Origin of the sequence: Pseudomonas sp. NCHU5216 (assembly GCF_052156495.1) — a bacterium.
Taxonomy (GTDB): domain Bacteria; phylum Pseudomonadota; class Gammaproteobacteria; order Pseudomonadales; family Pseudomonadaceae; genus Aquipseudomonas.
Window position 1 is genome coordinate 55,848 of the sequence record NZ_JBQLIX010000014.1, and the last position, 56,334, is coordinate 112,181.

A 56,334-nucleotide genomic window follows, 5' to 3' on the forward strand; every position below is an offset into this window, starting at 1 on the left:
TAGAGCTCACGCACCTGCTCGGCCAGTTCCTCACCGTGCACCCAGAGCACCTGTTCACCGCCCTCCTCGGCCACCCGATGCGGCACGCGCAGGCGTTGCAGCAGGGCGATGAAGCCGCTGAGGTCGGTATCCAGCGGTAGACGTAGTGCAACGCTAGCGGTCATCGTGGCGCCTCCTGCGGGTCGACATCGACCCAGACGAATTTGCTCGCATCCAGACGCTGTTCATGATCGAGCCGGTAAGCCACCAGCCGGCCGCCGATCACCGCGCTGTAATCCAGGCAGGCCAGATTGGGGCGGATCGGCGCTGGCTTGCCGCGGCGCCAGTAGTGGCCGACGAACAGCGGCGGTTCGTGCGCGCCATATTTGAGCAACTCGTCCTTCTGCAGTTCGCTCAGGGGCGTCTGCGCCGCCAGCTCCGGCAAGGCATCGGGCTGGAAGACGATATCGCCGTAGGTCTGCGGATCCTCTTCCCAGAACTTGGTGCGGAAATAGGAACGGGTGAAGCCGTCGCCGCCGGTCAGGGTCAGGCCGTGCGGCAGGCGCATGTCGGTGCCACGCAGCAGGCGGTCGAGCGCCATGTTGGCGAAGCTGCCGGGTACCGCCGAGGCCTGGAGGAAATGCTCATCGATGCAGCCATCGGGAAACTGCTGCCTGAGCGGCGCGATCAGCTCGGCGTCCCAACAGGCATGCACGACACGGAAGCGCCCGGCATCAATGAACAGCGGCATCTGGTAGAACCAGCGCAGGAATTCGCGCCACTCCTGTGGGTGCCCCTCGAACTGCGCCAGGGTTTCGCGGATCAGGCGCAGGTGCCGTGGGCTGTGCTCGCGCACGTACTGGCGGCCGCTGCCTGGCGGTGCCGGCGTGCTCCAGCCCAGCGCGTTGTACTCATGGTTGCCCATGATGCACAGGGCCTGGCCGGCGCTGACCATGTCATGCACCAGATGCAAGGTCTCGCGAATACCCGGGCCACGGTCGATCAGATCACCGAGAAACAGCGCCATGCGCCGCGGGTGGCGCCACACGCCTTCCTGGCGGCTATAGCCCAGGCGTTCAAGCAAGCGTTCCAGGGTGCGCGCACAACCGTGGATATCACCGATCAGGTCATAGCCACGATGGGGGTCGATGGACATTCAGTCCTGCCCTCCCAGGCGGCTGCCCCAACCCAGCTTGGTACGGCAGACCTCGTAGTAGTTGTGATCCAGGGGGTGGATCAGACGCAGCTTCTGCGCCTTCTTGGCGACGTGCAGGGTATCGCCCGGCGCGCAAGTGAAGTGGTTCTGACCGTCGCAGGACACCTGCGGGTAAATGGTCATGTCCGCCGACACCACCACCTTCAGCTCGCTGTGGCCGTCGACCACGATGGGCCGGCTGGACAAGGTGTGCGGGTACATCGGCACCACGACGATGGCGTCCAGCTTGGGGTGCATGATCGGCCCGCCGGCGGACAGCGCATAGGCGGTGGAGCCGGTGGGCGTGGCGACGATCAGGCCGTCGGCCTTCTGGCTGCAGACGAACTGGCCATCGATATACAGCTCGAACTCGATCATCCGCGTCGACTTGCCAGGGTGCAACACCACGTCGTTGAGCGCATCGCCCTGGCCTATGGCCTCGCCCTGGCGGCGCACCTCGGCTTCGAGCAGGAAGCGGTTCTCGGTCAGGTACTGGCCTTCCAGTACCTGCGCCACCTTGAGCTCCAGCTCGTCGGGGCGGATGTCGGTGAGAAAGCCCAGGCTGCCACGGTTGATGCCCAGCACCGGCACCTTGTGCCGCGCCAGGGCGCGGGCGGCGCCCAGCATGCTGCCGTCACCACCGACGACGATCACCAGGTCGCACACCTCACCGAGCATCTTGCGCGAGGAGGTCTGCAGGCCATGGCCGGGCAGCAGGTCGGCGATGGTGTCTTCGAGGATCACATGCAGATGGCGGTCGATGAGAAAACGCTTGAGGCGGCGCACGGTTTCCAGCGCCCGTGTGCTACCCAGGCGCCCGATGATGCCGACATTGCGAAATTGATCCATGGGGTTCCCGCCAGACAGATAAGAAACGAAGGGGGATTATCGGCCAAAGGCCAAGGCAGCGGCAAACCGGGCTATGCTCGCCTGATGATCGCTCTCGACTCGCTGCACGACCTGCTGCAGACCCTGCGCACCCCAGCCGTGCGTGACCTGGCCTGGACGCTGTTGTCAGCGCCCTTGCTGGGTGAGACCACGAAACCCCAGCGTCATCCCCTGCAGGCCAGCGAGTGGGTTCGGCACCCACAGTCATTGGCCCACTGGCTGACCCGCCAGGACGAGGATCCCGGTGCGCTACACGCCTGGTTGGCGGACAAGCCGGTGCGGCGTCTTGGCCTGTACTACGAGCGCCTCTGGCAATACGCCCTGCAGGCCGCGCCAGATATCCAAGTCATCGCGGCCAACCTGGCGATTCGTCAGCATGGCCATACCCTGGGCGAGCTGGATCTGCTGCTGCGCGACGCAGAGGGCGAGCATCACTTGGAGCTGGCGGTGAAGTTCTATCTCGGCCCGGAGGCGGCCGACGGCAGCGATGCCAGCCAATGGCTCGGCCCCGGCAGCCATGATCGGCTCGACCTCAAGCTGAGCCACCTCGCCCAGCATCAGTTGCCGCTGTCGTCGCGCCGCGAAGCACGAGGAGCGCTGAACGAGCTGCAGGTGCGTGAAGTCCGCTCCGCTTTCTGGCTCGGCGGCTATCTGTTCTATCCCTGGCCTGGGGGCTGTGCACCACCGCGCGGCGCCAGCCCCCGACATCTGCGCGGGCACTGGCTGCGCCGAGCCGACTGGGCGGTCTTTGCCGGCCAGCAGCACGGCGCCTGCTGGCAGCCCCTGCCGCGGCTGGCCTGGCTGGCTCCGGCCTTGATCGACGCGGATCAACGCTGGTCGCAGGAGAGATTCGAGCATTGGTTGAGCGCCCTGCCGCCAGAGGCCCAGGCGCAGCTACTGGTGCGCCTGGAGGTCGATGACGCGGGGAACTGGCGCGAGGTGGAGCGGGTATTCTTGGTCAGCGATCAGTGGCCAGAAACGTAGCCCGGATTTCATCCGGGCTACAGGCCTCAGTGGCTACGTTCGGTACGCCCGCCGGAGCGTGCCAGATAGCCTGCCCCGCTCTCGCACAGCAGGGCATCACGCTGCACCGCCGGCAAGGCATCCAGCCCCTCGCGCAGGGCGTAGGCGCTGAAACCGAGCTGGCTGAGCAGAAACACCGCACTGGCGCTGCGCTTGCCGCTGTCGCAGTAGCACAGATAGGTGCGTGCCGGGTCGAGCAGACGGGCCTTGAGGCGCAGCAACTGCAAGGGCATGTGCAGTGACTGCAGGGCATGAGCCTGCTCGTATTCTTCCTGCAGGCGCACGTCCAGCCACTGCCCACCCTGGCTGAGCAGGCGCGAGGCCTCACCGAGGGAAACTTCCGCCACCACCGGCGCCTTGAGCAGGGCGAAGAAGTCCTGGCGATCCAGGCGCAGCACGCTGCCATCTTCGAGCATGGTCACCGTGGCATTGCGCGGGCGATCCGCCAGCAACGCCTCCTCACCGAAGCAGGCGCCCACCTCCAGCTCCGCCAGCACCTGACTCTCGCTGCCGGCGCCGCGCATCACCTCGGCACGCCCGCTGCGCAGGAAGAAGCAACAATCCCCAACCTCACCCTCCGCCAGCACCTGGCTGCCGGCTTTCAACTCCAGACGCTGCAGGCGCGTCAGCATGGTCTGCACATTGGCCGCTGGCACCTTGGCCAGCAACGGATTTTCCAGCAAACGCTCGAGCCACTCGATCTCTTCGCCGCTCTGCCCCATGGCCAGCAGCAGATCCTCGAAACTCAGGCGCCAGGTCAGCAGACGGTTGAGTACTGCGCTATCGATCACCAGCACGCTGCAATCGGTCATCGCCATGGCTTCGTGCAGCCGTGGCAGGCTGGGTGACAAGGGGTGGCAACTCGCTGGGCTGCCCGCCACCACGGACTGCGGCAAGCCATCACCTTGCAAGGACAGCTCGCCGGCCAGCAGGTAATAGGTCAGGTGGGCCTGGTCGCCGCGGCGAAACAGCGACTGCCCCGCCAGCAAGGGTTGTGGCACGAGCTGATCACGCAGCTCACGCCATTGCTGCTCGGACAAAGCATTGAGCGGCGTCAGGCTGCGCAGTTGTGCCGGTGTCAGGGGTTCAGTCATGAGAAGGCGTCCAGGCTCTGCAATACAGTGTAGTCATGGTGCGAGCCGAGCGTTGCCCGCCGCCCTTGCAAGCCGCCCGTGTGCACGAATACCAGGCGACTGCCACGCTTAAAGTAACCGTCGCCCACCTGCTGTCGCAATGCCAGCAGCGCCTTGCCGGTATACACCGGCTCCAGCGGCAGGCCGGCGTCGCGCTCCACGGTGGCCATGAAGGTCAGCAACTCGTCATCGCTGCGGGCAAAACCACGCCGCGCGGCCTCGATCAGACGATAGCCCTGGTCATCGCAGTCCGCCGTATGCAGCAACCCTCTCACCTGCTCGGGCACGCCGTAGCCGGCCGGCACGGCCAGGGCGCCATGCACCAGGCGCCTGCCTCGCTCGGCCAGCACCAGCCCGGCCAGGGTGGTGCCGGTGCCTGCGGCCAACCACCAGCCGTGGAAGTCCGTCCAACCCAGGGCCGTCATCTGCTGCTGCACCATGTCCGGCAACACAGTGCAGCCCTGGGCGCCGAGCTGCGAACGCCCGCCTTCGTTGATGGCATGGAACTGTGGGTAGCGCTCGCGCCAGGACGCCCAGAAGTCAGGCTCATGGCGTTTGCGGTAAGCGCCATGGCTGAGCCAGTGCAACTGCATGCCGAACGCCTGCAGATCGCGAATGGTCGGCGTGTCCTGCGGCTCGCCGCGCAGCAGGCCGATAGTGGCGAAGCCGAAACGTTTGCCGGCTGCTGCCAGCGCATGCAGATGGTTGGAATGGGCACCGCCTAGGCTGATCACCCCATGCGAGCCAGCCGCGTTGGCTTCGGCCAGGTGCGGGGCGAGCTTGAACCATTTGTTGCCGCTGATCAGGGCATCGATCAGATCCAGACGCAGGCAGGCCACCTCGACACCTGCCGCCTGCAGCCAGTCCAGACGCAGCGGTTGCAGGGGCGCCTGCGGCTGCCAGTCGATGCGTGGCAGAAGCAAGGTCAGTTGACGCCCTGCAAACGAGCGCTCGCCTTGTGCCGCGAACAGCAATTGGACTCACCCAGCACGAAACGGCTCGGCGTATCCACCCGCTCGATGGGCATGGCGCAGCGCTCGCCGGCCACCACGGCTTCGCAGGTAGGCTGCTGATAATGCGCCAACCATTGACGATACTGCGCCTCCGTTACGAAGCACTTGGCGGCGACGTATGCCATGGGGTTGTCCTGGTAGCGGGCGACATCCTGCAAGGCGATGGTCAGGTGCCCGGCGCCGGGATGATAGGCCACGAACACCACACCAAGCCTGGCCAGGCGCTCGAGCACCTGATCGCCACTCTGGCTGGCGATGGCATCGCGCTCGCGCTTGAGCCGTTCGATCTCCGCCTGGCGCTGGATATCCTGCTCGTTGCGGTAGGCCAGTTCGACATCGCGTATGGCCACCTGCTCCTTGTACTGGGCCACGGCCGCGGTGATCTTGGCTTGCAGCTCGGCCTCGAGCTGCGCTCGCAGAATGTCGCCCTCGGTGCGCCCATGGCGCTCCAGGGCACGCAGTTGCTGGGTCAGTTGCTCGCGGCTGTGCTGATAGTTCTGCGCCTGCTCGGTCAGTTGCGCCTTGAGCCGGGCATTGAGTTCCTGCTGCTGGCGCAAGGCCTGGTGCAGCTCCTGAAGCTGCGCCTGCTGACGCTTGCCCTGCTCCTCGCCGGCCAGCTTGAGCCTGGCCAGTTCTTCTTCATGCTGCTGGGTGAGGCTGGCGATGCGCAGACGCTGCTGCTTGATGAGCTGAGCGGTCTTGGCGCGATGCTCCTGATCCATCTTCTGCGCCAACTGTTCGGCCACCTCCTTGGCCGGGTCGGGCGCATACCATTTGTCCTCGGACGCCATCTGCAGGCGTTCGGCCTGCACCACCTGGGTGCTGTCGTCCTCGATCAGCAGGCCGAGCTGATTGCCCTTGACCGCATCGCGCAGGCGTACCAGATCGTTCTGCCCGGGCGTGAGATTGGGATCCCACAGGTGCATCTGATGCCAGGACACCGCGCACTGGCTGCGACAGGCCAGGCGGATAGGCCCGGCACCGAGATCCGGCCCGCGCCCGGCGCGATCGGCCAGGTGCTGCAGCGGGATGTTCCAGCCGGAATCGGGGCGGCCGTCCTCGTCGAAATCCAGATAGAAGAACACCGCCGCCTTGACCAGCAACCGCGGGTTGATCACCACGTAGACCATGCGCATCTGCTGATCGGCGAACTCGGGCATGTTCACCACGCCATCGAGCAAGGCCTCGAATTCGGGGTAGAGCATCTGCTTGCAGACGCCATGTTCCTTGAAGAACATCACGGCCTCTACCATCTGCGGCTTGTTCTGCATGCCTGTCGCCCCCCTCTGATGCGACTGAAACGACGCGCACGACGCCGGCACCAGGGCAATTCTGGCCCTGATGCGAACGTCGTCCTTGCGTGATCGGGCTAGTCTAGGGGAAAAAGTCGCAACGGCAATGTGACGCGATTGGCAGCCGGCCCGCTGGCAAGCCCTCTGCCAGCCAATGGTTAGGCCAAACTGTGACCGACTGGGCGAGACTCAGCCGCTGGCAGCGCCCAGGCGTTGTGCCATCTCTGCACCGAGGGCCTGCAGGCCACTCATGGGGCGCACCATCACCTCGAATTCGACGATCAACCCGGTTTCGTCGAAACGGATCAGGTCGATCCCTTTCAACTCACGCTCGCCGACCCGCGCGGAAAACTCCAGCACCACGCTCAGGCCATCGGCCGTGGCCAGTTCGCGGTGGTAGGTGAAGTCCTCGAACACCTGCAGCACGGTATTGAGGATCAAATTGACCTTCTGCGCTCCCGGGTAAGGAGTGTGCGCCATGGGCGAGCGGAACACGGCCTGCGGGTGCAACAGCTCGGGCAAGGCGCGCAGATCCTTGGCGGCGATAAACTGGTGCCAGCGCGCCAGGCTGGCGGCGGCGGCAGGTTGCAAGAGGGTATCGAGAGACATCGGCTTCTCCTTGTTGTTGGCTGCCCCGCACTGAGCGGGGTTCGGCTCGATCAGAGTTCGGCCGCCAGGCGCGAGCCCTGGTCGATCGCCCGCTTGGCATCGAGCTCGGCGGCGACGTCCGCGCCGCCAACCAGATGCACGCGCTGACCGGCACTCTCCAGCCCTTGCTGCAGCTCACGCAGAGGATCCTGGCCGGCGCAGACGATCACGGTGTCGACCGGCAGCACCTGCGGCTCACCACCGGCGATGCGGATATACAGACCAGCGTCATCGACCTTGAGATACTCCACCGAATTGAGCATCTGCACCTTCTTGTTCTTCAGGCCGGTGCGATGAATCCAGCCGGTGGTCTTGCCCAGGCCGTCGCCCACCTTGGTCTTCTTGCGTTGCAGCAGGAACACCTCACGCGCCGCCGGGTGCGGATGTGCCTCGACACCCGCCACGCCACCACGGGCCTCAAGCGTGGTATCGATGCCCCACTCCTTCCAGAATTCATCGCGGTCGAGGCTGGTGGCCTTACCCTGATGGGTGATGAACTCGGAGACGTCGAAGCCGATGCCACCCGCTCCGATCACCGCCACCTTCTGCCCGACCGGTTTGCGCTCGAGAATCGCATCCAGGTAGCCGATCACCTTGGCATGATCGATACCCGGAATCTCCGGGGTACGCGGGGCAATGCCGGTGGCCAGGATGATCTCGTCGAAGCCGCCGGCGACCAGATCGTCCACCGACACGCGGGTGTTCAGGCGCACGTCTACGCCGGTGGTTTCCAGCTTGCGCTTGAAGTAGCGCAGCGTCTCGTAGAACTCTTCCTTGCCCGGCACGCGCTTGGCCACGTTGAACTGGCCACCGATCTCGTTGGCCGAGTCGAACAGGGTCACGCTGTGGCCACGCTCGGCCGCCACGGTGGAAGCAGCCAGGCCAGCCGGGCCGGCGCCGACCACGGCGATCTTCTTCACCGAGGTGGTGGGGATGTAATTCAGCTCCGTCTCATGGCAGGCGCGCGGGTTGACCAGGCAACTGGTGAGCTTGCCACCGAAGGTGTGATCCAGGCAGGCCTGGTTGCAGCCGATGCAGGTGTTGATCTCGTCCGCGCGGCCTTCGGCGGCCTTGTTGACGAACTCCGGGTCGGCGAGGAACGGGCGCGCCATCGACACCATGTCGGCATCGCCTTCGGCCAGCACCTGCTCGGCCACTTCCGGAGTGTTGATGCGGTTGGTGGTGATCAGCGGGATCGCCACCTCGCCCTTGAGCTTGGCGGTGACCTTGGTGAAGGCCGCGCGCGGCACCTTGGTGGCGATGGTCGGGATGCGCGCCTCGTGCCAGCCGATACCGGTGTTGATGAGGGTGGCGCCGGCCTGCTCGATGGCCTTGGCCAGCAGCACGATCTCGTCCCAGGTGCTGCCGCCCTCGACCAGGTCGAGCATCGACAGGCGATAGATGATGATGAAATTCAGCCCCACCGCCTCGCGCACGCGGCGCACGATCTCCACCGGCAGGCGCATGCGGTTCTCGAAGCTGCCGCCCCAGCGGTCGGTGCGGTGGTTGGTGTGGGCAACCAGGAACTGGTTGATGAAATAGCCTTCCGAGCCCATCACCTCGACGCCGTCGTAGCCGGCCTGCTGGGCCAGCGCCGCGCAATTGACGAAATCGGCGATCTGCTTCTCGATACCCTCCTCGTCCAGCTCACGGGGTTTGAACGGGTTGATCGGCGCCTGGATGGCGCTCGGCGCCACGGACTTGGGGCTGTAGGCGTAGCGGCCGGCATGCAGGATCTGCATGCAGATCTTGCCACCGGCCTCGTGCACGGCCTGGGTGACGACCTTGTGCTTCTCCGCCTCTTCCTCCGTGCTCAGCTTGGCTGCGCCGGCATACACGCCGCCCTCCTCGTTCGGGCCGATGCCGCCGGTGACCATCAGGCCGACACCGCCCCGGGCGCGCTCGGCGAAATAGGCCGCCATGCGCTCGAAGCCGCCAGGCCTCTCCTCCAGGCCGGTGTGCATGGAGCCCATCAGGGTGCGGTTCTTCAGCGTGGTAAAGCCAAGGTCGAGGGGGGCCAGCAGGTGCGGGTAACGAGCAGTCATGGAATTCTCCACATCGCGGTGCAGTTCACGGATCGCCGCGGTCTCATGGGCACGCGGTCGGTTATGGAGGCAGACGATAAAGAGGCCAAACGGCAGGCTCAATGATCGAAACTGACAAGATAATGACCAAAGCAAACAGCAATGCTTGGCTTCCGTCACCATCCGACCTAACCTGAACGCACACACCCGCGAAAGATACTCATGCGTCGACTGATCTCCCTTTGCCTTATCCTCCTCCTGCTCGGCAGCCTCGGGACTTATGCCTACTGGTGCGAGCAACGGCCCCAGGTTCGCTACCTGTCGGATCTGCGCAGTCATCTGGCCCTCAACCTGGGCAACCCCGGCACCGCCGGCAACCTGCTGGGCATTCAGCCCGAACTGGTCAGCAGCGACTTGCAAAGCCTGGCGCGCCTGCGCCTGAAGCTGGCAGCCTACCTCGACCAAGCGCGCGACCTGGGCCTGCTCAACCCACGCACCGTGGTGGTCTTGCCCGAACATATCGGCACCTGGCTGTTCGCCATCGGCGAGAAGGACGAGCTGTATCAGGCCCCTGACCACCAGCGAGCGCTGCAGTGGTCGGCGGCGAGCAATCCGCTGGATTTCATCCAGGCAATGCTCTGGGCAGACGGCGATGCGCGCCTGCCCGACGCCCTGCTACGCACCAAAGCCAAGCACATGGCCCATGACTACCAGCAACTGTTCGGCGGCCTGGCGCGCGATTACGCCGTCACCCTGGTGGCCGGCTCCATCGTCCTGCCGGAGCCCCAGCTCGAGCACGGCCAACTGCAGGTCGCCAACGGGCCGCTGTACAACGTCAGCCTGGTCTTCGACAGCGCCGGCCAGCCATTAGGCCAGCCGCACCGCCAGGCCTTCGCCGCCGCCACGGCCAGCAGCCAGGCGCCAGAGGCGCTGCAGGTACTCGACACACCGGCAGGCCGGCTCGGCATCCTGCTCGGCGGCGATGCCCGGCACATCGCCAGCCATGCGCGGCAAGACGTCGAACTGTTGGTCATGCCCAGTGACATGGACGCCAACACGAATATGAGCGAATTCGGCGAACGCCTGCACGCACAGGGCATCCACGCCGGCATGCAGGTGCACATGCGCGGGCGCCTGTGGGAACGTAGCGGCCAGGCAGCAGCCCTGGCATACGTCGACGGTCGACTCAGCCAGGGCGATGCGAGCGCTGGCGCGCAACTGATCAACCTGTGGCTATGAAAGCCTCACGCGTTCGCCTGGGCGACCTGTCCGTCGGTTTCACCCAACCGCTGGCCGCCGCGCTGAGCGAGCATGGCCATGACCCGCAGCCCCTGCTGCTGCAGTTCGGCCTCGACGCCAAACGCCTGAGCGAACCCCGCGCGCGGCTTTCGATCCCCCGCTTCATGCGCCTCGGCCACAGCGCCATCGCCCTGAGCGGCGAGCCGGCGCTGGGCCTGGACATGGGCCGCCACAGCCACCTGGGCCAGATCGGCCTGGCCGGCATCTGCGCCGCGCAGGCGCCCGACCTGCGCGCAGCGGCGCGCACCCTGACCCGCTTCGAGCCGCTGTACGCCGCCAACTACCGGGGCCGCTCGGGCTTCGACGAAGACGCGCGCGGCGCCTGGCTGAACTTCTACTCCATCAGCCCATACAACGCCTACAACCGCTTCGTGGTGGATTCCGTGCTGGCCGGCTGGCTGAGCAACCTGGCGCAGGTGGCTGGCCAGCCCATCGCAGCGGAGAGGGTCGAAATCGAATTCCCGGCGCCGGACTATGCCGAACGCTACGAAACCTTGTTCGGCTGCCCGGTGGAGTTCGTCGCGGGAGCCAATCGCCTGCGCCTGAGCAACGAAACCCTGGCCCTGCGCAACCGCCAGCATTGCCCGGGCACCTGGAACCATCTGCTGGAATTGTGCGAACGCGAACTGGATCAGTTGACCCGCACCCGCAGCCTGCGCGAACGGGTGATCCAGCTACTGGGGCCATTGCTGCACGGCCACGAACCGGATCTGCAGGAAGTGGCGCGACGCCTGCAACTACCGAGCTGGACGCTACGGCGCAAGCTGGCCGAGGAAGGCACGCAGTTTCGCGCCATCCTCAACGACACCCGCCGCGACCTGGCCACGGCCTATATCCGCGACACCGAACTGGCCTTTGGCGAGATCGCCTACCTGCTCGGCTTCGCCTCGGCCGAAGCCTTCCAGCGCGCCTTCAAACGCTGGCTCGGGCAAACGCCCGGCGATTATCGGCGCGCACAACGCAGGGCCGCTGGCGAGGCTCAGAGTTCGGTGGCGTCGTCGGTATCGACGGTGTCCTGATCGAAGGCATCACGCTCGAGCAGTTCTTCCTGATAGTCGTCCATCTGCTGTTCTCCTCGGTCATCGGGTTTGACCGATAGCAAGCTACTTTGCCTGCATGAAGACAAGATGACGGAAAGCCGCAGGCTGATCACTGGATGAATGGCAATCAAGGCCTGCCGGCTGCTCAGGTTGTGCGCGGCGGAAAACCGTTACTGCGGCGGTTTTCAGTCCTCGCTGATCTCGATATTCGGCATGGTCGGTTTGCCCGCCAGGGCAATACGCGCGCCCACCTTGCGCGCCAGATCCTGATAGATCATCGCCAACTGGCTTTCCGGGTCGGCGATCACGGTCGGCTTGCCGTCGTCGGCCTGCATGCGAATGGCCATCGACAGCGGCAGGGAGGCCAGCAGTTCGACGCCGTATTGCGCGGCCAGCTTCTCGCCGCCACCCTCGCCGAACAGGTGCTCGGCGTGACCGCAGTTGGAGCAGATATGCACGGCCATGTTCTCCACCACACCCAGCACCGGGATGTGCACCTTGCGGAACATCTCCACGCCCTTCTTGGCATCGAGCAGGGCCAGATCCTGCGGCGTGGTGACGATCACACTGCCGGCCACCGGCACCTTCTGCGCCAGGGTCAGCTGGATGTCGCCAGTGCCCGGCGGCATGTCGATCACCAGGTAGTCGAGGTCATTCCAGGCGGTCTGGGTGATCAGTTGCAGCAAGGCGCCGCTGACCATCGGCCCGCGCCAGACCATGGGCGTGTTGTCGTCGGTGAGAAAGGCCATGGACATCACCTGCACGCCATGGGCTTCGAGTGGCACGAACCACTTCTGCTCCTTCACCTGCGGGCGTGTGCCTTCGGCAATGCCGAACATGATGCCCTGGCTGGGGCCGTAGATATCGGCATCGAGCATGCCCACCCGCGCGCCTTCGCGGGCCAGGGCCAGGGCCAGGTTGGCGGCGGTGGTGGACTTGCCCACGCCGCCCTTGCCCGAGGCCACGGCGATCACGTTCTTCACCCCGGCCAGCGCCGGCACCTGGGCCTGGCCCTGGTGCGAGTCGATCAGGCAGTCGACCTGCACCCGAGCGCTGTCCACGCCCTCGAGGTTCTCCAGGGCCATCTGCAGCATCTGCGCCCAGCCGTTCTTAAACAGCCCGGCGGCATAACCCAGCTCCAGGCGCACGGAAACGCGCGCACCCTGGATATCGACTTCGCGCAGGCAACCGGCGCTGACCGGATCCTGTTCGAGATGGGGGTCGGTGAACTGACGCAGACAGGCTTCGACCGCTTCGCGGGTGACGGCACTCATGCAAGAACTCCAGAAGGCAGGCAAAAAATCAGGCAGCCATCTTAACAGCAGAGCCCGGTTGCACACGTCTCACCGCGACCAAGACATGGCCGCTTTTACTTGCGGCTTGTAGCTTGCAGCTTGCAGCTTCCTTTATAGTTGCCGACTTCCCTCGTTTTACCAGTGCAGCCGATCACCATGACCGAAGCCCGCAAGATTCTCGTCACCAGCGCCCTTCCCTACGCCAACGGTTCGATCCACCTTGGCCACATGCTCGAGTACATCCAGACCGACATGTGGGTGCGCTACCAGAAACTGCGCGGCAACCAGGCCGTTTACGTCTGTGCCGACGACGCCCACGGCTCGGCCATCATGCTGCGTGCCGAGAAGGAAGGCATCACTCCGGAGCAACTGATCGACGGCGTGCGTGCCGAGCACATGGCCGACTTCGCCGACTTCCTGGTGGACTTCGACAACTACCACTCCACTCACTCGGAGGAGAACCGCGAGCTGTCGGCGTCCATCTACCTGGCGCTGCGTGATGCCGGCCATATCGCCACTCGCGCGGTGACCCAGTACTTCGACCCCGAGAAGGGCATGTTCCTCGCCGACCGTTTCATCAAGGGCACCTGCCCCAAGTGCGCGGCCGAGGATCAGTACGGCGACAACTGCGAAAAGTGCGGCGCCACCTACGCTCCCACCGAACTGAAGAACCCACGCTCGGCCATCTCCGGTGCCGTGCCGGTGCTCAAGGAGTCGCAGCATTTCTTCTTCAAGCTGCCGGACTTCGAGGCCATGCTCAAGCAGTGGACGCGCTCCGGCACGCTGCAGGAAGCGGTGGCCAACAAGCTGGCCGAATGGCTCGATAGCGGCCTGCAGGAGTGGGACATCAGCCGCGATGCGCCCTACTTCGGCTTCGAGATCCCCGGCGAGCCGGGCAAGTATTTCTACGTCTGGCTGGACGCGCCCATCGGCTACATGGCCAGCTTCAAGAACCTCTGCACACGCCGCCCGGATCTGGACTTCGACGCCTTCTGGGGCCAGGACTCCACGGCCGAGCTGTACCACTTCATCGGCAAGGACATCGTCAACTTCCACGCCCTGTTCTGGCCGGCCATGCTCGAAGGCGCGGGCTATCGCAAGCCGACCGCGGTGAACGTGCATGGCTACCTGACGGTGAACGGGCAGAAGATGTCCAAGTCGCGCGGCACCTTCGTCAAGGCGCGCACCTACCTGGATCACCTGAATCCGGAATACCTGCGTTACTACTACGCCAGCAAGCTGGGCCGTGGCGTCGATGACCTCGACCTGAACCTCGAGGACTTCGTGCAGAAGGTCAACTCGGATCTGGTCGGCAAGGTGGTCAACATCGCCAGCCGCTGCGCCGGCTTCATTCACAAGGGCAACGCCGGTGTGCTGGTCACCGCCAACCCCGAGCCAGCCCTGTGGGAGGCCTTCCAGACTGCCGCCCCGAGCATCGCCGACGCCTACGAGGTGCGTGATTTCTCCCGCGCCATGCGCGAGATCATGGCGCTGGCCGACCGTGCCAACGCCTGGATCGCCGACAAGGCGCCCTGGGCCTTGAACAAGGTTGAGGGCAAGCAGGCCGAGGTGCAGGAAATCTGCGCCCTGGGCATCAACCTATTCCGTCAATTGGTGATCATGCTCAAGCCGGTGCTGCCGAAACTGGCCGCCGATGCCGAGGCCTTCCTCAACGTGCCGGCCCTGACCTGGGCCGATCTGGCCACACCGCTGGCCGATCACCAGCTCAACCCCTTTACCCCGCTGCTGACCCGTATCGAACAAGCGAAGATCGAAGCCATGACCGAAGCCTCCAAGGAAGACCTGGCCGCCGAAGCCGCCCCACCACAGGGCAATGGCGAACTGGCCAAGGATCCGCTGGCTGCCGAGATCAACTTCGACGCCTTCGCCGCCGTCGACCTGCGCATTGCCCTGATCGAGAAGTGCGAGTTCGTCGAGGGCGCCGACAAACTGCTGCGCCTGTCGCTGGATATCGGCGACGAGAAGCGCAACGTGTTCTCCGGCATCAAGTCAGCCTACCCCGACCCGAGCAAGCTGGAAGGTCGCCTGACCCTGTACGTCGCCAACCTGGCGCCGCGCAAGATGAAGTTCGGCATCAGCGAAGGCATGGTGTTGGCTGCTGGCCCCGGCGGCGAGGAAATCTACCTGCTCAGCCCGGACAGCGGCGCCAAGCCGGGCCAACGAGTGAAATAAGCTGCAAGCGAAACAGGATGCGGGCTGGTGCTGAACGCCAGCCTGGCTTTTGCGCTTTTACTTGACGCTTGTGGCTTGTAGCTTGCCGCTGCTTCTCCCGATAATAGGCGCCCATTTCCTAAGGCCTTTGTGCATTCGACGGCAAACCGATGACCGAACTCGTCCTGATCATGGTCAGCGCCATCCTGGTCAACAACTTCGTGCTGGTGCAATTCCTCGGCCTGTGCCCGTTCATGGGCGTGTCGAAGAAGATCGAGACCGCCATCGGCCTGTCCCTGGCCACCACCTTCGTGCTGACCCTGGCCGCCATGTGCAGCTACCTGGTGCAGCAGTACGTACTCAAGCCGCTGGATCTGGAGTTTCTGCGCACCATCAGCTTCATCCTGGTGATCGCCGTGGTGGTGCAGTTCACCGAGATGGTGGTGAACAAGACCAGCCCCTTGCTCTATCGCGTGCTGGGCATCTTCCTGCCGCTGATCACCACCAACTGCATCGTCCTCGGCGTGGCCCTGCTCAACGCCAACAAGGCCGAGTTCACCTTCGTCACCGCCACCGTCAACGGCTTTGCCGCAGGCCTGGGCTTCTCCCTGGTGCTGGTGCTGTTCGCCGCCATGCGTGAGCGCATCGCCATCGCCGACGTGCCGAAGTCCTTCCAGGGCGCGGCCATCGGCATGATCACCGCCGGGCTGATGTCGCTGGCATTCATGGGCTTCTCCGGGCTGATCAAGCTATGAGCCTGGTTCTGGTCGCCGTCCTTGCCCTGCTCGCCCTGTGCCTGATCGCCGGCGCCATCCTCGGTTTCGCCGCCGTGCGCTTCAAGGTCGAGGGCGACCCCATCGCCGAACAGATCAACGCCCTGCTGCCGCAGACCCAGTGTGGCCAGTGCGGTTACCCCGGCTGCAAACCCTACGCCGAGGCCATCGCCGGCGGCGACAAGATCAACAAGTGCCCGCCCGGTGGCGAAGCCACCATCCAGGCACTGGCCGATCTGCTGGATGTCGAGCCCGAGCCGCTGGATGCGGTGGAAGGCGAGAAGCCGCAGATGGTCGCCTTCATCCGCGAAGCGGAATGCATCGGCTGCACCAAGTGCATTCAGGCCTGCCCGGTGGACGCCATCGTTGGCGCAGCGCGGCAGATGCATACGGTGATCGCCAGCGAGTGCACCGGCTGCGACCTGTGCGTCGAACCCTGCCCGGTGGACTGCATCGACATGCTCATCGTTGGCAGCAGCGTGCAGAGCTGGAAGTGGGACAAACCACTGCCACCCGGCCAGTTGATCGCCAGCGACCGGGAGCAGGCGGCATGAGTGCATTGGCCAAAGAAAGCATGAAGATCTGGGACATCCCTGGTGGCATCCATCCGGCCGAGCGCAAGGAACTGTCCAACCGCACGCCGATCCAGCCAGCGCCGCTGCCCAAGCGCCTGGTGTTGCCGCTCGGCCAGCATATTGGCGCTGCCGCCGAACCCTGCGTGGCTGTCGGCCAGCGCGTGCGCAAGGGCGAGAAGATCGCCAATGCCAACGGCTTCGTCAGCGTGCCGCTGCATGCGCCCACCTCCGGCACCATCGCTTTCATCGGTGAGCAGCCTTATCCACACGCCTCCGGCATGCTGGCACCGGCCATCGTCATCGACAGCGATGGCCTGGACGAGTGGATCGAACTGGCACCGCATCCCGACTACCGCAGCCTTGAGCCCGCCGAACTGCTGGCACTGACTCGCGAGGCCGGCATCAACGGCCTGGGCGGCGCCGGCTTCCCCACGGCGGTCAAGCTCAAGGCGCGACCAACGCAGAAGATCCACACGCTGATCATCAACGGCACCGAGTGCGAGCCCTATATCACCGCCGATGACCTGCTGATGCGCGAACGCGCCGCCGAACTGGTGGCAGGTATCGAGGTGCTCGCCCATCTGATCCAGCCCGAGCAGGTGCTGATCGGCATCGAGGACAACAAGCCCGAAGCCGTCGCCGCCGTGCGCGCCGCCTGCAACGGGCATGACTACCAGGTACGGGTATTCCCCACCAAGTACCCGTCCGGTGGCGAGAAGCAGCTGATCCAGATTCTCACCGGCGTCGAGGTGCCCAGCGGCGGCCTGCCCGCCGATATCGGCATCCTTTGCCAGAACGTCGGCACCTGCGTGGCCATCCACGATGCCGTGCTGCTGGGCAAACCACTGATCTCGCGCATCACCACCTTGACCGGCGAAGCGCTGACGCGACCCGGCAACGTCGAGGCACTGCTCGGCACACCGGTGGGCGAACTGCTCACCTTCGCCGGCCTTGATCAGGGCAAGCTCAACCGCCTGATCATGGGTGGGCCGATGATGGGCTTTACCCTGCCCAGCCTCGAGGTGCCGCTGATCAAGACCAGCAACTGCCTGCTGGCCAGCACCGCCAAGGAACTGCCGCCGCCAGCGCCGGCCATGCCCTGCATTCGCTGCGGCGAATGTGCTCAGGCCTGCCCGGCCAGCCTGCTGCCGCAGCAACTGCACTTCTTCGCCCTGGGTCAGGAACACGAGCAGCTCAAGGAACACAACCTGTTCGACTGCATCGAGTGTGGCGCCTGTGCCTACGTCTGCCCGTCGAGCATCCCCCTGGTGCAGTACTACCGCGTGGCCAAGGCGGAAATCCGCGAGCTGGAGCAGAAGCAGCTCAAGGCCGAACACTCCAAGCAGCGCTTCGAGCAACGCCAGGAACGCCTGCGCCGCGCCGAGGAGCAGAAGGAAGCCGAACGCAAGGCCCGCGCCGAGAAAGCCGCACGCGCCAAGGCCGCGCAAGCCGACGCCCCTCCTGCAGTGGCGGCTTCACCGGCGGACGAAGCGCTGAAAAAGCTCAAGATCGAAGCCAGCATGGCCCAGGTTGCGTTGAAGAAGGCGGAAAAACAGCTTGCCGCCCACGATACGCCCGAGCTGCAGGCGCAGGTTGCCGAGCTGCGCGCCGCTGCCGAAGCCGCGCAAAAAGCTCTGGCCGATGCCCAGGCGACAGCCCCTGCCCCAGCCCCCAAGCCAGCAGGCGACGAGGCGCTGAAAAAGGCCAAGATCGAAGCCGCCATGCTCAAGGCGCAACTGCGCAAGCTGGAAAAGCTCGAAGCCCCCGACGACGAACAGCAGGCCGAGATCGCCCGCGTGCGCCAGCAGTTGGAAGCCGCCGAGAAAACCCTTGCCGAGCTGGACAGTCCGAAACCCGCTGCCGCCGCCAAGCCAGCCGGCGACGAGGCGCTGAAAAAGGCCAAGATCGAAGCCGCCATGCTCAAGGCGCAGTTGCGCAAGCTGGAAAAGCTCGAAGCCCCGGACGACGAACAGCAGGCCGAGATCGCTCGTGTGCGCCAGCAACTGGAAGCGGCCGAGAAAGCCCTCGCCGAGCTGGACAGTCAGAAGCCCGCTGTCGCCACCAAGCCAGCCGGCGACGAAGCGCTGAAAAAGGCCAAGATCGAAGCCGCCATGGTCAAGGCGCAACTGCGCAAGCTGGAAAAACTCGAAGCCCCGGACGACGAACAGCAGGCCGAGATCGCCCGTGTGCGCCAGCAACTGGAAGCGGCCGAGAAAGCCCTGGCCGAGTTGCAGAACCAGGCGCCTGCGCCGGCTGCCAAACCCGCGGGCGAAGAGGCGCTGAAGAAAGCCAAGGTCGAACTGGCGATGAAGCGCGCCGAACTGAAGAAGGCCGAGAAGGCAGGCAGCGACGAAGCCGCATTGCAGCCGCTGCGTGATGCCCTGGCCGCTGCCGAGCAGGCCCTGCATGCCGCCGAGGCGGCCTCCGGCAAGCCAGCGCCGGAGCTGGTGCGCACTGAACGCCCCGGCGTGAATGCCGAACTGAAAGCCCTGAAAACCGAAGTGGCCTTTGCTCGTGCCGATCTGCGCAAGCTGGAGCGGGACGACAATGCCGCCGCCGATGCGCTGGAGCAGGCACGCACGCGCCTGGCCGAAGCCGAACGCAAGCTGGCGGAATACCAAACCTGACAATTTTCCCGGATTGCATCCGGGCTACAAAAGACACCCCGCCGCGCCGGAGCATCCGGGCGGCACAGACACCGTAGCCCGGATGCAATCCGGGGAATGCACAACGCAGTATCAGCACCACCGGAGCGCCGATGGCCCTGCCCCGCATCACATCGCCCCACGCCACGGGCAGCAACCGTACCCAGCAGGTCATGCTGCAGGTGCTGCTGGCCTGCGTGCCGGGCATCCTCGCCCTGACCTGGCTGTTCGGCGTCGGCACCCTGTTCAACCTGGTCTGGGCCAGCCTCTGCGCCCTGGGCTTCGAGGCGGCGCTGCTGGCCGCTCGTCAGCGCCCGATCACCTTCTTCCTCAAGGACTACAGCGCCCTGGTCACCGCCGTGCTGCTGGCCCTGGCCCTGCCACCCTATTCGCCCTGGTGGCTGACGCTGATCGCCTGCGGCTTCGCCATCGGCCTCGGCAAGCAGCTCTACGGTGGCCTTGGGCAGAATCCGTTCAACCCGGCGATGGTCGGCTACGTGGTGGTGCTGATCTCCTTCCCCGTCGACATGACCAGTTGGCCCGCGCCACACGCCGTCGCCGCGCTGGACGGGATCAAGCACATCCTCGGCATCGCCAACCTGCCGGATGGCTGGGCCCAGGCCACCGCACTGGATGCATTGAAGGTGAACAAGAGCCTGACCATCGACGAGTTGCACGCCAGTCACCCAGCCTTCGGCCATTTCGGCGGTGCCGGCAGCGAGGCGGTCAACCTGGCCTTCCTCGCTGGCGGCCTGTACCTGCTGCACAAACGCCTGATCACCTGGCATGCACCAGTGGGCATGCTCGCCGCGCTGTTCGTCATGAGCCTGCTGTTCTGGAACGGCAGCGGCTCGGACTCCAACGGTTCGCCGCTGTTCCACCTGCTCACCGGCGCCACCATGCTCGGCGCCTTCTTCATCGTCACCGACCCGGTATCCGGCGCCACCAGCAATCGCGGGCGCCTGGTGTTCGGCATCGGCGTCGGTGTGCTGGTCTACGTGATCCGTACCTGGGGCGGTTACCCGGATGCGGTGGCCTTCGCCGTGCTGCTGATGAACCTGGCGGCACCGACCATCGACTACTACACCCGGCCGCGCAGCTACGGCCACCGCAAGCCCAATAGCGGCTTCAAGCTGGGAGAATGAGCATGCTGCCGGAAATCAGCCGCTCGATGCTGAAGAACGCCCTGGTGCTCGGCCTGTTCGCCATCGGCACCGTCGGTACCGTCGCCCTGCTGCAACAGGGTACCGCCGAGCGCATCGCCAATGCCGAGCGCGAAGCGCAGGTGCGTGCCCTGGCCGAGATTCTGCCGGCCGGCAGCTATGACAACCACCTGCTGGATAACCGCATCGAACTCAACGCCCCCGAACTGGGCCACCGCAGCCCGCAGTCGGCCTATCTGGCGCTCAAGGGCGGCGAGCCCAACGCGCTGATCCTGCCGGTGACCGCACCGGACGGCTACAGCGGCGCCATCCACCTGCTGGTGGGCATCTACGCCGATGGCCGCCTGGCTGGCGTGCGCGTGCTCAGCCACAAGGAAACCCCAGGCCTGGGCGACAAGATCGAACTGGCCAAGAGCGACTGGATACTCGGCTTCACCGGCAAATCCCTGAACGACCCCGGCGAAGACGGCTGGGCGGTGAAAAAGGATCGCGGCGACTTCGACCAGTTCGCCGGTGCCACCATCACCCCACGTGCCGTGGTCAAGGCCGTGCACGGCGCCCTGCGCTACTTCGACACGCACCGCGCCCAGTTGCTGGGCCTGGCGGAGGACGAACGATGACCTCTTATCGCGAAATCACCCTCAATGGCCTGTGGAAGAACAACCCGGCGCTGGTGCAACTGCTCGGCCTCTGCCCGCTGCTGGGGGTAAGCAACTCCACGGTCAATGCCCTGGGCCTGGCACTGGCCAGTGCCGTGGTGCTGGTGTGCTCCAACACCGCCGTGTCGCTGGTGCGCGGTGTGGTCAACACCGCCGTGCGCCTGCCGGCCTTCGTCATGATCATCGCCGCGCTGACCACCTGCATCGAGTTGCTGATGCAGGCCTACACCTATGAGCTGTACCAGATCCTCGGCATCTTCATCCCGCTGATTACCACCAACTGCGTGATCCTCGGCCGCGCCGACGGCTTCGCCGCCAAGCACGACCCGGCCCGCGCCGCCTACGACGGGCTGATGATGGGCCTGGGCTTCGGCTCGGTGCTGGTGCTGATCGGTGCCATCCGTGAACTGTTCGGCACCGGCGCCCTGTTCGCCAATATGCACCTGCTGTTCGGCCCCATGGCCGCCGACTGGAAACTCACCCTGGTACAGGACTACCGCGGCTTTCTGCTGGCCATCCTGCCGCCGGGCGCCTTTATCGTTCTCGGCCTGCTGATCGCCGGCAAGAACCGTATCGACCAGATCGCCGCCGAAAAGGCCAAAGCCGCAGCGCCCGAAGCACCAGCACAGAGCCGCCGCGTGCGCGTTACCGGGGTCATCGAGTGATAGCTGCAAGCTGCAAGCTGCAAGCTGCAAGACAGACCGTAGCCCGGATGCAATCCGGGAATACCCAAACCACCCTGCAAGCTCCAGGCGCCCCTGAGCTGAGACGCCCTTCTGCTTTTACTTGTAGCTTGTAACTTGAGGCTTGTAGCTCCCCTATGAACGCTGCCAAACGCCTGGAAATCTTCCGCCGCCTGCATGAGGACAACCCCGAGCCGAAGACCGAGCTGGCCTACAGCACGCCCTTCGAGCTGCTGGTGGCGGTGACGCTCTCGGCCCAGGCCACCGACGTCAGCGTCAACAAGGCCACGGCCAAGCTGTTTCCCGTGGCCAATACCCCGGAGGCCATCTATGCCCTGGGCGTCGAGGGTTTGAGCGAGTACATCAAGACCATCGGCCTGTACAACAGCAAGGCGAAGAACGTCATCGAAGCCTGCCGCATCCTCATCGAGAAACACGGCAGCCAGGTGCCGGACAACCGCGAAGACCTCGAAGCCCTGCCCGGCGTCGGCCGCAAGACCGCCAACGTGGTGCTCAACACCGCCTTCCGTCAGTTGGCCATGGCGGTGGACACGCACATCTTCCGTGTCAGCAACCGCACCGGCATCGCGCCCGGCAAGAACGTGGTCGAGGTGGAGAAGAAGCTGCTCAAGTTCGTGCCCAAGGATTATCTGCTCGATGCCCACCACTGGCTGATCCTGCACGGGCGCTACGTTTGCACCGCGCGCAAACCGCGCTGCGGCGCCTGCCGTATCGAAGACCTGTGCGAGTACAAGGCCAAGACCTCCGACGATTGATCGGACATAGAATCTGGCGATCATCTGATTGAAAAAATCTTTTTTACCCGCTCATTTTTTGTCGCTATAAGGTGCGCAAATGGCCCTGGTAGCTGGCCTGGAGTGAAGAAATGAGCACAGACAAAGAAGACCTCGAGCTGGACGAAGACTTTGTCGCGGACGATGCAGACGATGCCGAGCCTGCGGTGGAAGTCGCCAAGACCAACCTGACCAAGCGCCGCATCATCGACAACTTCCTCGAAGAACGCCGCCTGCATAAACAGTTGGCCGAATACGACTTCGATATCTGAGTGTCGAGCTGTACGGAAAGAGCCCCGCGACTTGCGGGGCTTTTCGTATCGGTCGATCAGTCGCGGCGCGCCGGCGAGAGCAACTCGATCTTGTAGCCGTCCGGATCCTCGACGAAGGCCAGGATGCTGGTGCCGTGCTTCATCGGCCCTGGCTCGCGGGTGATCTTGCCGCCACGGCCACGAATATCCTCGCAGGCCTTGTAGACATCCTCGACTTCCAGCGCGATATGGCCGTAGCCGGTGCCCAGCTCGTAGCTGTCCACTCCCCAGTTGCAGGTCAGCTCGATCACACTGTTGTGCGCCTCGTCGCCATAGCCGACAAACGCCAGGGTGAACTGACCGTCCGGATAGTCCTTGCGCCGCAGCAAGGTCATACCCAGCACTTCGGTATAGAAGGCGATGGACTTGTCCAGGTCGCCGACGCGCAGCATGGTGTGCAGTAGCCTCATGGGGTTTCACTCCTCTAGAAAGCAGAACCCCGGCACGTGGCCGGGGTTCTTGTGGCGCAGGTCGCTCAGCTTAGACCAGCTTGCGGCCCTTGCCAGCGGCGATACGCATGCGCAGGGCATTGAGCTTGATGAAGCCGGCTGCGTCCTGCTGGTTGTAGGCGCCGCCATCTTCCTCGAAGGTCGCGATATTGGCGTCGAACAGCGAATCGTCCGATTTTCGGCCGGTGACGATGACGTTGCCCTTGTACAGCTTCAGGCGCACCACACCGTTCACGTTGGCCTGGGAAGCGTCGATCATCTGTTGCAGCATCAGACGCTCCGGGCTCCACCAGAAGCCGTTGTAGATCAGGCTGGCGTATTTCGGCATCAGCTCGTCTTTCAGGTGAGCCACTTCGCGATCGAGGGTGATCGACTCGATGGCGCGGTGGGCCTTGAGCATGATGGTGCCGCCGGGGGTTTCGTAGCAGCCACGGGACTTCATGCCGACGAAGCGGTTCTCGACGATGTCGAGACGGCCGATGCCGTTCTCGCCGCCGATGCGGTTCAGCTCGGTCAGCACCTGGGCCGGGGTCATGGCCTTGCCGTCGATGGCGACGATGTCACCGCCCTGGTAGGTCAGCTCGATGTAGGTGGGGGTGTCCGGCGCCGCTTCCGGCGACTTGGTCCAACGCCACATGTCTTCTTCGTGCTCGGTCCAGGTGTCTTCCAGCACGCCGCCTTCATAGGAGATGTGCAGCAGGTTGGCGTCCATGGAGTACGGCGACTTCTTCTTGCCGTGGCGCTCGATCGGGATGGCGTGCTTCTCGGCATAGTCCATCAGCTTCTCGCGCGACAGCAGATCCCACTCGCGCCAGGGGGCGATGACCTTGACGCCTGGCTTGAGCGCGTAGGCGCCCAGCTCGAAACGCACCTGGTCGTTGCCCTTGCCGGTAGCGCCATGGGAGATGGCGTCAGCGCCGGTCTCGTTGGCGATCTCGATCAGGCGCTTGGCGATCAGCGGACGGGCGATGGACGTACCCAGCAGGTACTCGCCTTCGTAGATGGTGTTGGCGCGGAACATCGGGTAGACGAAATCACGCACGAACTCTTCGCGCAGGTCGTCGATGTAGATTTCCTTGACGCCCAGGGCCTGGGCCTTGGCGCGGGCCGGCTCGACCTCTTCGCCCTGGCCGAGATCGGCGGTGAAGGTCACCACTTCACAGTTGTAGGTATCTTGCAGCCACTTGAGGATCACCGAGGTGTCCAGGCCACCGGAATAGGCCAGAACTACCTTTTTGACGTCCGCCATGCCATCACTCCACGGGTTGTACGGTAAAACCCGTGATTCTACTGGCCTCACGCCCTAATTTACAGGGGCGCGACAGACAGAGTTGACCAAGCGACGCCGAATCGCTTCAGGACGGCTGACTACCGGGCGGATCGGCCGGTGTCGGAGCAGGCGCGCTCTGCTGCGGCACCTCGGCCGGCGGCACGCGATCCAGGCGCAAGGTCGCCCGACGATTCTTCGCGCGATTGGCCTCGCTGGTGTTCGGCACCAGCGGGTAGCGCTCGCCATGAAAGCGCACGGTGATCTCCTCGACGGGGACGCCATGGGCCTTGAGGTATTCCTGCACCGCCAGGGCGCGGCGCCGCGACAGGTCACGGTTGGTCAGGCGGTTGCCGCTGTTGTCGGCGTGACCGTCGATCTGGAAGCTGTTGATGGTCGGGTCGGCCTTGACGAAGTCGAGGATGATGTCGAGCTTGGCCTTGGCCATCGGGTCGAGGTCGATACCACCGCCGGGAAAGCCGATCTGGGTCAGGCGAATCTGGTCGAAGTTCACCGGCAGCAGCTTGGCGGTACAGGCTTCGTAGTCTTCGTAGGCCTTGTGGAACTTCACCGGCAGCAGGCGCACTTCCAGTCTGTCGCCACCATTGAAGGTGCGATGCCGCACCAGCGGGCTGCGCCCCTCCAACAAGCCGGCAAGCAGCCGTGCACCCTGCTCCTGCGAGCTGTTGAACGGCACTTCGCCGTTGGCAACGCTGACCGAGCCCAGGTTGATATCGCCACGCCCCGGCTGCCAGGGCGCAGCAGCGGCCAACAAGGTTGCCGAACCATTGCCGAGCCAGTGCTCGCGGGCCTTGAGGCGGAAGGTGACCTGCTCACCGGCGCGGCGCACGAACTCACCGCTGCCAAAATTGCTGATCGGCTGGCTCAGGCGACACTCGAACTTGTCGCCCTCGACCGTCCACTCCACCTTTTCCAGCCGCGTCTGGAAGCTGATGGCATGCGCCGGCAGGCACAGGGGCATACCGGCCAGCAGGCTGATCAGAAGGTAATTGGGCGCACGCACGGTCGACTCCACGGCGGTTCACGGCATTCTCACGGGGTATCGGTCAGGCGCGCGGAAACTTGACCCCCTGCGTGCGATTGTCGCGCTGGCGCGAGCGCGAGGCGGCGCTTTTCAGGTACCATGCGGCCACGTTTTACCCGCCTGGAAGCCCCCATGTCCGACCGTCTGACTCTTCTGCGTCCCGATGACTGGCACATTCACCTGCGCGATGGCGCGGTGCTGCCACACACCGTCGGCGATGCCGCGCGCACTTTCGGCCGCGCCATCATCATGCCCAACCTGGTTCCGCCGGTGCGCAATGCCGCCGAGGCCGACGCCTATCGCCAGCGCATTCTCGCAGCGCGCCCGGCCGGTAGCCGCTTCGAGCCGCTGATGGTGCTCTACCTCACCGACAACACCCGCCCCGAGGACGTACGCACGGCCAAGGCCAGCGGCTTCGTCCACGCGGCCAAGCTCTACCCGGCCGGCGCCACCACCAACTCCGACTCGGGCGTGACCAGCATCGACAAGATCTTCCCGGTGCTCGAAGCCATGGCCGAAGTCGGCATGCTGCTGCTGGTGCATGGCGAAGTGACCCGCGCCGAGATCGACGTGTTCGACCGCGAGAAGACCTTCATCGACGAGCACCTGACCCGCGTGGTCGAGCGCTTCCCGACGCTGAAAGTGGTGTTCGAGCACATCACCACCCGTGACGCGGTGCAGTTCGTCGAGGCTGCCTCGGCCAACGTCGGCGCCACCATCACCGCCCATCACCTGCTGTACAACCGCAACCACATGCTGGTCGGCGGCATTCGTCCGCACTTCTATTGCCTGCCGATCCTCAAGCGCAACATCCACCAGGAAGCCCTGCTGGATGCCGCCACCAGCGGCAACGCCAGGTTCTTCCTCGGCACCGACTCGGCCCCCCACGCCAAGCATGCCAAGGAAGCCGCCTGCGGCTGCGCCGGCTGCTACACCGCATTCGCGGCCATCGAGCTGTACGCCGAGGCCTTCGAGCAGCGTGGTGCCCTGGACAAGCTGGAAGCCTTCGCCAGCTGCCACGGCCCGGATTTCTACGGCCTGCCACGCAACAGCGACCGCATCACCCTGGTGCGTGAAGAATGGAGCGTGCCGGCCAGCCTGCCGCTGGGCGAGAACAGCGTGGTGCCACTGCGTGCCGGCGAAACCCTGCGCTGGAAACTGCTGGAGGACCAGGCGTGAGCGAAGACAACTACGAAGACGAACTGGAACCCAGCCTGCCGTCCGGCCCACGCACGCCCATGGCGGCGCGCTTTCGTGGCTACCTGCCGGTAGTGGTGGACGTGGAAACCGGCGGTTTCAACAGCGCCACCGACGCCTTGCTGGAAATCGCCGCCACCACCATCGCCATGGACGAGAGCGGCTTCCTCTATCCGGATCACACCCATTTCTTCCGCATCGAGCCCTTCGAGGGCGCCAATATCGAGGCGGCGGCGCTGGAGTTCACCGGCATCAAGCTCGATCATCCGCTGCGCATGGCGGTGAGCGAAGAGCACGCCCTGGGCGAGATCTTCAAGGGTCTGCGCAAGTCGATCAAATCCGCCGGCTGCAAGCGCGCGATTCTGGTCGGGCACAACAGCAGCTTCGACCTGGGCTTTCTCAATGCGGCGGTTGCGCGTTGCGGCATCAAGCGCAACCCCTTCCACCCCTTCTCCAGCTTCGATACCGCCACCCTGGCCGGCCTCGCCTACGGCCAGACGGTGCTGGCCAAGGCCTGCCAGACCGCCGGCATCGAGTTCGACGGCAAGGAAGCGCACTCCGCGCGCTACGACACCGAGAAGACCGCCGAGCTGTTCTGCGGCATCGTCAATCGCTGGAAGGAAATGGGCGGCTGGGACGAGTTCGATCAGTAATCCCCCTCCTCTCTCGCGAACCTGAAGAAACCGGCTGAGGCCGGTTTTTTCAGGTTCATCGCGGAATCTCAAGAAAGTCAGTCTTGTGTCTGGACTGGCAATACGGTGTTGGTTGTTCTTAGGCCTGTTCCGGATTGCCGCGTTTTTGTTGATGTTTTTTGTTTCGCCCTCCCGGGCGAGTCACTTTTGGAGCAAAAGTAACCAAAACCTCCGCCCTTTCATCCGGCCCTCGCTGCGCGAGGGTTCGCTCACTCCATCGCCGTTCCAGAGGCCCGCCGCGGTGGGCCATCCATGGCCCATCGCGGCTCTCGCGACATCCATGTCGCTCAACCTCTTCCACGACGATTCCGCTCGCCCTCCTGGGCGGGCTCTGCACGCGCCTGAACCTGCGGTAACCCAGAATTAGCGTGGAGTGCTTGAACATAAGGTCAGCCCTAGGGCTGACCGGGATGCTGAAAGCCAGCAAACTGAAACTACACGAATGAAAGTTTTGGTTTAACCCGATGGTCATGTCGTGGTTCCACTGCTACCAGAACACGCCGAGCAGACCTTGGAATGCCGGTTCATTCAGGCGCGCGAATGCCCCCTTCAGGAGGCCGAACGTAGGCATTGCGCAGGGGGCGAGCGGCATGGATGCCGCGAGAGGCGTAATGGGCCAGGGATGGCCCATGTACGCCGACCCCGGAGCGATGCCGGAGTGAGGGAAGTCGAGCGAAGCGAGACCCGGATGGCGGGGGTGCGTTTCTTTTGCTTACTTTTCTTTGCGCATTTCAAAGAAAAGTGAGTCGCCCGAGGGGGCGAAACCCGGAATATCTGAAAACACCCAAAGCGGCGTCAAGAACACCAACACAAGGACAACAAGATCACACACAAACTTACCAGTCCGGTGCCAAGCAGGCATTCCCCCTGAAAATGCGATGAACCTGTTTTCATGCCTGAACAGCGAAGCAATACCGTTCGTCAGGAGATGCGAGCATTCGCAACCGATCTTTGACAAGCATTCTCATTAACATTAGTATCCGAGCCATCGAACAGAACAACCTAGACGAGCCTTGCCCATGTACGTCTGCCTCTGTGAAGGTGTCACCGATACCCAGATCCGCGAAGCGGTCTATGAAGGTTGCTGCAGCTACCGCGAAGTACGCGGCGCCCTCGGCATCGCCAGCCAGTGCGGCAAGTGCGCCTGCCTGGCCAAGCAGGTGGTGCGTGAAAGCATCGCTGAGGTGCAGAGCAGCCAGGCGGGCCTCGCCTACCCGGCGAACTTCGTCGCCGCCTGACCGTCCCTGAATATGAAAAAACCGGATCATGGATCCGGTTTTTTTTATGCCTGCCGTTCGCCTCAGCGATAGGCCTCGAACAACCCGGTAGCGCCCATACCCCCACCGACGCACATGGTGACGATGCCGTAACGCAGTTCACGGCGCTGCAGCTCACGCACCAGGTGGCCGACCTGGCGCGAGCCGGTCATGCCGAAGGGGTGGCCGATGGAAATGGAGCCACCATCGACGTTGTACTTGTCGTTGTCGATCTCGAGCTTGTCGCGGCAGTACAGGCACTGCGAGGCGAAGGCCTCGTTGAGCTCCCACAGGTCGATGTCGGCCACGCTCAGGCCCTTGGCCGCGAGCAACTTGGGCACCGAGAACACCGGGCCGATGCCCATTTCATCCGGCTCGCAGCCGGCCACGGTGAAGCCACGGAAGTAGGCCTTGGGCTTGAGGCCCAGCTCCAGCGCCTTGTCCAGGCTCATCACCAGGGTCATGGAGGCACCGTCGGACAGTTGCGAGGCGTTGCCGGCGGTGACACTGCCAGCCGGGTCGAAGGCCGGTTGCAGCTTGGCCAGGGATTCCAGGGTGGTGTCCGGGCGGTTGCAGTCATCGGCTTCGACCATACCTTCGAGGATGGTCTTCTCGCCGCTGGCCTTGTCTTCCTGCAGATACTTTACCGCCATCGACACGATCTCGTCGGCGAACAGGCCTTCGGCCTGCGCCCGCGCGGTGCGCTGCTGGCTCTGCAGGGCGTAGGCATCCTGGGCTTCACGGCTGATGCCGTAGCGGTTGGCGACGATCTCCGCGGTCTTGCCCATGGGGTAGTAGATGCCGGGGTTTTCCTGCTGCAGCAGCGGGTTGAACAGGTTGTCCATGTTCATGCTTTTCAGGGTCATGGTGATGGACTCGACGCCGCCGGCGACGATGATCTCGCTGCAACCGGAGGCCACCTGATTGGCGGCGATGGCAATGGCCTGCAGGCCCGAGGAGCAGAAGCGGTTAAGGGTCATGCCCGCTACCGGGTTGCCCAGGCGTGACAGCACCGCGACGTTGCGGCCGATGTTCATGCCCTGCGCGCCCTCGTTGGAACCAGCGCCGACGATGCAGTCATCCACCAGCTTGGGGTCGATGCCGTTGCGCGTCAGCAGCGCATCGACGCAATGGGCGGCCATGTCGTCCGGCCGGGTCATATTGAACTTGCCACGGAAGGACTTGGCCAGGCCAGTCCGTACGCTGTCGACGATCACCACTTCACGCATGACGCACCTCGTTGTTATTGGATGACGAATGACAGGAAGATAAATCCAGCCGAGCACATGCTGCGACCATCATTGATCTGGCGTATACGGGCCGATGCAGGGGCGTAACCCGGATGCAATCCGGGTCGATCAGCCGCGATTAACGCATCAATCCTTGGCGAACGCCGCCTCGATGGCCTCGTTGATGGTGCGCAGTACCTTGACCCGGGCGAAGCGCTTGTCGTTGGCCTCGATCAGCGTCCAGGGCGCGATCTCGGTGCTGGTGCGGTCGACCATGTCGCCCACCGCGTCAGCGTAATCGTCCCATTTGTCGCGGTTACGCCAGTCCTCTTCGGTGATCTTGAAGCGCTTGAAGGGGATCTTCTCGCGCTCCTTGAAGCGCTCCAGTTGCGTCTGCTGGTCGATGGCCAGCCAGAACTTCACCAGGATCACCCCGGCATTGGTCAGCTCTTCCTCGAAGTCGTTGATCTCGCCATAAGCGCGCAGCCAGTCGGCCTGGCTGCAGAAACCCTCGACCCGCTCCACCAGCACGCGGCCGTACCAGCTACGGTCGAAGATGGTGAAATGCCCGCGCGCCGGGATATGCCGCCAGAAGCGCCACAGATAGGGCTGCGCGCGTTCCTCTTCGGTCGGTGCCGCCACCGGCACGATGCGATATTGGCGCGGATCCAGCGCGCCCGTGACGCGGCGGATGGCGCCGCCCTTACCGGCGGCATCGTTGCCCTCGAACGCCGCGATCAGGGCGTGCTTGCGCATGCGTTTGTCGCGCATCAGGCCGGACAGGCGCGCCTGTTCGGTGGCCAGTTGTTCCTTGTAATCGTCCTTGTCCAGCGTCTGAGTCATGTCCAGGCTGGCGAGCAAGCCGCGATTGTCCAGGCTGGAGACCAGCGGCGCCGAATGCGGCTGCAGCTTCGCACCCTGCGGGTTGGCCAGCGCCGCCTGCAAACCTTCGAGCAGAATGCGCCCGACGGTGAGGCTACGGTAATAGTGATCGACGCCCTCGACCACATACCAGGGCGCATAGTCGCGGCTGGTGCGGCGCAGGATGCGCTCGCCGTAGCGCACGAACTTGTCGTAGGTCTTCGACTGCTGCCAGTCCAGCGGGCTGATGCGCCAACTGTGCAGCGGGTCGTCCTTGAGCGCCTCCAGGCGCGCCTTCATGTGCTTCTTGGACAGGTGAAACCAGAACTTGAAGATCAGCGCACCCTCGTCGCAGAGCATGCGCTCCAGGCGCTCGGCACCGTCGATGGCCTGATCCAGCACCGCGTCCTTGAAGTGGCCATGCACCCTGCCCTGCAGCATCTGGCTGTACCAGTTGCCGAAGAACACGCCCATGCGCCCCTTGGGCGGCAACATGCGCCAGTAGCGCCAGGCCGGTGGCCGCGCCAGTTCTTCATCGGTCTGCACGTCGAAGGTACAGACCTGGATCAGCCGTGGATCCATCCACTCGTTGAGCAACTTGACCGTCTCGCCCTTGCCGGCACCCTCGACGCCGTTGATCAGCACGATCACCGGAAAGCGCGCCTGCTGCTTGAGCTCGTACTGTGCCTCCAGCAAGGCCTCGCGCAGCGCCGGCTCCTCGGCCTCGAACGTCTCTTTATCGATACTGCTGCCGATTTCGGCGGACTCGAACATGCAATGGCCTCCCTGGAATGGTCATGACAGCCTAACGGATAGGCGGCGACTTTGCCTGACGGCGGCTCGACACGAATTGACCTGCGCCGGGTAAACGACCGGCGCAACGGTTAGAATCGCCGCCTGTTTTACCGGGATGCAATCATGTCCGACCTCCATAACGCCCAGCTCGACTGGGACGAACACGGCCAGCCGCTGTCGCGCAGCTACGGCGATGTGTACTTCTCCCGCGCCAATGGTTTGGAGGAGACCCGCCATGTCTTCCTCGCCCACAACCAGATCATCGAACGCTGCCAGGCCCTGCCGGCCGGCGAACGACTGGTGATCGGCGAAACCGGCTTCGGCACCGGGCTCAACTTCCTCTGCGCCTGGCAGGCCTTCGCCGAGCATGCCCCGAGCGATGCGCGGCTGCACTTCGTCAGCGTGGAGAAATTCCCCCTGAGCCAGGCGGATCTGCAACGCGCCCTGGCCCTGTGGCCGGAGCTGAAGCCCTACGCCGAGCAATTGCTGGCGCAATACCGCGCCATCCACCCCGGCTTCCAGCGCCTGCTGCTGGACGGCGGCCGTGTGGTGCTGACGCTGATGATCGGCGACGTGCTCGAATGCCTGCCGCAGCTCGATGCCAGGGTGGATGCCTGGTTCCTCGATGGCTTCGCCCCGTCGAAAAACCCGGAGATGTGGACGGAGGCGCTGTTCACCGAGCTGGCGCGGCTGTCGGCACCGGGCGCGACGCTGGCCACCTTTACCAGTGCCGGTTTCGTTCGCCGTGGGCTGATCGCAGCGGGTTTCGCCGTGGTGCGGGTCAAGGGCTTCGGCCACAAGCGCGAGATGCTCGCCGGCCCGTTCCAGGGCGAACCGACCCAGCGCCCTGCCCCCTGGTTCGCCCGCCCGGCAATGCCGGCCGGGGAGCGCCGGGCCGTGGTGATTGGCGCCGGTCTGGCCGGTTGTGCCACGGCTGCCAGCCTGGCCGCGCGCGGCTGGCGTGTGACCCTGCTGGAGCGTCACGACGATGTCGCCCGCGAGGCGTCGGGCAATCCGCAAGGGGTGCTCTACCTGAAACTGTCGGCCCACGGCACGGCACTGTCGCGGCTGATCGTCGCCGGCTTCGGCCATACCCGCCGCCTGCTCGAACACCTGCAACGCGGTCAAGACTGGGATGTCTGCGGCGTGCTGCAACTGGCCTTCGATGGCAAGGAAGCCGAACGCCAGAGCAAGCTGGCTTCAGCCTTCCCCAGCGACCTGCTGCTGTCGCTTGGCCAGGCTGAAGCCGAGGCGCTTGCCGGGGTCGGCCTGCCGGCCGGTGGCCTGTTCTATCCGGATGCCGGTTGGGTGCACCCACCAGCGCTGTGCCGATACCTAGTGCAGCATCCATCGATCGAACTGCGCCCCTATCAGGAGGCGCTGAGCCTGAGTCGGCAGGATGATCGCTGGTGCGTAGCGGGACAGAACGGCGTGCTGGCCGAGGCACCCGTGCTGGTGCTGGCCTGCGCTGCCGAGATCGGCCGCCTGCTACCGCAAGCGAACCTGCCGCTCAAACGCATTCGCGGGCAGATCAGCCGCCTGCCGGCCAGCGAGGCCAGCAGCGCGCTGCGCACCGTGGTCTGCGCCGAAGGCTATGTCGCACCCGCACATGCTGGGGAACATACCCTGGGCGCCAGCTTCGACTTCCATAGCGATGACCTTGCCCCAAGCGTGGCCGAGCATGCCGGCAACCTCGGCCTGCTGCGGGAGATCTCCCCCGACCTGGCCGAGCGCCTGGATGCCCAGGCACTCGACCCCGCCACCCTGCAAGGCCGCGCCGCCTTTCGCTGCACCAGCCCGGACTACCTGCCGTTGGTAGGCCCGCTGGCCGAACAGTCGGCATTCGCCGAGGCCTACGCCGTGCTGGCCAAGGATGCCCGCCAGGTACCGGAAACGCCCTGCCCCTGGCTGGATGGGCTGTATATCAACAGCGGCCACGGCTCGCGCGGTTTGATCACCGCGCCGCTGTCGGGGGAGCTGATCGCCGCCTGGCTGGAGGACGAACCGCTGCCGGTGCCACGCGACGTGGCCGAGGCCAGCCACCCCAATCGCTTTATGCTGCGCAAGCTGATTCGCGGGAATTGATCGACGCTGCGCACGGCGTACCCTACCGAACTGGCCACGCTGGGGCACTCCGAACCGGGCGTACTCGGCTTTGGCTTCCTGCGTCGCTCTAACGCCTGCATCCATGCAGTCATCGCCAAGCACTATGCCGCTGGGAGTATTGGGCGTCGGTTGTGGTGCCGACATGGCCCGGCGGACTGTTCGCTGACGCTCCTGAGGCCGCCCTACACGCTGCGCAAGCTGATTCGCGGGAGCTGATCGACGCTGCGCATGGCGCACCCTAGGGTAGGGTACGCCGTGCGCAGCGAAGCGACCGGGCAATCAGGCCCTCGCCTCCACAAGCACGGGCCTGGGCTTGCGAAACACCAGCACGTTACCCAGCATCACCAATCCCAGGCCAAGCAGCGCCGGGGCCGTCCATTGGTAGCCTTCCAGGAATACCGAGATGTTCAGCGCCACCACCGGGAACAACACGGTGCAGTAGGCCGCGCGCTCCGGCCCCATGCGCCCGACCAGGGTCAGGTAGGCGGTGAAGCCGATCACCGAGCCGGGAATCGCCAGGTACAACAGCGAGCCGACATAGCGCGCGTTCCACTCGAAGGTGAACGGCGTGCCACTGACCAGGCAGATCACGATCAATATCGAGGCGCCATAGAGCATGCCCCAGGCATTGGTGGTCAGCGGCCTCAGCCCGGCCTTCTGCTGCAGACTGGAGAGCATATTGCCGGCCGAGAACAACAGCGTGCCGCACAGCGCCAGGGCGATACCCAGCAGACTTTCGCGACTGGCCTCGTGCCCGGCCAGCTCCGGCCAGAACAGCAAGCCAAGACCGGTCAGCCCCAGCGCACCACCGAGCAACACGTTGGCAGCGATGCGCTGCTTGAAGAACAGCCGCGCATTGATCGCGTTCCACAGGGTAGCGGTGGAGAAGATCACCGCGATCAGGCCGCTGGGGATCCATTGGCTGGCAGTGTAGAAACACAGGAAGTTGAGGCAGAACAGGCACAGCCCCTGCAGCAGGCAAATGCCCTGGCCACGGCGATCCAGCGGCTGCAGGCGGCCACTAAAGCAGAGCATGGCGAACAGCACGGCCGCAGCCAGGGCGAAGCGATAGGCGATGGAGGCGGCCACGGCCACCTCGCCCATCTGCAATTTGATGGCGATCCAGGTGGTGCCCCAGATCAGGACGGTCAGCAGGTACAGAGACAGGTTCATCGAGTGTTCTCCAGGACTGCGCACAGTCTGGAGCCGGCGCGCGCGCCGCGCTTGCAAGAAGTTGCGCATTTTTCAAAGCGCCATCACTGCCTGCCATCGTCCGCGAAGCTTTATCATGCAGGTTTCGCCAGTCAGGTCATTTTCACCGCATGCTTTCTGCCGTCGCGCGCTACAAACAACTGTTGTCCAGCACCCTCGCCCGCTATTTCCCCCGCACCACCGCCTACCTGCGCGCCGAGCGCGAAGCCGCGCAGCCACGCAAGCCCGTGCGCAAGCAGAGCAAGAAGAAATCCACCAGCAACAAGAAAAGCGCCAGCAAGGCCGCCAGCGGCAAACCCGGCCCCGCCGGCATCTACCCGAGCACCCGGCTGAAGATCGAAGAGGCGCAGGTGCAGGCCATGCGCGAGCGCGTGGCCCAGGCGGTGAGTGCCGGGCTGATCGGCGCCCCCTCGGAGGAGCAGTGGACGATGATCCTTTGCCGCGCGCCGCTGGCGCGCATCTTCGCCGGCGCCGGCTCAGGCAAGTCGAGCACCCTGGTGCTGCGCGTGGTGTTCCTGCTCTGCCACCTGCAAATCGAGCCGACGCGCCTGACGGTGATCTCCTTCACCAACGCCTCCTGCCACGAGCTGCGCGAACGCCTGCAACGCCTGCTCGACTTCTGGCACTACCCACACGATGCACACCAGTGCGTGCGCACCTTCCACGCCGCCATGGCGGCGCTGGCCAAGGAGCGCCTGGGCAACCCGCGCTGGTTCGAGCAACTGGACGAGCCCAACGACGAGCCGGACAACCCACTCGCCGGAGGACGCCTGCGCCCCGCGCAGCAGCGCCTGCTCAAGCAGGCCTACCAGAATGCCTACGCAGACGACGCGCGCTTTCGCGTCCTGACTCACCGCCTGCTTGGCTTGCCTGTCCCGCAGGAGCCGCCACAGAGCAAACCCAGGGCGCCGCTGGATAGCTGCAAGCTGCCCGGCGAATTCGCCGCCCTGCCATTGTTCGAGCTGCTGCACGGGCAGATCGATTTTGCCGAAAGCCTCGGCATCCGCCTCGACCGCCTGGAGGTGCAAGCCCTTGACTGCGCGCCCCGCGACCGGGATTTCATCGAAGCCATGCAGTGCTTTCACCAGCATTTCACGACGCTCTTGCGCAGCCAGGGGCTGATCAGCTTCAACGGTGCTTTCGCGCAATTGAGCGCAGGGCTGAGCAACGACGACGGCAAACCCGGCCCAGCCCTGCTCGCCCTGAGCCACCTGCTGATCGACGAGTTCCAGGACATCTCACCGCAGATCGTGCTGTGGCTGCAGGCCGTACACCGCCGCCTGCACCGCGCGGGCGAGCGCATCAGCCTGATGGCCATCGGCGACGACTGGCAGTCGATCTACGGCTGGCGCGGCAGCTCGCCGGAGTTGTTCATCGACTTCGACCGGCATTTTCCCAGCCGCGGACGCGGCAAGAGCACCACCCTGCTGCTGAATACCAACTACCGCAGCATCGAACCGGTGATCCGCGATGGCGAGAAGGTGCTGGCCGAGGTGCGCAGCAAGCAGGCCAAGACCTGCATCGCGGCCAGGGCCATGCAGCCGGGCGATCATGGCGTCAAGCTGATCCAGCGCTTCGACCTGGCCAGCGGCTTGCCGGCGTTGCTCAAGGAAATCACCGCGCAGTGCCAGCACGTCAGCCAACGCCCCAACGCGGATCGCGCCGCCGTGCTCGTGCTCAGTCGACGCAACGAGCCCTTGCAGCAGGTGCGCGCGCAACTGGACAAGGCACTGCCGGTCAAGGCCCTGACCATCCACCGCGCCAAGGGCCTGCAGGCCGAGGTGGCGATCATCCTCGACGACTGCCTGCCGGTGGATAAACACCCGCTGCGCAATGCGCTCTACGCCCAGTGCGGCTTCTTCCGCCACAGCTACGACCAGGCCATGCAGGACGAAGCCCGGCGCCTGGCCTACGTGGCCATCACTCGCGGCGTGAGCCGAGTACTGTGGTACACGCGCAAGGCCCAGGGCGCTACGCAATGCTTGGCAGCCAGTCGGGCAATCGCGCAAGCTGACACCTGATGACCTCCCCACTCAGCCATCGGCGGCTGCAACGCATCGATCACGCACCTTCCGAGACCAGAGCATGACCGGCCAGAGCTCCTCGCTCACCCACGAATCGACCTCCCTGCCACAAGCCCTGGTGCTGCTGTTCGCCCTGTGCTGTGGCGCCATCGTTGCCAACCTCTACTATGCCCAGCCGATCATCGAGCTGATCGCCCCGGATGTCGGCCTCAGCGCCGAGCGCGCCAGCCTGATCGTTTCGCTGACGCAGATCGGCTATGCCCTCGGCCTGTTCTTTCTGGTGCCCCTGGCGGATCTGCTGGAAAGCCGCCGGCTGATGCTGATCACCACCGCTGCCGCCCTGCTCTGCCTGCTGGCAGCGGCCTTCGCGCAGCAGCCGGATCTGTTCCTCAGCCTGGCATTGCTGATCGGTTTGAGTTCGGTTTCGGTGCAGATGCTGATTCCCCTGGCCGCCAATCTGGCACCGGAGGCCAGCCGTGGTCGCGTGGTGGGCAATATCATGAGCGGCCTGTTGCTCGGCATCCTGCTCGCGCGCCCCTTGGCCAGCCTGGTGGCCGGTGAGTTCGGCTGGCGTGCGGTGTACCTGATGGCGGCTGCGCTGATGCTGCTGATCACCCTGGTGATCGCCACCACCATTCCACGCCATGCCCCCAGCCATCGCGCCAGCTACGGGCAATTGCTGGCTTCGCTGGCGCACCTGCTGCGCCGCTATCCCACCCTGCGTCGCCGTGCGCTCTATCAGGGCCTGATGTTCGCCAGCTTCAGCCTGTTCTGGACGGCGGCGCCGCTGGAGCTGGCGCGTCATCTGGGCCTGAGCCAGCAGGATATCGCCCTGTTCGCCCTGGCCGGCGCCATCGGCGCGGTCGCGGCGCCCATCGCCGGACGCCTGGCCGATGCCGGCCATACCTGGCGCGCCAGCCTGGTAGCACTGATCCTGGCACCGCTGGCCTTCGCCCCCAACCTGCTCAACCATGGGCTGGGCTGGATCGGCCTGGTGGCCACCGCCATTCTGCTGGATTTCGCCGTGCAGATGAGCATGGTGCTGGGCCAGCGCACCATCTACGCGCTGGAGCCGCAAAGCCGCGCGCGCCTCAATGCGCTGTACATGACCAGCATCTTCATTGGCGGCGCCATCGGCTCGGCACTGGCCAGCCCGATCTACGAGCGCTTCGGCTGGTCGGGCACGGCCCTGCTCGCCGCCGGGCTGCCGCTGCTGGCATTGGCGGTGTTCATTGGCAAGGAAGAGTGAAGACGCGCACCTGGCGAACAATTGCCCGCGACAGATTCTGAGGTTGCCGCCAGGGCCGGTTTTTGCTCGTGCAAAACCGGCATTTCCGCCATCCCGGCGGTCAGGGCGGTCAGATGGCAGGCAGGAATGGCAGGCAACAAAAAACCCGCCGAAGCGGGTTTCTTCCCAACCATCCAACATCCTGTCGGTAGCCATCTTGGCCTGGTTATCTTCCGTGATCCTCAGCGATCCATTGCTGCAGGGGATGTGTGTAGATTAATGACCGGTCGGTCTAGGTAAAAGTGGTGGTTGGCGCCAGAGCGTGTAAGACATTCGCCATAGACGAGCAGGATCATTTCCCGATCATGCGTGCCAGCACGTCTTCGCCGCCTTGGTGACGATGGAAGAACGCCATCGCCACATGGCCGATGACAAGTGCCAGCAGCAGCCAGCCGAGGTTGCCGTGCAGCAGGCTGGCCGGCGCGATCATCCATTCGATCTTGCCGTCGCTGAAGCCCGGCATGAGGGTCAGGCCGAATGCCACGAACTCGCGCCCAGAGCCGTACTGACGCAATAGCGCGACGAAGGGAATGACCAACATCAGCACATAGAGCGAAGCATGTCCCAGTCTTGCCATCAGGCTGATAGCAGCGGGGCGACGGCTGTGACTGGCAACGGCCCAAACCAGACGAATCAGCACCAGTATCATCAGCAGCAAGCCGGTAGGCTTGTGCGTACTCCACAGGAGCTTGTCCAGGCCGCTGTCTTCCATGGCCGTGTGGGCTATCACGGTAACGAACTGCCAGCCCAGAATAATCGCCATGCTCCAATGCAGTAGGCGCGTGACCAGACCATAGCGATCTGCAGAGTCGTGAAGATTGGACATGATGGCTCCTTTTTCTATCGAATTCGATCCATGGCCTGCTGCGCTGAGCAATGCCAATCAATCGGCATCAGCTGCTCGCATGGGCTGCGGCGGTTTCGCTTCAGACTAGCAAATATAGCGGCTAGCCCTTGCCAGTACCGGCAAGAGCTCGCCGAGCCATCAGCTTTCGCGCAGCGCTTCGCGCGCCTCGCGCCAGGCATGGTGCTGCGGCTCCTGCCAGACACGGGCGTGCAGGCGGGCCATGCCATCGGGGTCGTTGAGCAGACGCCAGCGCGTGGCTTCTACGTGACCATCGGGGCCTGCGGCGAGGATTTCCTCGATGCGCTCGTCACGCAGCGCTTCGGCGGCGGGCACCACCTTGGCATGACGGGCACGGGCCATGGCGCAGACCAACGCGTTGTACAGCGGGTCGACCACCGCCCGAACGAAGCCCTTGCGCAACGCCCGCGCGCTGTTCAGGCGCTCGTATTCGGCGGTGTTGCTCAGCTCACGCGGCACCTCGTGCTCTTCCGGGATGAGGAACAGCTTGCCGCGCCGCGCCGCCAGGCCTGGCGCGGTACGGCTGGTGAGCACCGACACCACCGGCGAGAGGATCAGCGACACGACGATGGGCGCCAGCCACCAGAGGAAGTCGGGGTTCAGCCAGGCGACCAGCGCTGTCCAGGAAACGCCGATAAGCACCTGCGAACCATGTCGGCGGAACGCCTCGCTCCAGGGCGTGGAGTCGTCCACCCGTTGCGGCGAGTTCCACTGCACCGACCAGCCGAGGAAGGCGGCGGTGACGAACAGGCTGTGGAACAGCATGCGTACCGGCGCCAGGAGCACCGAGCAGGAGGCCTCCAGCAGCATCGACAGTAGCACGCGCATGCGTCCGCCATAGGCCTCGGCACCCTGAATCCAGATCAGCAGCACGCTGAGCAGCTTGGGCAGGAACAGCAGGGTCATGGTGGCCGAGAACAGCGCCACGGCCTCGTGCGGTTGCCAGCGCGGCCACAACGGATAGAGCTGGTTGGGCTGCAGGAAATACTCCGGCACCATCAGCGTATGGATCGCCAGTAGGCAGGTGGACAGCACCAGGAACAGCAACCACAGCGGCGCCGACAGGTAGGACATGACCCCGGTGAGGAACACCACGCGGTGCACGGCGTGCATGCCGCGCACCAGGAACAGGCGGAAGTTCATCAGGTTGCCATGGCACCAACGGCGATCACGCTTGAGTTCGTCGAGCAGGTTCGGCGGCAGTTCTTCGTAGCTGCCCGGCAAGTCGTACGCGATCCACACGCCCCAGCCAGCACGACGCATCAGCGCGGCTTCGACGAAGTCGTGAGAGAGGATGGCCCCGGCAAACGCCCCCTTGCCCGGCAACGGCGCCAGGGCGCAGTGCTCGATGAAGGGCGCGACCCGGATGATCGCGTTATGCCCCCAGTAGTGCGACTCACCGAGCTGCCAGAAGTTGAGACCGGCGGTGAACAGCGGGCCGTAGACGCGCGTGGCGAACTGCTGCAGACGGGCGTAGAGGGTGTCCATGCCCGAGGCCTTCGGTGCGGTCTGGATGATGCCGGCACCGGGGTTGGCCTCCATCAGGCGCACCAGGCGGGTCAGGCATTCGCCACTCATCACGCTGTCGGCGTCGAGCACCACCATGTAACGGTAGTTGCTGCCCCAGCGCCGGCAGAAGTCGTCGATGTTGCCGCTCTTGCGCTTCACCCGGCGCCGACGCCGGCGGTAGAAGATATGGCCGAAGCCTTCCACCTCGCGGCACAGCTCCATCCAGGCCTGTTGCTCGGCCACGCAGATGTCCGGATCGTTGCTGTCGCTGAGGACGAAGAAGTCGAAATGCTCGAGCTGGCCAGTAGCCTTGAGCGACTCGAAGGTGGCACGCAGGCCGGCGAACACCCGTGGCACGTGCTCGTTGGCGATGGGCATGACCAGCGCGGTGCGGGCCTTGGGCGAAATCGGCTCATCACCGCATGAGGTGGCGGAAATGCTGTAGCGATCACGCCCCTTGAGCAACTGGAAGAAGCCCATCAGCGCCGTCCAGAAGCCCATCGACACCCAGCAGAACAGCAGCGCGAACAGCGCCAGGATGCTGGTCTGCACCACGTAGGGCAGGATCTGCCGCGCCGACTCCAGCCAAGGCTGCTCGAACACCAGGCGCAGATCCACCAGCGACCAGCCCTGATAAGGCAGCACCGACTTCATGTACCAGGTGGCGACCACCGTCTGCACGACCATCAGCACCATCAGCGCGGCGCGACGCACCGAGGCCACATGACGCCAGTGCTCCTCGCTGAAGTCCTCCGACTCACGAGTACGTGGGCGAGGCGTGTGCTGGCCGCTCTTGAGGCGCCACCAGCCGCGCTCGAGGATGTTGGTCTGCCAGGGCTCGGGCACCATGCGCGTGCGTTTGATCGGCGGGGTCGACTCGATGGTCGGTCGCCCCTGGTGATCCTGCACCAGTTGGCAGCCACGCTCGACGGCGTCCGGCCAGGCCATGGACAGGCGCACCGGCACGGACTCCAGCAGCTCGCGGGTTTCCTCCTCCACCACCGGCGAGGCCGCTTCCGGCGCCTGCAGGGCATGGTGCAGTTCGGCCAGATCGCCGCCCTCCTCCAGGCGGCGCTCCAGTTCCTGTTGCTGGGTCTGATCCAGGGGCAGTTCGTCCAGGTACTCCTGGATCAAGGTCGCATCGGGAGATTTATTCATGGGCGGGCAGCTGATAGCTCCAGGTTTCCGACAGGGGCTTGCCGTCCTCGAGCAGGGCAGCACGCATTTCCACCGGCTGCGCCGGATCCTTGACCATGATCCGCAGGGTCAGGCGCCAGCCTTTGCTCACCGGGTTGTAGCGCAGGTTCTTCTCCACGATGTCGGCGTTGGCGTCGACGCTGATCTGCGGCTCGATGGGCGCATCGGGCTTGCGCTCGGCCAGCACCGGGCCGGCGAAGTCGACGATCAGGGCGGTGCTGCCATCGGGCTGACGAATCAGGTTAGCCTGTTTCACGTCACCTTCGGACAGGCGGGTCTGGGTGACCATGGCCAGCTTGGGATCATGCAGCTTGGCATCGTCGCGGCTGAAGTGCAGGCGATAGTGCACGTCCAGCGCCTTGCCGGGGGCCGGCTGCTGATCCGGGCGCCACAGCGCGACGATGTTGTCGTTGGTTTCATCCGGTGTGGGAATTTCCACCAGCTCGACCTGGCCTGGGCCCCAGTCACCTACGGTTTCCACCCAGCCGCTGGGCCGCAGCTCGTAGCGGTCATCGAGATCCTGGTACTGGGCGAAGCTGCGACCACGCTGCATCAGGCCAAAACCACGAGGGTTGTCGATGCGGTAGCTGCTGACGTTGAGGCGCTTGGGGTTGTTCAACGGGCGCCACAGCCACTCACCGTTGCCGGCATGGATGGCCAGGCCGTCGGAATCGTGCAACTCGGGGCGGTAGTTGTGGCGCGGCCAGGGCTGGTTGGCGCCGAACAGGTACATGCTGGTCAGCGGCGCGATACCGAGTTTTTCCACCGGCTCGCGCAGGTAGACCTTGGCCTGCACGTCGAGCACGCTGTCGCGGCCTGGGTCGATTTCCATGCGATAGGCACCGGTGGCCCGCGGCGAGTCCAGCAGCGCGTAGAACAGCAAAGTGCGGCGGTCAGGCTGCGGCTTCTCGATCCAGAACTCGGTGAAGCGCGGGAACTCCTCACCGGAAGGCAGCGCGGTGTCGATGGCCAGGCCACGGGCAGACAGGCCGTAGACCTGGCCCTTGCCGACGATGCGGAAGTAGCTGGCGCCGAGCACGCTCATCACTTCGTCCTGCTTGTTCGCCTCGTTCAAGGGGTACATCACCTTGAAACCGGCGAAGCCAAGATCCTTGAGGTCGTCCGGGTTGAGCTTGACATCGGCGAAGTCGAACATCTCCGGCGAATACTTGATTTCATGGCTGCCCGTGGCGGTCACCTCATTGATCTTCACCGGCACGTCGAAGTGCATGCCCTGATGGAAGAAGTACAGCTGGAACGGCGTCTTGCCGTCGTTCCAGTAGGCATGATCCTCACGGAAGCGGACTTTCTGGTAATCGGCGAAAGGCAGATCGCGCAAGGCAGCAGGCAGCCGACTTTGCGGGGCACTGTAGCGTTCTGCGGCGAGCGCCTTGGCCTTGACGGCCACGTCATCCAGGTCGAAAGCCCATGCGTGTGCGGCAAACAACAAGGGCAAAGTACTCAGAATCAACCGGCCGGTCTTGCCCAGACGGGTTGCAGAACGACGACTCATTGACACACAGCCTCCAAGGCATACGGATTGACGCGCAGCGGGCACCCCACGGGTTGCCGCTGCACGGGGATCAAAGTTGGGCGAAAATGGTGCAAGGGAAAACGCAGAAACGGCATGCTGACACAGACGAATGCTGGCCAATGGCATGCACGTTTTTTCTGCGCATTATTACCAGATCGCGATGCCCAGCACAGGGGCTCACACAGGTATATTTTTCGCCTCCTTGAGCCGCCCCCTCAACGGCGCGGCAATAGCTCGAAACGGGCCTCCTGCACGGTTTCCGAATCCAGGCCAAGCTGAACACGGAAAGCACCTGGCTCGCTGACATGGCGCAGGCTGGCATCGTAGAAACGCAGCATGGGTTCGTCGATGACGAAACTCAGCTCACGCGCCTCGCCTGCCTCAAGCTTGACCCTGCGAAAATCCTTGAGTTCCTTAACCGCACGGATCACCGAAGCGGCCTCGTCACGCAGATAGAGCTGCACGACCGTAGCACCGGCGCGGCTGCCAGTGTTTTTCAGGGTCACGCTGACACGAATCTTGTCGTCAGGCCCCATGCGCTCGGCGGACAGCTTGGGTGCCGAAAGCTGGAAGTCGCTGTAGCTCAAACCGTAACCGAAGGGATACAGCGGGCCGTTGGGCTCCTCGAAATACTGCGAGGTGTAGTTGCCTGGCGTGCCAGGGGTGTAAGGACGGCCCAGACGCAGATGGTTGTAGTAAGTGGGAATCTGCCCCACCGAACGCGGGAAGGTGATCGGCAGCTTGCCCGAGGGGTTGTGGTCGCCGAACAGCACGTCGGCGATGGCGTTGCCGCCCTCGATACCGCTGTACCAGGTTTCCAGCATGGCGTCGGCGTTTTCCTTCTCCCAGCCAAGCGCCAGCGGTCGGCCGTTCATCAGCACCAGCACCAGGGGTTTGCCGGTAGCCTTGAGGGCGCGCAGCAGGGCCTGCTGACTGTCGGGCAGATCGAGGCGGGTACGGCTGGAGGACTCGTGCGACATGCCGCGCGCCTCGCCCACGGCGGCGACGATGACGTCGGCCTGGGTCGCGACGCGCACCGCCTCTTCCAGCATTTCCTGCGGAGTGCGCTTGTCCAGCACCACTTCCGGGCGATCCCAGTTGAGCTGGTTAAGGTAATTGATCACATGAGCATCGTCGGTGACATTGGCGCCCACCGCATAGAGCAGCTTGCCGTGCCCCTTGAGCGCAGCTTCCATGCCCTTGCGCAGGGTCACCGCCTGCTCGGCCACGCCAACCGCCGACCAGCTACCGAGCATGTCCACCGGCGAGTCGGCCAACGGGCCGATCAGGGCAACGGTGGCCTTCCTGTTCAACGGCAGGGTGTCGCCATGGTTTTCCAGCAATACCAGGGAATCGCGCGCCATGGCACGAGCATCGGCACGGTGCAGGCGGCTTTCGGCGTTGACGTCGGCCGGGTCGTCCTCGGCGCGGCCGATGCGGCGGAAAGGGTCGTGGAACAGGCCGAGGTCGTACTTGGTGCCCAGCACATGGCTGACGGCCTCATCCAGCACCGCTTGCGGCACCGTGCCGTCACGCACCAGGCCTGGCAGTTCCTGGTCGTACAGGGTATCGGCCATGCTCATGCCAACGCCTGCGGTGATGGCCAGGCGCGCAGCTTCGCGGCCATCGGAAGCAACACCGTGGCGAATCAGCTCGGTGATGGCACCATGGTCGCTCAGCGCCACGCCCTTGAAGCCCCAGTCACGGCGCAGCAGGTCACGCAGCAGCCAGGTGTTGGCCGAAGCCGGCACGCCGTTGATGGCATTGAGCGCCACCATCACCCCGCCGGCACCGGCTTCGATGGCGGCGTGGTAGGGCGGCAGGTAGTCCTGGTACATGCGCATCGGGCTCATGTCCACCACGTTGTAATCGCGGCCACCTTCCACCGCACCGTACAGGGCGAAGTGCTTGACGCTGGCCATGATGTGCTGCGGCGAACTCAGATCATCGCCCTGATAGCCCTTGACCATGGCGGCGGCGATCTTCGACACCAGATACGGATCCTCACCGAAGCCCTCGGAGGTGCGCCCCCAGCGCGGGTCGCGGGAAATGTCCACGGTGGGCGCGAAGGTCATGTCCAGGCTGTCGGCGCTGGCCTCGAAGGCGGCGATACGCGCGCTGTTCTCGATGGCCGCAATGTCCCAGCTCGAAGCCAGACCGAGGCCGATGGGGAAAGTGGTGCGATGGCCGTGGATGATGTCGTAGGCGAAGAAGATCGGAATGCCCAGGCGGCTGCGCATGGCGGCTTCCTGCATGGGCCGGTTCTCCGGGCGGATCACCGAGTTGAAGGTGGCGCCGATGCGCCCGGCGGCGATTTCCTCACGGATACGCTCGCGCGGCATGTCGCCACCAATGCTGATCAGGCGCAGTTGACCGACCTTTTCTTCCAGGGTCATGCGCCCGATCAGGTCGTTGATGAAGGCATCCTTGTCATCCAGCGAGGGGGCCGCCAGGGCGAGAACGGGGGTGCAGAACAGAGAGGCAAGAGCGAACGAGCGCAGTGGTTTCATCAAGGGCAGCATCCAACCGGGAGTCATTGTTCGAGTGGCCGCCAAGATACCCCGAGTCAAGGCATCGCGCGTTGCGGCGAAGGAAAATTTATTCACTTGCACATACTTGCGCTTTTTATCGCGAAAGACTGGCGTGCCGGAGTAGCGGGCTGTTAAAAAACGTAGGCGAGGCAGCCAGTGCAAGGCAAAAACAGGCGAAAAAACGGAGTTTACGAGTTGTAAATGAGTATTTTGAGCCTGTTTTTAACGCAGCAATGGCAACGCAGGTAGTTTTTCAACGGCCTGCTAGTGAGCGTAGCATCCCCGCTAAAAGGAGGCCTCGATGGCGCAACTCGAACACCTGCAGGTATTCCAGACCATGAGTCGCTCGCCCAATTCGCGACTGCACGGCCTGGCGCACCTGGATCACGGCCTGGCCCTGGCGCGCTGGAGCAACGCCCACGACGCACGCGACTACCTCGCCCCCAGCCATCACACCCTGTCGTGCTACCTGAGCGGCGGCACCGGCACCTTTCGCCGCGAGCATCCGGGCCATAAGGGCGCCCCGGATCGCCTGTGCATCATGCCGGCCGAACACGAGTCGGCCTGGATCATCAATGGCCAGATCCAGCTCGTTCATCTGTACGTGGAGCAGGAGCGCTTCGCCCTCGGTGCGGTCACCCTGCTCGACCGTGAGCCGCGCAGCCTGCAATTGCAGGAAGCCACCTTCCTCGAGGACGCCGAGCAGGCGGCGCGCTTTCGCCAGCTCTGTCGGCTCGACTGGCAGGAGCCCGGCGAACGCCTGCTGGCCAGCAGCCTGGCCCATGCGTTGCTCGACCATGCCCTGCTGAACCAGGTGGGGCTACGCCAGGGCCTGCGCCTGAAAGGTGGCCTGGCCCCGGTGCAACGCCGCCGTCTGCGCGAACATATCGAGCAGCACCTGGCCGAACCGCTGTCGCTGGGCGAGCTGGCGAGCCTCTGCGCACTGTCCGAATACCATTTCGCGCGGATGTTCCAGACCAGCTTCGGCCTGCCGCCGCACCGCTACGTGCTGGCCCGTCGCCTGGCCCGCGCCTGCCACCTGCTGCGTCACTCGCGCCTGCCATTGGGCGAGGTCGCAATGGCCTGTGGCTTCGCCAGCCCCAGCCACTTCAGCAACCGTTTCCGCCAGGCGCTCGACGCAACGCCAGGCCAGTACCGCGCCGCGTTCGAGTCCTGACGCTCATTTCTCTCGTCCACAAGCAGGCGCCCAGGTGCGTGGTCATGGCTGTGCGTCGACGATCTCGACAGGACGCCTGCTAATCATCACGCGGCTATGCGAAAATCTGCGGCTTTGCATTGCCACGGCCCAGTCATGCGCCCATTCATTTTCGCCACGGGGCTCAGTTGATGCCCCTGGATATTCACCAGTTGCGCCAGGAGGACTGGCGCTCCGAGTTCGGCGCCGGCGACCTGCGCCGCGGCATCGCCTATGCCGAGGAGCAGCGCAGCAAGCTGCTCAGCCTGCGCGACAACAGCCTGCTGGCCAATTGTCGTGGCTCCGGCAGCCAGAGCTATCAGCAGCGCATCACCCTGCACCCTTATGGGCGCAAATGGAGCGTGACCGGCCACTGCACCTGCCCGGTGGGTTTCAACTGCAAGCATGTGGTCGCCGCCCTGCTCACCCTCGAAGCCCGGCAACGCGACGGCCATGACCTCAGCGAGCTGATCGTACCGAGCAAGGAAGTGGCCGAACAGCGCCTGGAGGGCATCGCGCCAACGCCGGTACTGACCCTGGGCAGCCATGTGCGCGTGCATTTCGACGCTCGCAAGGGGCGCATGCTGGAACAGACCCAGCATCGCGCCGCGCTGGCCTTCGACTATGCCGGGCATCGCGCCTTCGGCAAGCCGGCCAAGGATCTGCTCAAGCGTCTGGATGCCGCCACCAACCTGCGCCTGATCCGTGACGCCGCTGCCGAGAACAGCCTGCGTAAACGCCTGGAAAACCTCGGTCTGCAAGTGGCACTGCGGCAGAGCGAGGCACTGCCGGCCGATGCCGGCGAGCCGTTCGAGCTGGAGCACGAGCGCGACTGGCTGGCCTTCGTCCACGAGCAACTGCCACGGCTGCGTGCCGAAGGCTGGCAGATCCACATGCGCCCGGACTTCCAGTACAACCTGGCGCAGATCGATGACTGGTATGCCGAAGTCGAGCAGGATCCGCAGCAGACCTGGTTCGATCTGGAACTGGGCATCGAAGTCGAGGGGCAGCGCATCAGCCTGCTGCCCATCCTGCTCCAGGCCATTCGTCGAACACCCTGGCTGCTGGCGCCGGAAGCCCTGGCCCAGCGCGCCGACGAGGATCGTCTGCTGATCAGCCTGCCGCAGAGCGGCAAACGTGTCGCCTTGCCTTTCGCTCGCCTCAAGCCGCTGCTGGCGACCCTGGGCGAGCTGTATTTCCGCGACCCGGAAGAGGATCACCTGCCGCTGCGCCTGGGACGCGCCGATGCCGCACGCCTGAGCGCACTCAGCGACAGCGATCTGCTGAGTTGGCAAGGTGGCGACAACCTGCGTGATTTCGCCCAGCGCCTGCAGCAGCTCGGCAAGCGCACCACCCTGGCCCCAGCCGAACTGCACGCCGCCCTGCGCCCCTATCAGTTGCAGGGCCTGGACTGGATGCAGACCCTGGCCGAGCTGCAGGTCGGCGGCGTACTGGCCGACGATATGGGCCTGGGCAAGACCCTGCAGACCCTCGCCCATATCCTCAGCGAGAAGCAGGCCGGGCGCCTGGACAAGCCGGCGCTGATCGTCATGCCCACCAGCCTGATTCCCAACTGGCAGGACGAGGCCGCACGCTTCGCCCCGAGCCTGCGCGTACTGGCTCTGCATGGCGCCAAGCGCAAGGCACTGTTCGAGCAGATCGCCGAGCATGATCTGATCCTCACCACCTATGCCCTGCTGCCGCGCGACCTCAAGCCCCTCAACCAGCAGCGCTACCGTCTGCTGATCCTCGACGAGGCGCAGAACATCAAGAACCCGCGTAGCAAGGCGGCCAGTGCCGCCGGCCAGGTCAATGCCGAGCTGCGCCTGTGCCTGACCGGCACGCCACTGGAAAACCATCTGGGCGAGCTGTGGTCGCTGTTTCACTTCCTCATGCCCGGCTGGCTGGGTGATGCCAAGGCCTTCAATCGCAACTACCGCAGCCCCATCGAGAAACGCGGTGACGCCCAGCGCCTGGCCCACCTGACCGGCCGTATCCGCCCCTTCCTGCTGCGCCGCACCAAGGAACAGGTGGCCAGCGAACTGCCGCCGAAGACCGAGATCGTGCAATGGGTCGAGATGACCCAGCTACAGCGCGACCGCTACGAAACCCTGCGCCTGGCCATGGACAAGAAGGTGCGCGATGAAATCGCCCGCCAGGGCCTGGCGCGCAGTCATATCGTCATCCTCGAGGCGCTGCTGCGCCTGCGCCAGAGTTGCTGCGACCTGCGCCTGCTGGGCGATGCAGACGAAACCCTGCAGGCCAGCGACTCGGGCAAGCTCAGCGCCCTGCTGGAGATGCTCGAGGAGCTGGTGGCCAGCGGCCGACGCGTGCTGCTGTTCTCCCAGTTCACCTCGATGCTGGCGCTGATCGAAGCCGAACTGCGCAGCCGAGGCATCGCCTACGCCAAACTCACCGGCAGTACCCAGGATCGACGCACCCCGGTGCAACGCTTCCAGGCCGGCGAGTTCCCGGTATTCCTGATCAGCCTCAAGGCCGGCGGCAGCGGCCTCAACCTCACCGCCGCCGATACCGTGATCCACTTCGACCCCTGGTGGAACCCGGCAGCCGAGGCCCAGGCCAGCGACCGCGCCTACCGTATCGGCCAGGACAAGCCGGTGTTCGTCTACAAGCTGATCGCCCGCGGCAGCGTCGAGGAAAAGATCCAGCAGCTCCAGCAGAGCAAGGCCAGCCTGGCGCGCGGCGTGCTCGAAGGCGGTAGCCAGGGCCAATGGCAACTGGACGAACAGGATCTGGCCGCCCTGTTCGCCCCTCTGCAGTAAGGGACGTAGCCTGGGTAGAGCGAAGCGAAACCCGGGAGCGGATTACCTGGGTTTCGCGGTGCTCAACCCAGGCTACTGTTCACCGGCTGGAGGAGGTGAAGAGCCTCAATCCGACGTATCGTCGCGCTCGGCCTCGGCATCCTCACGGTTACGCGGCTTGCCACGCGGGTTGGGCGCCGCCACGGCGGGGAAACGCGATGACGCATAGCGCACCACCAGTATCGCCAGCGCCAGCAGCAGAATCGCGCCCGACACCATCACCACGCCCCAGCTCGGCTTGTGGGTGTGGGAAATATCGGAAATCAGCAAACGGGTCAGGGCGGTGATCGCCACGTAGATCATGAAGCGGATCGGCATGTGGTTGGTCTTGAAGTAGATCCCCACCATGGCCGCCAACTCCAGGTAGATGAACAGCAACAGGATGTCATCGATGCTGATGTGGCCTTTTTCCAACATGCCGAGAAAGGCCATCACACCCGCCCAGGCCGTGATCGCACCGATGGCGAACAACGCCAGATAGTGGAAGGCCTCCATCAACAGGTTGCCCAGCGACTCGGCCAGGCCATGCAGCCCTTCACGCAGACGTTCTGCCCAATTCATCGACGACTTCTCCCAGGATCCAAATGACAGCCCGCCCCGCGCCATGCGAAGCACGCTTGCAGCTCAGCGCCCATGCAGGAATGACACCAGTTCCAGAATGAGGCAGGGATGTGACGAAACGCCACAGCAGCGTGCGCCTCAGACCACCGCGAGCACCGAAGGACGCTCCTCGGGCCAGGCATAACCGTGCTTGCCAGCCTCCTTGGCGCGGTACATGGCCATATCGGCCGAGGCCACCAGGCGGCGGCGATCCTCGCCATGCTCGGCACAGCGGGCAAGCCCGACGCTAACGCCGACACGAACGTCGGGCTGTTGCACCAACAAGGGCCCATCGAGTGCATCGATCAGGCGCTGGGCCAGGCGCTCGACAGCATCGGCATCGCCGGCAGCGATCACGGCGAATTCATCACCCCCCAGGCGCGCGAGCACCTCACCTTCACGCACCACGGTCTTCCAGCGCGCCGCCACGGATTTGAGCACGGCATCGCCCAGCGCATGGCCGAGCTTGTCGTTGATGGTCTTGAAGCCATCGAGATCCAGATAGAGCAGCGCCACGGAGCGTTCACCACGGCGCGCCAGGGCCAGGGCCTGATCCAGGGTGTCGTTGAAGGCACGCCGATTGAGCAGGTGAGTCAGGCTGTCATGTTGCGACTCGAACGCCATGCGTTCGAGCAACTCGCCACGCTCTCGCAGGTCGCGACGCAGATCGATGAACAACAGCGTGAGCAGACCGAGCATGAGCAACGCGCCGCCCCCGCCCCCCCAGAGCGCCAGCATCGAACGCCATTCGATATCGGCCTTGTGCACCTTCAGGGCAATCGCCACAGCACGCTCGATGTTGGCGATACGTGTACGCATCTCGCCCATGTAACGCCCGCCATGCTCGTCCGAAAACTGCTCCATGGCCGCTGCCCGGCCCTGCTCACGGTAGAGATCGAGGGTCAGCGCCATTTCATCGCGCTTGAAGCGGCCGAGTTCGGCAATGGCCTGCAACTCAGCCTCGTGCGCCTGCATGATGGGGGCATCCAGCAAGCCACGTAGCTGTTCATCGAAGCGTTCCACCGACGAGGCGTAAGGCTCGAGATACCGCGCCTTGCCCGTAAGCAGATAGCCGCGCTGATCGAGCTCGGCCTCTTGCAAGCTGGGCAGCAGCAGGCTCAGACGATAAAGAGATCGATACAACTCTTGTACATCACGTCCACTGGAGAAACTGGTCTGGCTGCCCCAGATGGCTCCGATCAGTAGCATCAGACTGAGGTAGAACAGCGCGACCAGGGCCAGCAGTTTGCGTTCTACGCGACCGATCGAATCAAGCATAAACATCTCTGGCCTTGTTCATTGCGGAGTCCTTTCATGGCGCACTGACTATAGTTGCGCCTATGGGGAATGCAAGGATTACGCCGACTCCGAGCTCGACTCCCACGGCGCGACGCGGATTATACAAGACCTATACACCAGCCCAGTTTGCCCCGCTCGCCAAAAACCTCATCACGGCGCACACTGGCTCCTTTTCAGCACCACAGGAGTCACACATGCGTTCATTGCTCGGAGCCGCCGCCCTCATTGCCCTGTTCAGCCTGCCGGCCCATGCCCAGGCACCCGCCCAACAGAAAACCCAGGTACCGGGTTACTACCGCATGATGCTGGGTGATTTCGAGGTCACCGCCCTCTACGACGGCTACATCGACCTGCCTGCCACCTTGCTCAAGGGCATCGCCGACAAGGATTTGCAGAGTCTGCTGGCACGCATGTTCGTCCAGGCCACGCCGGGCGTGCAGACAGCCGTGAACGCCTATCTGATCAATACCGGCAGCCACCTCGTCCTGATCGATACCGGCGCCGCGCAGTGCTTCGGCCCGACGCTCGGCGCGGTGCGGGCCAACCTCGAGGCCTCCGGCTACAAGCCGGAGCAAATCGACACCGTCCTGCTCACCCACCTGCACCCGGATCATGCCTGTGGCCTGCTCGATGCCGAAGGCAAGCCAGCATTCCCCAATGCCAGCGTTGCGGTGCCCAAGAGCGAAGCGGACTTCTGGCTCAGCAAAGCCAACATGGCCAAGGCAGCCGAAGGCATGCAAGGCATGTTCAAACTCGCCCAGAGCGCCGTAGCGCCCTACATCCAGGCGAATCGTTTCAAGCCCTACCAGCAGGTGGACACGCTGCTGCCTGGCTTCACGCAGCTCCCCAGCCCTGGCCACACTCCCGGACACACCTCTTACCTGCTCAAGTCGGGCGAACAGAGCCTGCTGGTCTGGGGCGACATCGTACATAGCCATGCCGTGCAGTTCGCCAAGCCCGAGGTGGTGATCGAGTTCGACGTGGACAGCGACAAGGCACGCGAATCCCGCCAACGTCTACTGGCCGAGGCAGCAGACGAAAGGCTCTGGGTAGCAGGTGCGCACCTGCCCTTCCCCGGTATTGGTCATGTGCGCAAGGAGTCTCAGGGCTATGCCTGGGTGCCGGCGGAGTTCAGCCCGATCCGTGCGGATCGCTGAACGCCTATACACTCGCTGCTGGCAAAATGGCGGCGAGTTCTTTATGCTCTCGAATACTGTATAAATAAACAGCCAATATTGACACGCATGAAGGCAGACGAGGTGATGAATGGCCGTCGAAGTGGTGTACCGCAGCAGTCGCGATCCGGAGCGCTTGTTCATGGATAAAGCCGAAGCCGACCGTTATGACAAGATGCTCGAACTGGCCGAACGGCTGACCGAAGTGCTGCACAAGGCGGTTCCTTCGCTGAACGAGCAACAGGGTGAGGAACTGGGCATCTTCATGGCCAAGAACCGCGACGTGTTCGCCAAGGCCTTCAAGAATCAGCCCGACGCTCTCGACGAGCTGAGCGACAACGCCGAATGACCCTCAGGCCCCGCAATTGCGGGGCCTTTGTGTAGATGGGCTATGCTCGGCCAGTCCGTCCTACCAAGGGAGACGAGCATGATCCAGTGCAAACGCATCTACCTCGCCGCGGCCGCCGATGACGGCCAGCGCGTGCTGGTCGACCGCCTCTGGCCGCGCGGCATCAGCAAAGAGGCCGCGCAACTGGACGCCTGGGTGGCGGAGGTGGCGCCCTGCGACGAACTGCGCCGCGCCTTTCACCGCGATGGCGATTTCCAGGCCTTCCGCCTGGCCTATCGGCAACAACTCGACGCCCAACCGCAACACTGGCAAGCCCTGCTGCACAGCGCGTCGACCGGCACCGTCACCCTGCTCTACGCGGCCCGCGACGAGACCCACAACAATGCCCGCGTGCTGGCCGAGTACCTCGAAGACGAACTGCAACGTACCGGTGAACCCAGCTCCCCGGTGTGCTACCAGGGTGAGTTCGGCATCGATTGACCGCCCCGGACAAGCGCAGTAGTGTGCAGGCTTCAGAAACAGAAGCCGCCTCAATGACCCTCTTTGCGCATCGCCTCGACGTCCTCGCCAGTGCCGCCTACCGCGTCGCTGCCGACGGCTGTGCGCCCCCTGCTACCTGTCAAGCTGGCACTCCTCCCCCGCCGCTGCTCAAAGCCTAAGCGGTCACCTCCGCACCTCTCTGCCTCTCCGTTTGTCCTCGGCCTCGCCGAGACGCGCCCGTGCGCGTACGGAGCTCATGCAAACCTTCGACAGGTGTTCCATCATGCGTTTCGATTCGACTGTGCTGTCTCGCTACGGCGCGACAACCCTTTTCGTGCTGCTCTGGTCCGGTGGCGCGATCTTCGCCCGCCTGGGCCTGGATCATGCTTCCCCCTTCGCCTTTCTCGTTCTGCGTTTCGCCCTCGCCAGCCTGGCCCTTGCCCTGATCGCGGGCCACTCTGGCATCTGGCTGCCTGAGCGCGGTTTGCGCGGGCCCACCGCCAAGGCTGGGCTGCTGCTGATCGGCGGCTACAGCCTGTGCTATCTGCTGGCACTGGCCGAGGGCATCACGCCAGGTGTGCTGGCTACGGTACTGGGCGTACAGCCCATCCTGACCCTGATGCTGCTGGAACGGCGAGCCTCATCGCTGCGTCTTCTTGGCTTGCTGCTGGCCCTTGCCGGCCTGACGCTGATCGTGGCGGACAGCCTGGCGCGCAGCCTGATGTCTCTGTCCGGCATGGTGTTCGCGCTCGGCGCGCTGCTCTGCATCACCTGTGGCAGCATCGTTCAGAAAAACCTGCGCCAGGCGCCGATGCGTGCACTGCCCTTGCAGTACGGCCTGTGTCTGCTGGGCAGCCTGGTGCTGCTGCCGACCCAGAACTGGCAAGTGCGCTGGGATATGGGGCTGCTGCTCCCTCTGCTCTGGATGGGGCTGGTGATTTCGGTCGGAGCGCAGTTGCTGCTCTATCGACTGATCCAGGCGGGCAATCTGGTCAATGTCACCAGCCTGTTCTATCTGGTGCCCGTGACGACGGCCTTGCTCGATTACTCGCTATTGGGCAACCCGCTTTCGATCCGCGCCTTGGCCGGTATGGTCGCGATCCTGCTCGGCCTGGCAGTGGTCTTTCGTTTCGCACCAACGCTCGATAAGTCTGCATAGCCTTGGCCCCTTGGCGGCCATCGGTGGTTCGATGGCCGTATCCCCGGCTCGTGACACGCGAAAACTGGACGCCCGCTCGACAAAACGCTACAAACCAGGGAGGAAGCGGAGATCGTGCGATGAGCCCACGTCAAGCCTGTCTGCTGTGTCTGGAGCGAGATCCACCGGCCCTGTTCGAGGCAGCTCTGTGGATTGCCGCCGAACATGATCCGCACGTACAGCCACCCCAGGTGCTGGCTGACCTGCATGGTCTGCAGGTGCAGGTGGCGGCCGGCCTGCCCAATCTGCCACTGCGCGAACTGGCGCAACCCTTGCTGCGCCGCCTCAGCGAACTGGACTATCACCAGGACGATGAAGGTCCGACACGACCGCGCCATGCCTTGCTGCACGAAGTTCTGCGCTGGCGCCGTGGCCAACCTCTGAGCCTGGCATTGATTGCGCTGGAACTGGCCAGACGCCTAGACATTCCCCTGCAAGGCGTGAACTTCCCCGGTCATTTCCTGCTACGGGTTCCAGGCGCCGATCACCTGCTCGACCCCTGCGGCGGCCGTCGCCTGTATACCCGCGACTGCCGCGAGCTGCTCGTGCATCATCTGGGGCCGCAGGAGGAACTGGGCGCCGCACACCTGCAAGCGGCGGATGCGCGCACCATGCTGCTGCGCCTGTCACGCAACCTGCGCCAACTACATGTGCAGCAGGACGACCATCTGGCGGCGCTCAAGGATGCCGAGCGAGTGCTGCAGCTCGGCCCACCGAACCTGCTCGATCATCTGGCCCGAGCCACCATCTACCAGCAACTGGAATGCCCGCAGGGCGAGCGTTACGACCTGCAGCACGCCCTGTTGCTATGCGAAGAGGAAGGCATGCGCCTGCAACTGAGCCAGCGCCTGCGCAGTCTCGACAGGGCGCCGGCCTTGCACTGAGGCCTCAGGCCGAGGCCGACAGCGAATGGAAACTGAAGTAATAGCGCAACGCCTCGATCATTTCGAGGTAGTCCTGAGGCGGGGGAAACAAGGAGAACCCCGAGTCATAGGAGCCTGGCGTGACATCCTCGCGGCACCACTGGCATTTGCCGGACAGGTTGATCAGGCGCAGGCCGTGTGCAGAGGGAATCTTCAGTTGCATGTCGAACTGCACGCCCACCAGCAGGGGTAGCTGACTGATCAGCATCAACCCATCGAGGGAGACATTGCCGATCGACCCCATCGGTTTGTCCGTGATGCGGTTGAAGACCTTCAGGTAGTAAGGCAGCTGATGCCGCTCGATTCGACGCTGGCTAGGCATGATGGCATATCGCTACAAAGGGTTCCGAGTATGCGCCTTCGAGCCATCACACTACCAGTCTCAGGAGCACCGCTCGGCGATGCGCTCGCGTATCTGGCGACGAGCGGTGTCGAGCTCATCATCACTATAGTAAATACGCTCGCCGTTGGCCCCCTCCCGATAGTAGGAATAGCCCTCCGGCAACTGCGCCATGCGCTGACGCAACTCGCGGCATTCACTGGCACGCTGTTCGCGCTGCTGCGTGGCCTGCTCGGTAGCCCGTTGCCGCTCCTGTTCACGAGCCTGATAGAAACGCTGGCTGCGCGCTTCG

Annotated in this window: 50 protein-coding genes (2 of these 50 running past the window's edge); 25 read left to right on the top strand and 25 right to left on the bottom strand. The window is 64.4% G+C overall.

The annotated features are described in order from the left end of the window. The 3 genes in view from ACSVIK_RS12280 to ACSVIK_RS12290 are tightly spaced (each overlapping or abutting the next) and all read right to left on the bottom strand, a layout consistent with a single transcriptional unit that may run on beyond the window. Positions 1-164: the 5' portion of a rhomboid family intramembrane serine protease gene (locus ACSVIK_RS12280; RefSeq protein WP_442444592.1), read on the bottom strand. It extends 697 nt beyond the left edge of the window; only the first 164 of its 861 coding nucleotides appear in the window; it begins with the start codon at positions 162-164; the stop codon falls past the left edge of the window. Beyond that, complete coding sequence (locus tag ACSVIK_RS12285; protein ID WP_442444593.1) at positions 161-1,135, bottom strand: metallophosphoesterase; 975 nt, start codon at positions 1,133-1,135, stop codon at positions 161-163. The genes ACSVIK_RS12280 and ACSVIK_RS12285 overlap by 4 nt, the downstream gene beginning before the upstream one ends. Further along, entirely contained in the window at positions 1,136-2,023 is an 888-nt protein-coding gene (locus ACSVIK_RS12290; protein WP_442444594.1) for an NAD(+) kinase, read from the bottom strand. 84 nt (positions 2,024-2,107) lie between these two features. On the opposite strand from ACSVIK_RS12290, the gene ACSVIK_RS12295 reads away from it, so the two are divergent. Then, positions 2,108-3,046, top strand: a complete 939-nt coding sequence (locus ACSVIK_RS12295) for a DUF1853 family protein (protein ID WP_442444595.1) — start codon at positions 2,108-2,110, stop codon at positions 3,044-3,046. 26 nt (positions 3,047-3,072) lie between these two features. Here ACSVIK_RS12295 and ACSVIK_RS12300 read toward each other — a convergent pair whose 3' ends face one another. The 5 genes from ACSVIK_RS12300 to ACSVIK_RS12320 all read right to left on the bottom strand — a co-directional run bounded on the left by ACSVIK_RS12300 (position 3,073) and on the right by ACSVIK_RS12320 (position 9,216). Beyond that, positions 3,073-4,179, bottom strand: a complete 1,107-nt coding sequence (locus ACSVIK_RS12300; RefSeq protein WP_442444596.1) for a cyclic nucleotide-binding domain-containing protein — start codon at positions 4,177-4,179, stop codon at positions 3,073-3,075. Beyond that, on the bottom strand, positions 4,176-5,141 hold the full coding sequence (locus tag ACSVIK_RS12305) for a 1-aminocyclopropane-1-carboxylate deaminase/D-cysteine desulfhydrase (RefSeq protein ID WP_442444597.1): 966 nt from the start codon (positions 5,139-5,141) through the stop codon (positions 4,176-4,178). The genes ACSVIK_RS12300 and ACSVIK_RS12305 overlap by 4 nt, the downstream gene beginning before the upstream one ends. Positions 5,142-5,143: 2 nt before the next feature. Then, complete coding sequence (locus ACSVIK_RS12310; protein WP_442444598.1) at positions 5,144-6,502, bottom strand: chromosome partitioning protein ParA; 1,359 nt, start codon at positions 6,500-6,502, stop codon at positions 5,144-5,146. A 210-nt stretch (positions 6,503-6,712) separates the two neighbouring features. Continuing rightward, positions 6,713-7,132, bottom strand: coding sequence for a nuclear transport factor 2 family protein (locus ACSVIK_RS12315; RefSeq protein ID WP_442444599.1), 420 nt, complete (start codon positions 7,130-7,132; stop codon positions 6,713-6,715). Positions 7,133-7,182: 50 nt separating this feature from the next. Beyond that, on the bottom strand, positions 7,183-9,216 hold the full coding sequence (locus ACSVIK_RS12320) for an oxidoreductase (RefSeq protein WP_442444600.1): 2,034 nt from the start codon (positions 9,214-9,216) through the stop codon (positions 7,183-7,185). Between the two features lie 201 nt (positions 9,217-9,417). On the opposite strand from ACSVIK_RS12320, the gene ACSVIK_RS12325 reads away from it, so the two are divergent. Continuing rightward, positions 9,418-10,434, top strand: a complete 1,017-nt coding sequence (locus ACSVIK_RS12325) for a carbon-nitrogen hydrolase family protein (RefSeq protein WP_442444601.1) — start codon at positions 9,418-9,420, stop codon at positions 10,432-10,434. Beyond that, a complete protein-coding gene (locus ACSVIK_RS12330) occupies positions 10,431-11,513 on the top strand; it encodes an AraC family transcriptional regulator (protein ID WP_442444602.1) in 1,083 nt (360 codons plus the stop codon). The genes ACSVIK_RS12325 and ACSVIK_RS12330 overlap by 4 nt, the downstream gene beginning before the upstream one ends. Here the strand turns inward: ACSVIK_RS12330 and ACSVIK_RS12335 are convergent. Beyond that, positions 11,474-11,596 carry a hypothetical protein gene (locus ACSVIK_RS12335; protein ID WP_442444603.1) on the bottom strand — a complete coding sequence of 41 codons (123 nt, stop codon included), beginning with the start codon at positions 11,594-11,596 and terminating at the stop codon, positions 11,474-11,476. The two genes, ACSVIK_RS12330 and ACSVIK_RS12335, sit on opposite strands and share 40 nt — an antisense overlap. Before the next feature lie 123 nt (positions 11,597-11,719). Then, positions 11,720-12,808: an iron-sulfur cluster carrier protein ApbC gene (gene apbC, locus ACSVIK_RS12340; protein WP_442444604.1), complete on the bottom strand. Its 1,089-nt coding sequence runs from the start codon at positions 12,806-12,808 to the stop codon at positions 11,720-11,722. A 177-nt stretch (positions 12,809-12,985) separates the two neighbouring features. Between apbC and metG the strand changes: the two genes are divergently transcribed. The 9 genes from metG to ACSVIK_RS12385 all read left to right on the top strand — a co-directional run bounded on the left by metG (position 12,986) and on the right by ACSVIK_RS12385 (position 22,565). Further along, positions 12,986-15,022 carry a methionine--tRNA ligase gene (gene metG, locus ACSVIK_RS12345; RefSeq protein ID WP_442444605.1) on the top strand — a complete coding sequence of 679 codons (2,037 nt, stop codon included), beginning with the start codon at positions 12,986-12,988 and terminating at the stop codon, positions 15,020-15,022. A gap of 149 nt (positions 15,023-15,171) precedes the next feature. Continuing rightward, positions 15,172-15,756, top strand: a complete 585-nt coding sequence (gene rsxA / locus ACSVIK_RS12350) for an electron transport complex subunit RsxA (protein WP_277374313.1) — start codon at positions 15,172-15,174, stop codon at positions 15,754-15,756. Beyond that, entirely contained in the window at positions 15,753-16,328 is a 576-nt protein-coding gene (gene rsxB, locus ACSVIK_RS12355; protein ID WP_442444606.1) for an electron transport complex subunit RsxB, read from the top strand. Before rsxA ends, rsxB begins: the two co-directional genes overlap by 4 nt. Beyond that, positions 16,325-18,976: an electron transport complex subunit RsxC gene (gene rsxC / locus ACSVIK_RS12360; RefSeq protein ID WP_442444607.1), complete on the top strand. Its 2,652-nt coding sequence runs from the start codon at positions 16,325-16,327 to the stop codon at positions 18,974-18,976. The genes rsxB and rsxC overlap by 4 nt, the downstream gene beginning before the upstream one ends. 131 nt (positions 18,977-19,107) lie before the next feature. Continuing rightward, the gene (locus tag ACSVIK_RS12365; RefSeq protein WP_442444608.1) at positions 19,108-20,139 is read left to right on the top strand and encodes an RnfABCDGE type electron transport complex subunit D; all 1,032 of its coding nucleotides are present in this window, start codon (positions 19,108-19,110) and stop codon (positions 20,137-20,139) included. 2 nt (positions 20,140-20,141) lie between these two features. Beyond that, a complete protein-coding gene (rsxG, locus tag ACSVIK_RS12370; RefSeq protein ID WP_442444609.1) occupies positions 20,142-20,777 on the top strand; it encodes an electron transport complex subunit RsxG in 636 nt (211 codons plus the stop codon). Continuing rightward, on the top strand, positions 20,774-21,481 hold the full coding sequence (locus ACSVIK_RS12375; RefSeq protein WP_442444610.1) for an electron transport complex subunit E: 708 nt from the start codon (positions 20,774-20,776) through the stop codon (positions 21,479-21,481). Before rsxG ends, ACSVIK_RS12375 begins: the two co-directional genes overlap by 4 nt. Before the next feature lie 155 nt (positions 21,482-21,636). Then, positions 21,637-22,275 carry an endonuclease III gene (gene nth, locus ACSVIK_RS12380; protein WP_003245598.1) on the top strand — a complete coding sequence of 213 codons (639 nt, stop codon included), beginning with the start codon at positions 21,637-21,639 and terminating at the stop codon, positions 22,273-22,275. Between the two features lie 110 nt (positions 22,276-22,385). Next, positions 22,386-22,565 (top strand): PA3496 family putative envelope integrity protein, encoded by a 180-nt coding sequence (locus ACSVIK_RS12385; RefSeq protein WP_004423730.1) that lies wholly within the window; start codon positions 22,386-22,388, stop codon positions 22,563-22,565. Between the two features lie 56 nt (positions 22,566-22,621). On the opposite strand, the gene gloA is transcribed toward ACSVIK_RS12385, so the two are convergent. The 3 genes from gloA to ACSVIK_RS12400 all read right to left on the bottom strand — a co-directional run bounded on the left by gloA (position 22,622) and on the right by ACSVIK_RS12400 (position 25,302). Then, complete coding sequence (gene gloA / locus ACSVIK_RS12390) at positions 22,622-23,014, bottom strand: lactoylglutathione lyase (protein WP_442444611.1); 393 nt, start codon at positions 23,012-23,014, stop codon at positions 22,622-22,624. A gap of 70 nt (positions 23,015-23,084) precedes the next feature. Then, positions 23,085-24,302: an argininosuccinate synthase gene (locus ACSVIK_RS12395; RefSeq protein WP_442444612.1), complete on the bottom strand. Its 1,218-nt coding sequence runs from the start codon at positions 24,300-24,302 to the stop codon at positions 23,085-23,087. Positions 24,303-24,408: 106 nt separating this feature from the next. Next, on the bottom strand, positions 24,409-25,302 hold the full coding sequence (locus ACSVIK_RS12400) for a flagellar protein MotY (RefSeq protein WP_442444642.1): 894 nt from the start codon (positions 25,300-25,302) through the stop codon (positions 24,409-24,411). A 195-nt stretch (positions 25,303-25,497) separates the two neighbouring features. Between ACSVIK_RS12400 and pyrC the strand changes: the two genes are divergently transcribed. Beyond that, the gene (gene pyrC, locus ACSVIK_RS12405) at positions 25,498-26,544 is read left to right on the top strand and encodes a dihydroorotase (RefSeq protein WP_442444613.1); all 1,047 of its coding nucleotides are present in this window, start codon (positions 25,498-25,500) and stop codon (positions 26,542-26,544) included. Further along, positions 26,541-27,215, top strand: a complete 675-nt coding sequence (rnt, locus tag ACSVIK_RS12410) for a ribonuclease T (protein ID WP_442444614.1) — start codon at positions 26,541-26,543, stop codon at positions 27,213-27,215. Before pyrC ends, rnt begins: the two co-directional genes overlap by 4 nt. Positions 27,216-27,966: 751 nt before the next feature. Here rnt and ACSVIK_RS12415 read toward each other — a convergent pair. Further along, positions 27,967-28,212, bottom strand: coding sequence for a hypothetical protein (locus tag ACSVIK_RS12415; protein ID WP_442444615.1), 246 nt, complete (start codon positions 28,210-28,212; stop codon positions 27,967-27,969). A 61-nt stretch (positions 28,213-28,273) separates the two neighbouring features. On the opposite strand from ACSVIK_RS12415, the gene ACSVIK_RS12420 reads away from it, so the two are divergent. Then, the gene (locus ACSVIK_RS12420) at positions 28,274-28,492 is read left to right on the top strand and encodes a bacterioferritin-associated ferredoxin (RefSeq protein WP_277374305.1); all 219 of its coding nucleotides are present in this window, start codon (positions 28,274-28,276) and stop codon (positions 28,490-28,492) included. A gap of 62 nt (positions 28,493-28,554) precedes the next feature. On the opposite strand, the gene ACSVIK_RS12425 is transcribed toward ACSVIK_RS12420, so the two are convergent. Both ACSVIK_RS12425 and pap read right to left on the bottom strand, forming a co-directional pair. Further along, positions 28,555-29,739 (bottom strand): thiolase family protein, encoded by a 1,185-nt coding sequence (locus tag ACSVIK_RS12425; RefSeq protein WP_442444616.1) that lies wholly within the window; start codon positions 29,737-29,739, stop codon positions 28,555-28,557. Positions 29,740-29,886: 147 nt separating this feature from the next. Further along, positions 29,887-31,374 carry a polyphosphate:AMP phosphotransferase gene (pap, locus tag ACSVIK_RS12430; protein ID WP_442444617.1) on the bottom strand — a complete coding sequence of 496 codons (1,488 nt, stop codon included), beginning with the start codon at positions 31,372-31,374 and terminating at the stop codon, positions 29,887-29,889. A 144-nt stretch (positions 31,375-31,518) separates the two neighbouring features. Between pap and mnmC the strand changes: the two genes are divergently transcribed. Next, positions 31,519-33,480 carry a bifunctional tRNA (5-methylaminomethyl-2-thiouridine)(34)-methyltransferase MnmD/FAD-dependent 5-carboxymethylaminomethyl-2-thiouridine(34) oxidoreductase MnmC gene (gene mnmC / locus ACSVIK_RS12435; RefSeq protein WP_442444618.1) on the top strand — a complete coding sequence of 654 codons (1,962 nt, stop codon included), beginning with the start codon at positions 31,519-31,521 and terminating at the stop codon, positions 33,478-33,480. Positions 33,481-33,780: 300 nt separating this feature from the next. Here the strand turns inward: mnmC and ACSVIK_RS12440 are convergent, their stop codons facing one another. Next, positions 33,781-34,674, bottom strand: coding sequence for a DMT family transporter (locus ACSVIK_RS12440; RefSeq protein WP_442444619.1), 894 nt, complete (start codon positions 34,672-34,674; stop codon positions 33,781-33,783). Positions 34,675-34,823: 149 nt separating this feature from the next. Between ACSVIK_RS12440 and ACSVIK_RS12445 the strand changes: the two genes are divergently transcribed. Further along, positions 34,824-36,734, top strand: a complete 1,911-nt coding sequence (locus tag ACSVIK_RS12445) for a UvrD-helicase domain-containing protein (protein WP_442444620.1) — start codon at positions 34,824-34,826, stop codon at positions 36,732-36,734. A gap of 64 nt (positions 36,735-36,798) precedes the next feature. Beyond that, positions 36,799-37,986 carry an MFS transporter gene (locus ACSVIK_RS12450; protein ID WP_442444621.1) on the top strand — a complete coding sequence of 396 codons (1,188 nt, stop codon included), beginning with the start codon at positions 36,799-36,801 and terminating at the stop codon, positions 37,984-37,986. A gap of 331 nt (positions 37,987-38,317) precedes the next feature. Here the strand turns inward: ACSVIK_RS12450 and ACSVIK_RS12455 are convergent, their stop codons facing one another. The 4 genes from ACSVIK_RS12455 to bglX all read right to left on the bottom strand — a co-directional run bounded on the left by ACSVIK_RS12455 (position 38,318) and on the right by bglX (position 45,640). Beyond that, a complete protein-coding gene (locus tag ACSVIK_RS12455) occupies positions 38,318-38,851 on the bottom strand; it encodes a cytochrome b (protein ID WP_442444622.1) in 534 nt (177 codons plus the stop codon). Positions 38,852-39,010: 159 nt separating this feature from the next. Then, complete coding sequence (gene mdoH, locus ACSVIK_RS12460) at positions 39,011-41,557, bottom strand: glucans biosynthesis glucosyltransferase MdoH (protein ID WP_442444623.1); 2,547 nt, start codon at positions 41,555-41,557, stop codon at positions 39,011-39,013. Next, the gene (locus ACSVIK_RS12465) at positions 41,550-43,109 is read right to left on the bottom strand and encodes a glucan biosynthesis protein G (RefSeq protein ID WP_442444624.1); all 1,560 of its coding nucleotides are present in this window, start codon (positions 43,107-43,109) and stop codon (positions 41,550-41,552) included. The genes mdoH and ACSVIK_RS12465 overlap by 8 nt, the downstream gene beginning before the upstream one ends. Before the next feature lie 236 nt (positions 43,110-43,345). After that, positions 43,346-45,640 (bottom strand): beta-glucosidase BglX, encoded by a 2,295-nt coding sequence (bglX, locus tag ACSVIK_RS12470; RefSeq protein ID WP_442444625.1) that lies wholly within the window; start codon positions 45,638-45,640, stop codon positions 43,346-43,348. A 322-nt stretch (positions 45,641-45,962) separates the two neighbouring features. On the opposite strand from bglX, the gene ACSVIK_RS12475 reads away from it, so the two are divergent. Together ACSVIK_RS12475 and ACSVIK_RS12480 are read left to right on the top strand one after the other, a co-directional pair. Then, entirely contained in the window at positions 45,963-46,838 is an 876-nt protein-coding gene (locus ACSVIK_RS12475; protein WP_442444626.1) for a helix-turn-helix domain-containing protein, read from the top strand. A 170-nt stretch (positions 46,839-47,008) separates the two neighbouring features. After that, the gene (locus tag ACSVIK_RS12480; protein ID WP_442444627.1) at positions 47,009-49,639 is read left to right on the top strand and encodes a DEAD/DEAH box helicase; all 2,631 of its coding nucleotides are present in this window, start codon (positions 47,009-47,011) and stop codon (positions 49,637-49,639) included. A gap of 105 nt (positions 49,640-49,744) precedes the next feature. On the opposite strand, the gene ACSVIK_RS12485 is transcribed toward ACSVIK_RS12480, so the two are convergent. Next, entirely contained in the window at positions 49,745-50,239 is a 495-nt protein-coding gene (locus ACSVIK_RS12485; protein ID WP_442444628.1) for a phosphate-starvation-inducible protein PsiE, read from the bottom strand. Positions 50,240-50,377: 138 nt separating this feature from the next. Beyond that, positions 50,378-51,556: a diguanylate cyclase domain-containing protein gene (locus ACSVIK_RS12490; protein ID WP_442444629.1), complete on the bottom strand. Its 1,179-nt coding sequence runs from the start codon at positions 51,554-51,556 to the stop codon at positions 50,378-50,380. A 215-nt stretch (positions 51,557-51,771) separates the two neighbouring features. On the opposite strand from ACSVIK_RS12490, the gene ACSVIK_RS12495 reads away from it, so the two are divergent. The 5 genes from ACSVIK_RS12495 (at position 51,772) to ACSVIK_RS12515 (ending at position 55,663) form a co-directional block, all read left to right on the top strand. Further along, positions 51,772-52,734 carry an MBL fold metallo-hydrolase gene (locus tag ACSVIK_RS12495; protein WP_442444630.1) on the top strand — a complete coding sequence of 321 codons (963 nt, stop codon included), beginning with the start codon at positions 51,772-51,774 and terminating at the stop codon, positions 52,732-52,734. 109 nt (positions 52,735-52,843) lie between these two features. After that, a complete protein-coding gene (locus ACSVIK_RS12500) occupies positions 52,844-53,101 on the top strand; it encodes a YebG family protein (protein WP_442444631.1) in 258 nt (85 codons plus the stop codon). A gap of 78 nt (positions 53,102-53,179) precedes the next feature. Further along, a complete protein-coding gene (locus tag ACSVIK_RS12505; protein WP_442444632.1) occupies positions 53,180-53,581 on the top strand; it encodes a DUF488 domain-containing protein in 402 nt (133 codons plus the stop codon). Between the two features lie 283 nt (positions 53,582-53,864). After that, positions 53,865-54,740, top strand: coding sequence for a DMT family transporter (locus ACSVIK_RS12510; protein ID WP_442444633.1), 876 nt, complete (start codon positions 53,865-53,867; stop codon positions 54,738-54,740). A 119-nt stretch (positions 54,741-54,859) separates the two neighbouring features. Then, positions 54,860-55,663: a SirB1 family protein gene (locus ACSVIK_RS12515; protein ID WP_442444634.1), complete on the top strand. Its 804-nt coding sequence runs from the start codon at positions 54,860-54,862 to the stop codon at positions 55,661-55,663. A 4-nt stretch (positions 55,664-55,667) separates the two neighbouring features. On the opposite strand, the gene ACSVIK_RS12520 is transcribed toward ACSVIK_RS12515, so the two are convergent. Both ACSVIK_RS12520 and ACSVIK_RS12525 read right to left on the bottom strand, forming a co-directional pair. Further along, the gene (locus ACSVIK_RS12520) at positions 55,668-56,024 is read right to left on the bottom strand and encodes a PilZ domain-containing protein (protein WP_442444635.1); all 357 of its coding nucleotides are present in this window, start codon (positions 56,022-56,024) and stop codon (positions 55,668-55,670) included. A 60-nt stretch (positions 56,025-56,084) separates the two neighbouring features. After that, positions 56,085-56,334, bottom strand: partial view of a DUF4124 domain-containing protein gene (locus tag ACSVIK_RS12525; RefSeq protein WP_442444636.1) — the 3' portion only. It continues 173 nt past the right edge of the window; only the last 250 of its 423 coding nucleotides appear in the window; its start codon lies beyond the right edge, outside the window — the gene reads right to left on this strand; its stop codon occupies positions 56,085-56,087.

Excerpts from the sequence above, each read along its gene's own strand:
- ACSVIK_RS12285 (WP_442444593.1), bottom strand. The coding sequence starts at position 1,135 with ATGTCCATCGACCCCCATCGTGGCTATGACCTGATCGGTGATATCCAC.
- ACSVIK_RS12290 (WP_442444594.1), bottom strand. The coding sequence starts at position 2,023 with ATGGATCAATTTCGCAATGTCGGCATCATCGGGCGCCTGGGTAGCACA.
- ACSVIK_RS12295 (WP_442444595.1), top strand. The coding sequence starts at position 2,108 with ATGATCGCTCTCGACTCGCTGCACGACCTGCTGCAGACCCTGCGCACC.
- ACSVIK_RS12300 (WP_442444596.1), bottom strand. The coding sequence starts at position 4,179 with ATGACTGAACCCCTGACACCGGCACAACTGCGCAGCCTGACGCCGCTC.
- ACSVIK_RS12310 (WP_442444598.1), bottom strand. The coding sequence starts at position 6,502 with ATGCAGAACAAGCCGCAGATGGTAGAGGCCGTGATGTTCTTCAAGGAA.
- ACSVIK_RS12315 (WP_442444599.1), bottom strand. The coding sequence starts at position 7,132 with ATGTCTCTCGATACCCTCTTGCAACCTGCCGCCGCCGCCAGCCTGGCG.
- ACSVIK_RS12320 (WP_442444600.1), bottom strand. The coding sequence starts at position 9,216 with ATGACTGCTCGTTACCCGCACCTGCTGGCCCCCCTCGACCTTGGCTTT.
- ACSVIK_RS12325 (WP_442444601.1), top strand. The coding sequence starts at position 9,418 with ATGCGTCGACTGATCTCCCTTTGCCTTATCCTCCTCCTGCTCGGCAGC.
- ACSVIK_RS12330 (WP_442444602.1), top strand. The coding sequence starts at position 10,431 with ATGAAAGCCTCACGCGTTCGCCTGGGCGACCTGTCCGTCGGTTTCACC.
- apbC (WP_442444604.1), bottom strand. The coding sequence starts at position 12,808 with ATGAGTGCCGTCACCCGCGAAGCGGTCGAAGCCTGTCTGCGTCAGTTC.
- metG (WP_442444605.1), top strand. The coding sequence starts at position 12,986 with ATGACCGAAGCCCGCAAGATTCTCGTCACCAGCGCCCTTCCCTACGCC.
- rsxA (WP_277374313.1), top strand. The coding sequence starts at position 15,172 with ATGACCGAACTCGTCCTGATCATGGTCAGCGCCATCCTGGTCAACAAC.
- rsxB (WP_442444606.1), top strand. The coding sequence starts at position 15,753 with ATGAGCCTGGTTCTGGTCGCCGTCCTTGCCCTGCTCGCCCTGTGCCTG.
- rsxC (WP_442444607.1), top strand. The coding sequence starts at position 16,325 with ATGAGTGCATTGGCCAAAGAAAGCATGAAGATCTGGGACATCCCTGGT.
- ACSVIK_RS12365 (WP_442444608.1), top strand. The coding sequence starts at position 19,108 with ATGGCCCTGCCCCGCATCACATCGCCCCACGCCACGGGCAGCAACCGT.
- rsxG (WP_442444609.1), top strand. The coding sequence starts at position 20,142 with ATGCTGCCGGAAATCAGCCGCTCGATGCTGAAGAACGCCCTGGTGCTC.
- ACSVIK_RS12375 (WP_442444610.1), top strand. The coding sequence starts at position 20,774 with ATGACCTCTTATCGCGAAATCACCCTCAATGGCCTGTGGAAGAACAAC.
- nth (WP_003245598.1), top strand. The coding sequence starts at position 21,637 with ATGAACGCTGCCAAACGCCTGGAAATCTTCCGCCGCCTGCATGAGGAC.
- ACSVIK_RS12385 (WP_004423730.1), top strand. The coding sequence starts at position 22,386 with ATGAGCACAGACAAAGAAGACCTCGAGCTGGACGAAGACTTTGTCGCG.
- gloA (WP_442444611.1), bottom strand. The coding sequence starts at position 23,014 with ATGAGGCTACTGCACACCATGCTGCGCGTCGGCGACCTGGACAAGTCC.
- ACSVIK_RS12395 (WP_442444612.1), bottom strand. The coding sequence starts at position 24,302 with ATGGCGGACGTCAAAAAGGTAGTTCTGGCCTATTCCGGTGGCCTGGAC.
- ACSVIK_RS12400 (WP_442444642.1), bottom strand. The coding sequence starts at position 25,302 with ATGCCCCTGTGCCTGCCGGCGCATGCCATCAGCTTCCAGACGCGGCTG.
- pyrC (WP_442444613.1), top strand. The coding sequence starts at position 25,498 with ATGTCCGACCGTCTGACTCTTCTGCGTCCCGATGACTGGCACATTCAC.
- ACSVIK_RS12420 (WP_277374305.1), top strand. The coding sequence starts at position 28,274 with ATGTACGTCTGCCTCTGTGAAGGTGTCACCGATACCCAGATCCGCGAA.
- ACSVIK_RS12425 (WP_442444616.1), bottom strand. The coding sequence starts at position 29,739 with ATGCGTGAAGTGGTGATCGTCGACAGCGTACGGACTGGCCTGGCCAAG.
- pap (WP_442444617.1), bottom strand. The coding sequence starts at position 31,374 with ATGTTCGAGTCCGCCGAAATCGGCAGCAGTATCGATAAAGAGACGTTC.
- mnmC (WP_442444618.1), top strand. The coding sequence starts at position 31,519 with ATGTCCGACCTCCATAACGCCCAGCTCGACTGGGACGAACACGGCCAG.
- ACSVIK_RS12440 (WP_442444619.1), bottom strand. The coding sequence starts at position 34,674 with ATGAACCTGTCTCTGTACCTGCTGACCGTCCTGATCTGGGGCACCACC.
- ACSVIK_RS12445 (WP_442444620.1), top strand. The coding sequence starts at position 34,824 with ATGCTTTCTGCCGTCGCGCGCTACAAACAACTGTTGTCCAGCACCCTC.
- ACSVIK_RS12450 (WP_442444621.1), top strand. The coding sequence starts at position 36,799 with ATGACCGGCCAGAGCTCCTCGCTCACCCACGAATCGACCTCCCTGCCA.
- ACSVIK_RS12455 (WP_442444622.1), bottom strand. The coding sequence starts at position 38,851 with ATGTCCAATCTTCACGACTCTGCAGATCGCTATGGTCTGGTCACGCGC.
- mdoH (WP_442444623.1), bottom strand. The coding sequence starts at position 41,557 with ATGAATAAATCTCCCGATGCGACCTTGATCCAGGAGTACCTGGACGAA.
- ACSVIK_RS12465 (WP_442444624.1), bottom strand. The coding sequence starts at position 43,109 with ATGAGTCGTCGTTCTGCAACCCGTCTGGGCAAGACCGGCCGGTTGATT.
- bglX (WP_442444625.1), bottom strand. The coding sequence starts at position 45,640 with ATGAAACCACTGCGCTCGTTCGCTCTTGCCTCTCTGTTCTGCACCCCC.
- ACSVIK_RS12475 (WP_442444626.1), top strand. The coding sequence starts at position 45,963 with ATGGCGCAACTCGAACACCTGCAGGTATTCCAGACCATGAGTCGCTCG.
- ACSVIK_RS12480 (WP_442444627.1), top strand. The coding sequence starts at position 47,009 with ATGCCCCTGGATATTCACCAGTTGCGCCAGGAGGACTGGCGCTCCGAG.
- ACSVIK_RS12485 (WP_442444628.1), bottom strand. The coding sequence starts at position 50,239 with ATGAATTGGGCAGAACGTCTGCGTGAAGGGCTGCATGGCCTGGCCGAG.
- ACSVIK_RS12490 (WP_442444629.1), bottom strand. The coding sequence starts at position 51,556 with ATGCTTGATTCGATCGGTCGCGTAGAACGCAAACTGCTGGCCCTGGTC.
- ACSVIK_RS12495 (WP_442444630.1), top strand. The coding sequence starts at position 51,772 with ATGCGTTCATTGCTCGGAGCCGCCGCCCTCATTGCCCTGTTCAGCCTG.
- ACSVIK_RS12500 (WP_442444631.1), top strand. The coding sequence starts at position 52,844 with ATGGCCGTCGAAGTGGTGTACCGCAGCAGTCGCGATCCGGAGCGCTTG.
- ACSVIK_RS12505 (WP_442444632.1), top strand. The coding sequence starts at position 53,180 with ATGATCCAGTGCAAACGCATCTACCTCGCCGCGGCCGCCGATGACGGC.
- ACSVIK_RS12510 (WP_442444633.1), top strand. The coding sequence starts at position 53,865 with ATGCGTTTCGATTCGACTGTGCTGTCTCGCTACGGCGCGACAACCCTT.
- ACSVIK_RS12515 (WP_442444634.1), top strand. The coding sequence starts at position 54,860 with ATGAGCCCACGTCAAGCCTGTCTGCTGTGTCTGGAGCGAGATCCACCG.
- ACSVIK_RS12520 (WP_442444635.1), bottom strand. The coding sequence starts at position 56,024 with ATGCCTAGCCAGCGTCGAATCGAGCGGCATCAGCTGCCTTACTACCTG.